Source organism: Rhodococcus sp. 06-1474-1B (genome assembly GCF_002258885.1).
In the GTDB taxonomy this organism is placed as follows: Bacteria; Actinomycetota; Actinomycetes; order Mycobacteriales; family Mycobacteriaceae; genus Rhodococcoides; species Rhodococcoides fascians.
In genome coordinates, this window is sequence record NZ_NOYR01000032.1 from 346,030 (window position 1) to 403,700 (window position 57,671).

The 57,671-nt window shown below is 65.5% G+C and carries 55 protein-coding genes, 1 pseudogene and 1 riboswitch (2 of these 57 only partly in view); of the genes and pseudogenes, 28 read left to right on the top strand and 28 right to left on the bottom strand.

All coding sequences use genetic code 11. The features are described from left to right. The 3 genes from lipB to sucB form a co-directional block, all read right to left on the bottom strand. A protein-coding gene (gene lipB / locus CH266_RS19505) for a lipoyl(octanoyl) transferase LipB (protein ID WP_032370282.1) crosses the window boundary here: on the bottom strand, positions 1-607 show its 5' portion. It extends 185 nt beyond the left edge of the window; only the first 607 of its 792 coding nucleotides appear in the window; it begins with the start codon at positions 605-607; the stop codon falls past the left edge of the window. Positions 608-628: 21 nt separating this feature from the next. Beyond that, entirely contained in the window at positions 629-1,519 is an 891-nt protein-coding gene (locus CH266_RS19510; protein WP_094715971.1) for a TIGR01777 family oxidoreductase, read from the bottom strand. A 149-nt stretch (positions 1,520-1,668) separates the two neighbouring features. Further along, entirely contained in the window at positions 1,669-3,462 is a 1,794-nt protein-coding gene (gene sucB / locus CH266_RS19515; protein ID WP_032387845.1) for a 2-oxoglutarate dehydrogenase, E2 component, dihydrolipoamide succinyltransferase, read from the bottom strand. Between the two features lie 378 nt (positions 3,463-3,840). Here sucB and CH266_RS19520 point away from each other — a divergent pair, with 378 nt between their 5' ends. Continuing rightward, positions 3,841-4,182, top strand: coding sequence for a hypothetical protein (locus tag CH266_RS19520; protein ID WP_032368429.1), 342 nt, complete (start codon positions 3,841-3,843; stop codon positions 4,180-4,182). A 49-nt stretch (positions 4,183-4,231) separates the two neighbouring features. On the opposite strand, the gene CH266_RS19525 is transcribed toward CH266_RS19520, so the two are convergent. Then, a complete protein-coding gene (locus tag CH266_RS19525) occupies positions 4,232-5,755 on the bottom strand; it encodes a leucyl aminopeptidase (RefSeq protein ID WP_094715972.1) in 1,524 nt (507 codons plus the stop codon). A gap of 129 nt (positions 5,756-5,884) precedes the next feature. On the opposite strand from CH266_RS19525, the gene gcvT reads away from it, so the two are divergent. Both gcvT and CH266_RS19535 read left to right on the top strand, forming a co-directional pair. Next, on the top strand, positions 5,885-6,985 hold the full coding sequence (gene gcvT / locus CH266_RS19530) for a glycine cleavage system aminomethyltransferase GcvT (protein ID WP_094695341.1): 1,101 nt from the start codon (positions 5,885-5,887) through the stop codon (positions 6,983-6,985). A gap of 41 nt (positions 6,986-7,026) precedes the next feature. After that, positions 7,027-8,130 (top strand): branched-chain amino acid aminotransferase, encoded by a 1,104-nt coding sequence (locus CH266_RS19535; protein ID WP_027497396.1) that lies wholly within the window; start codon positions 7,027-7,029, stop codon positions 8,128-8,130. On the opposite strand, the gene CH266_RS19540 is transcribed toward CH266_RS19535, so the two are convergent. The 4 genes from CH266_RS19540 to CH266_RS19555 are packed head-to-tail and all read right to left on the bottom strand — an operon-like array spanning position 8,131 to position 11,208. Then, entirely contained in the window at positions 8,131-8,892 is a 762-nt protein-coding gene (locus tag CH266_RS19540; RefSeq protein WP_048318652.1) for an adenosylcobinamide-GDP ribazoletransferase, read from the bottom strand. Between the two features lie 2 nt (positions 8,893-8,894). Continuing rightward, the gene (gene cobT / locus CH266_RS19545) at positions 8,895-9,956 is read right to left on the bottom strand and encodes a nicotinate-nucleotide--dimethylbenzimidazole phosphoribosyltransferase (RefSeq protein ID WP_371128994.1); all 1,062 of its coding nucleotides are present in this window, start codon (positions 9,954-9,956) and stop codon (positions 8,895-8,897) included. Between the two features lie 17 nt (positions 9,957-9,973). After that, positions 9,974-10,543: a bifunctional adenosylcobinamide kinase/adenosylcobinamide-phosphate guanylyltransferase gene (cobU, locus tag CH266_RS19550; RefSeq protein ID WP_094715973.1), complete on the bottom strand. Its 570-nt coding sequence runs from the start codon at positions 10,541-10,543 to the stop codon at positions 9,974-9,976. A 5-nt stretch (positions 10,544-10,548) separates the two neighbouring features. Further along, a complete protein-coding gene (locus tag CH266_RS19555; protein WP_027497392.1) occupies positions 10,549-11,208 on the bottom strand; it encodes a DUF3043 domain-containing protein in 660 nt (219 codons plus the stop codon). A gap of 100 nt (positions 11,209-11,308) precedes the next feature. Between CH266_RS19555 and CH266_RS19560 the strand changes: the two genes are divergently transcribed. The 3 genes from CH266_RS19560 (at position 11,309) to CH266_RS19570 (ending at position 13,892) form a co-directional block, all read left to right on the top strand. Beyond that, positions 11,309-12,388, top strand: coding sequence for a glycerate kinase family protein (locus CH266_RS19560; protein WP_094715974.1), 1,080 nt, complete (start codon positions 11,309-11,311; stop codon positions 12,386-12,388). A gap of 60 nt (positions 12,389-12,448) precedes the next feature. Continuing rightward, the gene (locus CH266_RS19565; protein ID WP_027497390.1) at positions 12,449-12,814 is read left to right on the top strand and encodes a HesB/IscA family protein; all 366 of its coding nucleotides are present in this window, start codon (positions 12,449-12,451) and stop codon (positions 12,812-12,814) included. Between the two features lie 103 nt (positions 12,815-12,917). Then, positions 12,918-13,892 (top strand): carbohydrate kinase family protein, encoded by a 975-nt coding sequence (locus tag CH266_RS19570; protein WP_094715975.1) that lies wholly within the window; start codon positions 12,918-12,920, stop codon positions 13,890-13,892. Positions 13,893-13,982: 90 nt separating this feature from the next. Here CH266_RS19570 and asnB read toward each other — a convergent pair whose 3' ends face one another. Next, positions 13,983-15,911, bottom strand: a complete 1,929-nt coding sequence (asnB, locus tag CH266_RS19575; RefSeq protein WP_094715976.1) for an asparagine synthase (glutamine-hydrolyzing) — start codon at positions 15,909-15,911, stop codon at positions 13,983-13,985. A gap of 222 nt (positions 15,912-16,133) precedes the next feature. On the opposite strand from asnB, the gene ctaC reads away from it, so the two are divergent. The 3 genes and pseudogenes from ctaC to CH266_RS26060 all read left to right on the top strand — a co-directional run. Continuing rightward, positions 16,134-17,213, top strand: coding sequence for an aa3-type cytochrome oxidase subunit II (gene ctaC, locus CH266_RS19580; protein WP_027497387.1), 1,080 nt, complete (start codon positions 16,134-16,136; stop codon positions 17,211-17,213). 18 nt (positions 17,214-17,231) lie between these two features. Next, positions 17,232-17,648 carry a cytochrome c oxidase subunit 4 gene (locus tag CH266_RS19585; protein WP_027497386.1) on the top strand — a complete coding sequence of 139 codons (417 nt, stop codon included), beginning with the start codon at positions 17,232-17,234 and terminating at the stop codon, positions 17,646-17,648. Between the two features lie 271 nt (positions 17,649-17,919). Further along, positions 17,920-18,231: pseudogene (locus CH266_RS26060) on the top strand (VOC family protein); the annotation flags it as partial. Positions 18,232-18,352: 121 nt separating this feature from the next. Here the strand turns inward: CH266_RS26060 and CH266_RS19595 are convergent. The 5 genes from CH266_RS19595 to ctaE form a co-directional block, all read right to left on the bottom strand. Then, positions 18,353-18,628 carry a helix-turn-helix domain-containing protein gene (locus CH266_RS19595; protein ID WP_094715977.1) on the bottom strand — a complete coding sequence of 92 codons (276 nt, stop codon included), beginning with the start codon at positions 18,626-18,628 and terminating at the stop codon, positions 18,353-18,355. Positions 18,629-18,935: 307 nt separating this feature from the next. Continuing rightward, positions 18,936-20,726, bottom strand: coding sequence for a cytochrome bc1 complex cytochrome b subunit (qcrB, locus tag CH266_RS19600; protein WP_094715978.1), 1,791 nt, complete (start codon positions 20,724-20,726; stop codon positions 18,936-18,938). Continuing rightward, entirely contained in the window at positions 20,723-21,916 is a 1,194-nt protein-coding gene (gene qcrA / locus CH266_RS19605) for a cytochrome bc1 complex Rieske iron-sulfur subunit (protein ID WP_230074373.1), read from the bottom strand. The genes qcrB and qcrA overlap by 4 nt, the downstream gene beginning before the upstream one ends. Then, positions 21,913-22,761 carry a cytochrome bc1 complex diheme cytochrome c subunit gene (gene qcrC, locus CH266_RS19610; protein ID WP_027497381.1) on the bottom strand — a complete coding sequence of 283 codons (849 nt, stop codon included), beginning with the start codon at positions 22,759-22,761 and terminating at the stop codon, positions 21,913-21,915. The genes qcrA and qcrC overlap by 4 nt, the downstream gene beginning before the upstream one ends. 83 nt (positions 22,762-22,844) lie before the next feature. Then, on the bottom strand, positions 22,845-23,456 hold the full coding sequence (gene ctaE, locus CH266_RS19615) for an aa3-type cytochrome oxidase subunit III (protein WP_027497380.1): 612 nt from the start codon (positions 23,454-23,456) through the stop codon (positions 22,845-22,847). Between the two features lie 151 nt (positions 23,457-23,607). Between ctaE and CH266_RS19620 the strand changes: the two genes are divergently transcribed. Together CH266_RS19620 and trpD are read left to right on the top strand one after the other, a co-directional pair. Next, a complete protein-coding gene (locus CH266_RS19620) occupies positions 23,608-24,084 on the top strand; it encodes a hypothetical protein (protein WP_094715979.1) in 477 nt (158 codons plus the stop codon). 51 nt (positions 24,085-24,135) lie between these two features. Further along, a complete protein-coding gene (gene trpD / locus CH266_RS19625) occupies positions 24,136-25,197 on the top strand; it encodes an anthranilate phosphoribosyltransferase (protein WP_094715980.1) in 1,062 nt (353 codons plus the stop codon). Positions 25,198-25,208: 11 nt separating this feature from the next. On the opposite strand, the gene CH266_RS19630 is transcribed toward trpD, so the two are convergent. Next, positions 25,209-25,484, bottom strand: coding sequence for an Lrp/AsnC family transcriptional regulator (locus CH266_RS19630; RefSeq protein WP_032370294.1), 276 nt, complete (start codon positions 25,482-25,484; stop codon positions 25,209-25,211). Positions 25,485-25,671: 187 nt separating this feature from the next. Beyond that, positions 25,672-27,387 (bottom strand): DEDD exonuclease domain-containing protein, encoded by a 1,716-nt coding sequence (locus CH266_RS19635; RefSeq protein ID WP_032374363.1) that lies wholly within the window; start codon positions 27,385-27,387, stop codon positions 25,672-25,674. A 169-nt stretch (positions 27,388-27,556) separates the two neighbouring features. Here CH266_RS19635 and CH266_RS19640 point away from each other — a divergent pair, with 169 nt between their 5' ends. From CH266_RS19640 to CH266_RS19660, 5 genes are all read left to right on the top strand, one after another. Further along, on the top strand, positions 27,557-27,838 hold the full coding sequence (locus CH266_RS19640) for a hypothetical protein (protein WP_032384652.1): 282 nt from the start codon (positions 27,557-27,559) through the stop codon (positions 27,836-27,838). A gap of 115 nt (positions 27,839-27,953) precedes the next feature. Continuing rightward, a riboswitch (cyclic di-AMP (ydaO/yuaA leader) is annotated at positions 27,954-28,116 on the top strand. A gap of 16 nt (positions 28,117-28,132) precedes the next feature. Further along, complete coding sequence (locus CH266_RS19645) at positions 28,133-28,687, top strand: C40 family peptidase (protein WP_176457144.1); 555 nt, start codon at positions 28,133-28,135, stop codon at positions 28,685-28,687. A gap of 390 nt (positions 28,688-29,077) precedes the next feature. After that, the gene (locus CH266_RS19650) at positions 29,078-30,061 is read left to right on the top strand and encodes a C40 family peptidase (RefSeq protein ID WP_080729233.1); all 984 of its coding nucleotides are present in this window, start codon (positions 29,078-29,080) and stop codon (positions 30,059-30,061) included. Positions 30,062-30,090: 29 nt separating this feature from the next. After that, on the top strand, positions 30,091-31,473 hold the full coding sequence (locus tag CH266_RS19655; RefSeq protein ID WP_094715982.1) for a hypothetical protein: 1,383 nt from the start codon (positions 30,091-30,093) through the stop codon (positions 31,471-31,473). A gap of 58 nt (positions 31,474-31,531) precedes the next feature. After that, positions 31,532-32,656, top strand: coding sequence for a glycosyltransferase family 4 protein (locus CH266_RS19660; protein WP_094715983.1), 1,125 nt, complete (start codon positions 31,532-31,534; stop codon positions 32,654-32,656). Positions 32,657-32,695: 39 nt separating this feature from the next. Here the strand turns inward: CH266_RS19660 and CH266_RS19665 are convergent, their stop codons facing one another. Then, positions 32,696-34,540 (bottom strand): AMP-dependent synthetase/ligase, encoded by a 1,845-nt coding sequence (locus CH266_RS19665; RefSeq protein WP_094715984.1) that lies wholly within the window; start codon positions 34,538-34,540, stop codon positions 32,696-32,698. A 133-nt stretch (positions 34,541-34,673) separates the two neighbouring features. Between CH266_RS19665 and CH266_RS19670 the strand changes: the two genes are divergently transcribed. From CH266_RS19670 to CH266_RS19695, 6 genes are all read left to right on the top strand, one after another. Continuing rightward, positions 34,674-35,066 (top strand): polyketide cyclase / dehydrase and lipid transport, encoded by a 393-nt coding sequence (locus CH266_RS19670; protein ID WP_094715985.1) that lies wholly within the window; start codon positions 34,674-34,676, stop codon positions 35,064-35,066. Between the two features lie 133 nt (positions 35,067-35,199). After that, complete coding sequence (locus CH266_RS19675) at positions 35,200-35,634, top strand: SRPBCC family protein (protein WP_027497370.1); 435 nt, start codon at positions 35,200-35,202, stop codon at positions 35,632-35,634. Positions 35,635-35,675: 41 nt separating this feature from the next. Next, on the top strand, positions 35,676-36,890 hold the full coding sequence (locus tag CH266_RS19680) for an ArsA family ATPase (protein WP_255175976.1): 1,215 nt from the start codon (positions 35,676-35,678) through the stop codon (positions 36,888-36,890). A 43-nt stretch (positions 36,891-36,933) separates the two neighbouring features. Then, on the top strand, positions 36,934-37,353 hold the full coding sequence (locus tag CH266_RS19685) for a hypothetical protein (RefSeq protein ID WP_032374360.1): 420 nt from the start codon (positions 36,934-36,936) through the stop codon (positions 37,351-37,353). Between the two features lie 39 nt (positions 37,354-37,392). Then, positions 37,393-38,367, top strand: coding sequence for an ROK family protein (locus tag CH266_RS19690; protein ID WP_027497367.1), 975 nt, complete (start codon positions 37,393-37,395; stop codon positions 38,365-38,367). A gap of 177 nt (positions 38,368-38,544) precedes the next feature. Further along, positions 38,545-39,273 (top strand): lysophospholipid acyltransferase family protein, encoded by a 729-nt coding sequence (locus CH266_RS19695; protein WP_032374359.1) that lies wholly within the window; start codon positions 38,545-38,547, stop codon positions 39,271-39,273. 9 nt (positions 39,274-39,282) lie between these two features. Here CH266_RS19695 and CH266_RS19700 read toward each other — a convergent pair whose 3' ends face one another. Further along, positions 39,283-40,491: a glycosyltransferase 87 family protein gene (locus CH266_RS19700; RefSeq protein ID WP_230074384.1), complete on the bottom strand. Its 1,209-nt coding sequence runs from the start codon at positions 40,489-40,491 to the stop codon at positions 39,283-39,285. A gap of 164 nt (positions 40,492-40,655) precedes the next feature. Here CH266_RS19700 and CH266_RS19705 point away from each other — a divergent pair, with 164 nt between their 5' ends. Together CH266_RS19705 and CH266_RS19710 are read left to right on the top strand one after the other, a co-directional pair. Further along, entirely contained in the window at positions 40,656-41,147 is a 492-nt protein-coding gene (locus CH266_RS19705; RefSeq protein ID WP_027497365.1) for a polyadenylate-specific 3'-exoribonuclease AS, read from the top strand. 45 nt (positions 41,148-41,192) lie between these two features. Next, positions 41,193-42,578, top strand: coding sequence for a class II 3-deoxy-7-phosphoheptulonate synthase (locus CH266_RS19710; protein WP_027497364.1), 1,386 nt, complete (start codon positions 41,193-41,195; stop codon positions 42,576-42,578). Positions 42,579-42,601: 23 nt separating this feature from the next. Here CH266_RS19710 and pknB read toward each other — a convergent pair whose 3' ends face one another. Next, positions 42,602-44,578 carry a Stk1 family PASTA domain-containing Ser/Thr kinase gene (gene pknB, locus CH266_RS19715; protein WP_052068826.1) on the bottom strand — a complete coding sequence of 659 codons (1,977 nt, stop codon included), beginning with the start codon at positions 44,576-44,578 and terminating at the stop codon, positions 42,602-42,604. 184 nt (positions 44,579-44,762) lie between these two features. On the opposite strand from pknB, the gene CH266_RS19720 reads away from it, so the two are divergent. Further along, entirely contained in the window at positions 44,763-45,134 is a 372-nt protein-coding gene (locus CH266_RS19720) for an Rv2175c family DNA-binding protein (RefSeq protein WP_027497362.1), read from the top strand. Positions 45,135-45,152: 18 nt separating this feature from the next. Here CH266_RS19720 and CH266_RS19725 read toward each other — a convergent pair whose 3' ends face one another. The 4 genes from CH266_RS19725 to CH266_RS19740 form a co-directional block, all read right to left on the bottom strand. Further along, the gene (locus tag CH266_RS19725) at positions 45,153-46,133 is read right to left on the bottom strand and encodes a phytoene/squalene synthase family protein (RefSeq protein ID WP_094715987.1); all 981 of its coding nucleotides are present in this window, start codon (positions 46,131-46,133) and stop codon (positions 45,153-45,155) included. 11 nt (positions 46,134-46,144) lie between these two features. Beyond that, positions 46,145-47,782, bottom strand: a complete 1,638-nt coding sequence (locus CH266_RS19730) for an alpha-(1->6)-mannopyranosyltransferase A (protein ID WP_032374357.1) — start codon at positions 47,780-47,782, stop codon at positions 46,145-46,147. Positions 47,783-47,906: 124 nt separating this feature from the next. Further along, positions 47,907-49,526, bottom strand: a complete 1,620-nt coding sequence (crtI, locus tag CH266_RS19735; RefSeq protein ID WP_176457145.1) for a phytoene desaturase family protein — start codon at positions 49,524-49,526, stop codon at positions 47,907-47,909. A gap of 11 nt (positions 49,527-49,537) precedes the next feature. Beyond that, complete coding sequence (locus tag CH266_RS19740) at positions 49,538-50,650, bottom strand: polyprenyl synthetase family protein (RefSeq protein WP_426376040.1); 1,113 nt, start codon at positions 50,648-50,650, stop codon at positions 49,538-49,540. Positions 50,651-50,835: 185 nt separating this feature from the next. Here CH266_RS19740 and metF point away from each other — a divergent pair, with 185 nt between their 5' ends. Beyond that, positions 50,836-51,762 (top strand): methylenetetrahydrofolate reductase [NAD(P)H], encoded by a 927-nt coding sequence (gene metF / locus CH266_RS19745; RefSeq protein ID WP_032368108.1) that lies wholly within the window; start codon positions 50,836-50,838, stop codon positions 51,760-51,762. Between the two features lie 13 nt (positions 51,763-51,775). Here metF and CH266_RS19750 read toward each other — a convergent pair whose 3' ends face one another. The 5 genes from CH266_RS19750 to CH266_RS19770 are packed head-to-tail and all read right to left on the bottom strand — an operon-like array spanning position 51,776 to position 56,778. Next, positions 51,776-52,924, bottom strand: coding sequence for a glycosyltransferase (locus CH266_RS19750; protein WP_094715988.1), 1,149 nt, complete (start codon positions 52,922-52,924; stop codon positions 51,776-51,778). A 37-nt stretch (positions 52,925-52,961) separates the two neighbouring features. Continuing rightward, positions 52,962-53,696, bottom strand: coding sequence for an LppM family (lipo)protein (locus tag CH266_RS19755; protein ID WP_094715989.1), 735 nt, complete (start codon positions 53,694-53,696; stop codon positions 52,962-52,964). Positions 53,697-53,727: 31 nt separating this feature from the next. Beyond that, a complete protein-coding gene (locus CH266_RS19760; RefSeq protein ID WP_094715990.1) occupies positions 53,728-54,552 on the bottom strand; it encodes a carotenoid biosynthesis protein in 825 nt (274 codons plus the stop codon). Further along, positions 54,549-56,156, bottom strand: a complete 1,608-nt coding sequence (locus CH266_RS19765) for a phytoene desaturase family protein (protein WP_094715991.1) — start codon at positions 56,154-56,156, stop codon at positions 54,549-54,551. The genes CH266_RS19760 and CH266_RS19765 overlap by 4 nt, the downstream gene beginning before the upstream one ends. 4 nt (positions 56,157-56,160) lie before the next feature. Further along, entirely contained in the window at positions 56,161-56,778 is a 618-nt protein-coding gene (locus CH266_RS19770; protein WP_027497355.1) for a GNAT family N-acetyltransferase, read from the bottom strand. Positions 56,779-56,974: 196 nt separating this feature from the next. Between CH266_RS19770 and CH266_RS19775 the strand changes: the two genes are divergently transcribed. Together CH266_RS19775 and CH266_RS19780 are read left to right on the top strand one after the other, a co-directional pair. Continuing rightward, entirely contained in the window at positions 56,975-57,430 is a 456-nt protein-coding gene (locus CH266_RS19775; protein WP_052057180.1) for an SAV_6107 family HEPN domain-containing protein, read from the top strand. 238 nt (positions 57,431-57,668) lie between these two features. Next, positions 57,669-57,671 carry the 5' portion of a DUF3040 domain-containing protein gene (locus tag CH266_RS19780; RefSeq protein WP_027497353.1) on the top strand. It continues 432 nt past the right edge of the window, so the window shows 3 of its 435 coding nt (coding positions 1-3); its start codon is at positions 57,669-57,671; its stop codon lies beyond the right edge, outside the window.

The following is a 57,671-nucleotide window of genomic DNA, read 5'->3' on the forward strand; positions in this document are numbered from 1 at the left end:
CACCGGCGTCGGCGATTCCGCACGGCACGATCGCGTCGAAACCCGTCATCGCCGAATTGCAGTTGAGGGAGAAGCCGTGCAGGGTCACGCCGCGCTGAACTCGCACGCCGATGGCCGCGATCTTGCGTTCGGGTAGAAGCACGCCGTCGCGAACCTCGGACGCGAGCCACACCCCGGACCTGCCGTCCACCCGCCCGCACGCGATACCGTGATCGGACACCACGGAAATCAGCGCTTCCTCGATCCGGCGGACGTACTTGACGACATCGATCGGCTGCGCCAGCGCGACGATGGGGTAGCCGACCAGTTGACCCGGCCCGTGCCAGGTGATCTTGCCGCCGCGGTCCACCTCGACCACGGGGGTACCGTCGCGCGGCATGTCTTCTTCCGAGGTGCGCCGCCCCGCGGTGTACACGGAAGGGTGCTCGAGCAACAGCAACGTGTCCGGGCCCCGATTGTCGGCGCGGGCGTCGGCCAGTTCCCGCTGGAGAGCCCACGCCTGGGTGTACTCGACGGTGCCCAGCTCTCGCACGACGACCGGTTCGCTGCTGGCCCGGGCCGAGTCGGTGCCGGTGGCCGGAATCGACGGGGCGTTCACGTCACTCATGAACCGAGACGCTACGCCGGGTCATGAGCCGACAGCCACCCGCAGTGCCTCGCCCACGGTGTTGTGCTCGAAGGTGTAGCCCGCGTCCTCGAGTGCCTTGGGAATGGCTCGCGGCCCGGTCAGGATCGCCTCCTCGGCGAATTCACCGATGACCGCTTTCAGGGCGAATCCGGGCACCACCCACGGGGCCGGACGATGCACCGCTCGCGACATCGCGCTGTTGAACTGGGCGTTGGTCACCGGAGTCGGCCCCACCATGTTGACCGGTCCGCGCAGCGAGTCGTTCTCGATACCGTGCACGATGGCACCGATTTCGTCTTCCAACGAAATCCACGGGAAGTACTGGCGGCCACTGCCCAATCGACCACCGAGCGCGAACAGGTACAGCGGGCGCAGCTTGCCCAGCATGCCGCCGCGCTGCGACAGCACCACACCGCTGCGCAACAGAATCGTGCGAACACCTGCCTCCGACGCCGCAGCCGTGGCGTTCTCCCAATCGCGGCACACCTCGGCGAGAAATCCGTCTCCTACCGGAGCGGTCTCGTCGACCACGCGGTCGCCGGTGTCACCGTAGAAATTGACGCCGCTGGCATTGATCAGGGTGGGGACACCCGCGTCGGCCGCAGCCGACGCGATCACCTCGGTAGGCGCTATGCGGCTGTCGCGCACCAGCTGCTTGTACGCACCGGACCATCTTTTGTCGCCGATACCGACACCACACAGATTGACGACCGCATCGGCACCGGCCAGCACAGCGGGGTCGATACTGCCGTGCGACGGGTCCCACTGCGACTCGTCCGGTCCCGCCGGTGAACGTCTGACCAGTCTGGTGACGTCGTGGCTGCGGCCGCGCAGAGCTGCAACGAGAGCTGTGCCGATCAAGCCTGATGAACCTGCAATGACTATGCGCATGTGAACGAAAGCCTCCTTGACGCACTCCGGGGCACCATTCGCGAACGAATGATGCCCCGGATGCTCTGTCCGTGCCCCTGGTGAACGAGACCCCGATGCGAATGTTTCGCGCTCCTACGAGAATACGTGGCGCGACACTCGCCGGTTGTCTACAGACCCAGATCGGCCTCGAACGATGCCACTTCGAGACGCTGCTTGATCGTCGTCAGGAAGCGTCCTGCGTCGGCTCCGTCCACCAACCGGTGGTCGTAGGTGAGCGGCAGGTAGCACATCGAGCGAACACCGATCGACTCGTTGCCCGAGTCGTCCTTGACGACGACGGGACGCTTGACGATCGCACCCGTACCCAGCATGGCCGCCTGCGGCGGAACCAGGATCGGGGTGTCGAACAGCGCGCCCTGGCTGCCGATGTTGGTGATCGTGAACGTGCCACCGGACAGCTCGTCGGGCTTGAGTCCACCCGAACGTGCGCGGGTGGCGATGTCGTTGATCGCCCGCGCGAGTCCGGCCAGCGACAGGTCGCCGGCGTTGTGGATGACGGGGGAGAGCAGGCCCTGCTCGGTGTCCACGGCGATGCCGAGGTGGACATCGGCGTGGTACGTGATCTCCTTGGCGTCCTCGTTGATGCTGGCGTTGACGTTCGGGTGAGCCTTGAGTGCTTCCACGACCGCCTTCGCGAAGAACGGCAGGTACGTCAGGTTGACGCCCTCGTTCTCGGCGAACTTCGCCTTCGCCTTGGTACGCAGGCCGGCGATCTTCGTCACGTCGACCTCGAAGGTCTGCGTCAGCTGAGCAGAAGTCTGCAGCGACTCACGCGTCTTCTTCGCGGTGATCTGACGAATTCGGTTGATCTTCTGCGTGGTGCCGCGCAGGTGTGCGAGCTCGGGACGAACTCCCGCGGTCGCCGGTGCTGCGGGCTTCGACGCTGCGGCGGGTGCCGCGGCCTCGGCCGGAGCAGCGGGAGCCTTCTTGGCCTCGGCTGCAGCGAGAACGTCCTGCTTGCGGATGCGTCCACCCACGCCGGTGCCCTTGACGGACGACAGATCGACGTCGTTGTCCGACGCCAACTTGCGGACCAGAGGAGTGACGTACGGGCTCGAATCGCCCGACGGTGCCGATTCCTTGGCGGGAGCGGCCTTGGGAGCCTCCTGCTTCGGTTCGGGCTTCGGCTCGGCCTTGGGAGCTTCCTTCTTGGGGGCTTCCTGCTTCGGCTCGGGCTTCGGCTCTTCCTTGGGCTCTTCGGCCTTCGGGGCCTCGGGCTCCGGAGTTGCCTCGGGCTCGGGGGCCTTCTCGGCGGGCGAGCCGGAGCCGATGACTGCGAGCTGGCCGCCGACGGCCACGGTGTCGTCTTCCTCGGCGGAGATCTCGAGCAGGGTGCCTGCGACCGGAGACGGAATCTCGGTGTCGACCTTGTCCGTGGACACCTCGAGAAGCGGCTCGTCCACTGCAACCTCGTCGCCGACGGCCTTGAGCCAGCGGGTCACGGTGCCCTCGGTGACGGACTCACCCAACTCGGGCATCGTCACCGGGGTGCCGGATCCGGACGAGTCGGAGGAGCTGGAAGAGGCACTTGCTGCGGGAGCTTCCTGCTCGGCCTGCGGCTCGGGCTCGGCTGCGGGAGTGGGCTCCTCGGCAGGCTCCTCCGGTGCCGACTCCTCGGCGGGAGCGGCGTCCTCGGCCGGCGCGTCGGACGAGGAAGACTCGTCCGCGTCACCGATCTGAGCGAGCTCGCCACCGATCTCGACGGTGTCGTCTTCCTGAGCGACGATCTTGGTGAGAACACCGGCAGCAGGCGACGGGATCTCGGTATCGACCTTGTCCGTGGAGACTTCGAGCAATGGCTCGTCGACTTCGACGGTGTCGCCTTCTTGTTTGAGCCACCTCGTGACAGTTCCCTCGGTGACACTCTCACCGAGAGCTGGCATCTGGACGGAGAAGGCCATGTCTGTTGACTCCTCGACAGTTGTATGCGGGTGATGTAGTTCTTACGACTTGTGGTCGCAGACCATTGTGCTGGCGGAACAGGGTTCATGGACGAGAGTTGGGTGATTCGGTTCGACGGAGGCACCGGTGCGATCGACACTCACCGAGCACGTTCGGCTCGATCCAGCGCCCACGTCGACACTCCCTCTCGGCAACTCACTTACTCACTTCACGAGCCTTGGTTCACAATCAAGAGAGCTGAACCCTCTAATGTCATCCTTCCATTGATGTCGCCTCGCCGTTCCCCTAGGGCGTGCAACACGCCTGTCGAACTGGTGGGTAACAAAGATCCGGCACCGAAACTCGGACTTCGCCGGCCGTACGAAAGAGGAGTTCGCGTGGGATTGTTCGATCGATTCAAGTCGAGCGGCGGGGGCGCGAAACGGGCACCCGAAGGCTCGGTTGCCCAGTACCTGGCCGATTGGACCTCGGCGCGAATCGGCGTCGAGGCCTACGTGGAACCGAAAACGACGGTCACGCCGCTGACGGTGGTTCTGGTCGCGAACGACGGTGAGTGGACGCGTCGACCACTCGATGAAAAATATGTACGAAAGATCGGATCGGACCTGAAGATTCCGGTGTACGACGTCCGCAAGACGGGCTATCCGCAGCGGATGCGTGATCACGACGCTCGGCAGAAGATCGTTCGGCAGCGCGAACAACAGCAGCGCGACAGCTAACGCCGTCCGTGCGCGAGGGCCTGGGGCCTCGCGCACGGACGGGAGACGATCAACCGTTGTCGGCGATGTCCTCGAGAACCGCGAACATGGTTCGGACCGGAACCCCGGTGCCGCCCTTGCCGGTGTAGCCGAACGGACCACCGGTGTTGTACGCCGGGCCGGCAACGTCGATGTGAGCCCATTCCACGCCGTCGGCGACGAATTCCTTCAGGAACAGAGCAGCGGCGAGCATGCCACCTGCTCGACCGTTGGTGACGTTCGCGAGATCTGCGACCTTCGAGTCGAGTTCGCGGCGAATCTCCTTCGGCAACGGCATGGCCCATCCGTTCTCGCCGATCGCCTGCGAGATTGCTGCGACGCGGTCGCGGAAGTCGTCGGTACCCATCACGCCGGGAGTCCTGTTGCCGAGTGCGACGACCTGAGCGCCCGTCAGTGTCGCGGTGTCGATCAGGTAGTCCGGATCGTCCTCGCAGGCCCGCACGATCGCGTCGGCGAGCACCAAGCGGCCCTCGGCGTCGGTGTTGATCACCTCGACGGTGATGCCGCCGTACTGGGTGAGCACATCGCCGGGGCGCTGAGCGGTGCCCGACGGCATGTTCTCCGCCATCGGGACGGTGGCGATGACGTCGAGCGGCAGACCGACCTTGGCGGCGAGCACCACCGTGGCGATGACCGCTGCCGCACCGCCCATGTCCGAGGTCATGTTCTCCATGCCGGCAGCCGGCTTGATGGAGATGCCGCCGGTGTCGAACGTGATTCCCTTACCGACGAGAGCAACCTTCTTCGCGCCGCGTTTGCCTCCCGAGTGCGTCAGGCGCACGAGCCGAGGCAGACGGGACGATCCCTTGCCCACTCCGTGAATGCCGCCGTAGCCACCCTTCTCGAGTGCTTTGTCGTCGAGAATCTCGACCTCGAGGCCGGCCGCCTTGCCCAGCGCCTTGGCCTGAGCCGCGAACTCCTCCGGGTAGAGATGGCTGGGCGGAGTGTTGACGAAATCCCTTGCGACAGCCACTGATTCGGCAATCGCGATCGACCTCTCCAATTCGCGCTTGGCATCCTTGGAGCGAGTGTCGGGCACCAACAACTCGATGCGAGTCACCGGAAGCGCAGACGGCTTCGGTGCCGAGAGAGCCGACTTGAACTCGGCGAACTGGTACGCGCCGAGGAAGAAGCCCTCGGCAGTCGCACCCAGATCGAGCGCCGAGAGCGTCGTGGCCGCCGTCTCGACACCGGACAGAGCGCGAGCTGCGGTGCCGGCCGAGTGACGAATGCGTTCACTGTCGATGTCGGCGGCGTTGCCGAGGCCCACGGCCAACACACTCGCCACGGCCAGACCGGCCGGAGCCGGAATACGCACTACTTCGTCGGCCTTGCCGGTGGCACCGACGGCTTCGAACGCGTCGAGCAACTCGGTGGCGATCGCATCGTCGGAAATGTCGTCGGTGATGGAGAGTTCGAGGCCGTCGTCACTCGTGCTCAATGCGACGACGAGTACGTCGACTTTCTTACCGAGCTTGCCCGCGAGAACCAGGTCGGGTCCGAGAGTGCGGGTGAGCGTCGAGGGGGAAGGCACGTGGCTGCTCCTGTAGGGGTTGACGTGTATGTCCCTCGATCCTAATGACGGTCGGCGGCGTCGACGATCGAGGGACGTACCGGGGCGACCGACCTGAGACGCTCCGCAAGGTGAGCTAGCGTGGCCGCCATGACCGACACCGAGTTGATCGAAGGACCACTCCACGCCGTGCACACCGAACTCGGCGCGACGTTCGCACCGTTCGGTGGATGGACCATGCCGGTCTCGTACGCCGGCGTCGTCGTCGAGCACACGGCAGTGCGTGAAACGGTGGGTCTGTTCGACGTCGGCCACCTCGGCAAGGCGTCGGTGACCGGCCCCGGGGCCGCCGCATTCGTGAACTCCGTCCTCACCAACGACCTGGCCAGGATCGAACCGGGCAAAGCGCAATACACGCTGTGCTGCACCGAGTCCGGTGGCGTCGTCGACGACCTGATCGCCTACTTCGTCTCCGACGAGGACGTGTTTCTGGTACCCAATGCTGCGAACACGGCAGCTGTGGTCGACGCGATGGCTGCCGCTGCCCCCGCCGGGGTCTCGGTGGTGAACCGGCACCGCGAGTTCGGAGTGCTGGCCGTGCAGGGGCCCAAGGCGTCCGAGGTTTTGCAGGAACTGGGTCTACCGACCGATATGGACTACATGGCATTCGAGGACGCCACCTGGAACTCGCTGCCTGTCCGGGTCTGCCGCACGGGTTACACCGGCGAACAGGGCTACGAGCTGATCCCGTCTGCCGACGACGTGAAACCGTTGTTCCTGGCGCTGCTGGCTGCGGTGCGGTCTCGGGACGGTCAGGTGTGCGGGCTCGGAGCGCGCGACACACTGCGCACCGAAATGGGGTACCCGCTGCACGGACACGAACTGGCGCAGGACATCTCGCCCCTCGAAGCACGATGCGGCTGGGCGATCGGGTGGAACAAGGACTCGTTCTGGGGCAAGGACGCATTGACCGCCCAGAAGGCAGACGGTCCGGCACGGATTCTGCGCGGGCTCAAAGCTCTCGATCGCGGCGTTCTACGCCCCGGTCTCACCGTGCGCGCGTCGGGACGCGATCTCGGAACGACGACCTCCGGCACTTTCTCGCCCACTCTCAAGGTCGGTATCGCCCTTGCACTCCTCGACGCGCAGGCCGCTCCCGCGGTGGGTTCGGAGGTCGAGGTCGACGTTCGAGGCCGCGCCCTGCGCTGCGAAGTGGTCGCACCGCCGTTCGTCGTCGCCAAGACCAGGTGACCGCGTGAGACCGCCACGAACCCCACGATAGGATTCCCGGCATGACAGGTGTTTCCGAATTCACGTACGTGCAGCATCCTTCGCCCGCAACCTCCGCGGCGCGTGACGCGGTACTTGCTGCGCCTGGATTCGGAAAGCACTTCACCGACCACATGGTCAGCATCGACTACACCCGCGACGGCGGCTGGCACGATGCGAGGATCACCCCGTACGGTCCGATCGAGCTCGACCCCGCGGCGATGGTCCTGCACTACGGCCAAGCGATCTTCGAGGGCCTGAAGGTCTACCGCCAGCCCAACGGCGATCTGTCCACGTTCCGGGTGCAGTCCAATGCCGAACGATTCCGTACCTCGGCCAAGCGTCTTGCCATGCCCGAGATGCCGGACGAATTGTTCATCGGCTCTATCGAGAAGTTGCTCGAGCTCGATCACGAGTGGGTCCCGGCGGCGGGCGGCGAGGACGCGCTCTATCTACGGCCCTACATGTTCTCCACCGAAGCCGGTCTGGGTGTGCGCCCCGCCGACGCGTATCGCTACATGCTGATCGCCTCACCCGCAGGCGCGTACTTCCCACGTGGCGTCAAACCGGTGAGCGTGTGGTTGTCCACCGAATACGTCCGCGCAGCACCGGGCGGCACCGGTGCCGCGAAGTTCGCAGGCAACTACGCCGCCTCCCTCCTCGCGCAGGCGCAGGCCAGCGACGAGGGCTGCGATCAGGTGGTCTGGCTCGACGCCACCGAGCGCCGCTACGTCGAAGAGATGGGCGGCATGAACCTGTTCTTCGTCTTCGGCTCGGGTTCCGACGCCCGGTTGGTGACGCCCTCGCTGTCCGGGTCCTTGCTTCCCGGAATCACGCGCGACTCGCTGTTGGCCCTGGCGACGGACTCCGGCATCCCCGTCGAAGAACGACGGATCTCCACCGACGAGTGGCGCAAGGGTGCCGAAGCGGGCGAGATCACCGAGGTGTTCGCTTGCGGCACAGCAGCTGTCATCACCCCGGTGGGCAGCGTCAAATCCACCGACGGTTCTTTCGAGATCGCAGGCGGAGAACCCGGTGAGATCACGCTCGCACTGCGAGACACCCTCACCGGCATCCAGCGCGGCACCTTCGCCGATACCCACGGCTGGATGACCAAGCTCCGCTGATCAGCTGCCGATCAACAGGCCCACCGCGGCCGACGCCGTAGTGGTCTCGATTGCGGCACCGAGAACATCGCCCGAGAGGCCACCGAAGCGTCGGACGCAGTGTCGAACGGCAAACACCGACAGGGTCAGGACCGCGACGACGACCAGCGGCCCTTGCCAGGGTCGATCGGGTTGCGCGAAGACCGACGCAGCTGCTGCCGCAATGACCCACAGCGTCAGGACGGCGTTGGACTGCGTTCCGGCCACGAGCGCGCCGAAGCCGCCCGACGTCGATGCGTCGATTCCCTTGCGGCAGGCCAGGACTGCCGCTACCCGGGCAGTCACCGCGACCACGACGACAGCCCACCACAGTCGCTCCTGCGCGAGTTGACCCAGGCTCGCGGCCTGAATCGCCGACGTCAGAGCGATGGCCGCCACCCCGAACGGTCCGGCACTACCGGACTTCATGACCTCCCGCGCACGTTCGGGCGGGCCGTAACAGCCGAGCCCATCGGCGGTGTCGGCCAACCCGTCGATGTGCATACCGCGCGTCAGCAGCGCGGCGGCGGCAACGGCGATGAGGCCGCACAGGATTGCCGACAACCCGGCAACCGTCGTCGCCCACAGCAGTGCCGAACACACGCACCCGAGGACGAGACCGACCAGGGGAGCGTGCGCTATCGCGCGACCGGCGCGGACCCTGTCGACCTGCGACGGGCCACGCACGGGCAGCACCGTCAACCACGAGAACGCGAGCACCAGACCCTCGGCCCGCAGCCTCACGGTCAGCGGACTTCGGGGTCGCCGGTGCTGACGCCGGCGTCGGCGAACGTCGCCATCGAATTCAACGTGTCGACTCCCGCACGAACGAGCGGCAACGCCGCCAACGCGCCGGAGCCTTCACCGAGTCGCATCGACAGCTCCACCAACGGCTCGAGTCGCAAGTGCCGCAAGGCAAGTGAATGGGCGGGCTCGGCCGAACGATGCCCGGCGACCCACCAGGCGCTGGCACCGGCCGCACCGTCCTCCGCCACCAGTGCTGCTGCTGTGACGACGAGACCGTCCAGGATCACCGGGGTACGCCGATGCGCCGCCTGCGCGAGGAAGCCGGCGAGGGCGGCGATGTCGGCACCACCGGCCACCCGCAGCAGGTCGGTGGGATTCTTGGCGACCGGCCGAGCCCGCCGCATCGCGTCCCGGATCGCAGCGGTCTTCCTGATCCACCCGGCGTCGTCGATTCCGGTGCCGCGGCCGACGGCAGCGACCGGTTCGGTATCGGTAAGGGTGGCGATCAATACGGTTGCGGGCGTTGTGTTTCCGATGCCCATGTCGCCTGCGACGAGAAGGTCCGCACCAGCGTCGACCTCCTCGTCCGCGATGGCAGCGCCGGCGGCGACGGCGGCGCGCACCTCGTCCTCGCTCAGTGCGTCCTCGCGGTCGATCGAACCACTCGAGCGCCGTATCTTGAAGGCGGACACCGACGAATCGGTATCGGCGTCGACAGCGATGTCGACCACTCGAACAGTGGCCCCGGCGATGGTCGCGAGGACGTTGACCGCAGCACCGCCCGCGCGGATGTTCTCGACCATCTGCGCCGTGACCTCGGGCGGGTACGCGGACACTCCATGAGCGGCGACGCCGTGGTCGCCGGCGAAGACGACGACACGGACGCGCTCGAAGGACTTCGGCGGACTGACATCTTGGCAGGCGGCGATCCACTCGCCGAGCGTCTCGAGACGGCCGAGGCTACCGGCCGGCTTGGTCAACCGACCTTGCCGCTCGGCAGCTTCGTACCGCGCGGAATCGGACGGCGAAGGCACCGGTCGAAACGGTGATGGTGCCGGAATCTCGTCCACAGGAGTTGTCACACTGGGCCTTTCGCGGTCAGGGAATCCGCCGGTGGTTCTTTGAGGGTCAGCGCGAGGCCCGCGACGACCAGCAGAACCCTGTCACACACGTGCGCGAGACGCGCATTGAGGACACCGAGCTCGTCACGGAACAGTCGACCCGAACGCGACTCGGGAACCACGGACATGCCGACCTCGGGGCTGACGATCACGAGAGTCGACCTGCAGTCCGTTACCGCTGAGACCAAGTCGTCCACGGCCGGAGCAATCGTCCCGCGAGGCAGGTCCCAGGCCGCTGCGTCGTCGAGCATTCCCGTCAGCCAGGTGCCCAGATCGTCGACCATCGTGGTGCCGCCCCAGGGCTGAGCCACCACCGCCGCCAGCCCGGTGACGGTTTCGACCGTGGTCCACTCGGGCGGACGCGACGCACGATGGAGTTCGATGCGCTGCTCCCAGTCTTCGTCGGACGCATCGCGCTGTCCGGTCGCGACGTAACGGACCGGGCGGGTCGTGACCAACGATTCTGCGTGCGCGGACTTACCGGATCTGGCTCCGCCGAGGACGAGCGTTCGAGACGGCACGGCCACCGACGTCAGACGGCCTCGCCGGCGCTCACTCGCGGCTTGGGGGCACGCATCTTCCGAATCTGCGACGCCCGTACGAAGGCGTACCAGCCGATTTTGAAGCCGCCGTCGGGAGTGTCGGGGAACCGGACGCGAATGCGGTTGTTGATCATCTTGCCGAGGTAGATGCCCTCGCCGACCATGAACAGCATCATCACGAACATGCCGAGAGTGACGTACTGCTGTACCTGCGGCTGCAGGAACAGCGCAAAGATGAGAATGAGAGCGAGCGGCATGAACAAGCCGACCAGATTGCGCCGCGCATCGACGATGTCGCGAACGTAGGCACGCACCGGGCCCTTGTCGCGAGGCAGCAGATACTTGTCGTCGCCCGCGAGCATGCGCGCCCGACGCTCCGCAGCTGCTGCACGCCGTTCGTTCGAGGCAGCCTTACGGTCTTCCTTGCTGCCCTTGTTCGCCTTGCGGCGCTCTCGTGCCTCTTTGCTCGTCAGGGGAGCCGGAGCGACCGGCCCGCGGCGGCGGGCCTCGGCGTCACGGCGCTTGGGGGTCGGTCGGCCTTTGCCGAGAGACACCGGCGAGGTCGCCTCGCCGGCGGACACAGTCGACTCGGGCTCGTTCGAGTCCTGTCCGTCCGAATTGTCAGAGTTTCCACGGCGTAGCAGCTTCACGCAACCAGAGTATGGGATGAGCGGAGGCACTCGAACACCGGCCAGGTCAGCGGCGCAGCACCGGATGCTGTTCGGGCACTGCGGTCCTACACTTCCGAGAATGCGAGTGATGATTGCGCCGGACTCTTTCGGGGACACCCTGACTGCCGCAGATGCAGCCGCCGCCATTGCCAGAGGATGGGCGGGCGTCCGGAGCGGTGACGAGCTGGAACTGGCACCCCAATCCGACGGTGGACCGGGGTTCGTCGAGGTACTGGCCTCGCGCATCGGCACAATCCACGTCGCCGACGTGGACGGACCGCTCGGGACGCCGGTGCATGCCCGCTGGCTGCTCGACGGCACGGTGGCGTACATCGAATCGGCTCAGGCCTGCGGGCTGCACCTCGTCGACGGTCCGCTGACTCCGCAGTCGGCGCTGAAGGCGAACAGCTACGGCGTCGGCCAGCTGCTGAGCGAGGCGTTGAACAGTGGTGCCACGTCGATCGTCGTCGGACTCGGCGGGAGCAGTTGCACCGACGGCGGACGAGCGATGATCCGCGCACTCGGCGGGCTGGGGTCGGCAATCGAACGGTTCTCGGGAATCGACCTCGTCGCCGCGTCGGACGTGGAGAACCCCCTGCTCGGCGATGCCGGTGCTGCTCGGGTGTTCGGGCCGCAGAAGGGTGCCGATACCGAGACGGTCGAGCGACTCGAAGAACTGAACGCCGACTGGGCTGCCGTTCTGTCGGCTGCGGGCCAGGACGTGGCAGACCGTCCCGGTGCGGGTGCCGCGGGCGGGATGGGGGCGGCCCTGTTCGCCCTCGGTGGCAGGCAGGTGCCGGGTGCTGCCGTGGTGGCGGAACGAACCGGTCAGCGGGAACTCCTGGACTCCGTCGACCTGGTGTTGACCGGGGAGGGAAAGTTCGATTCGCAGTCGCTGCGAGGCAAGTTGGTGACCAGAATCGCCGCTGCAGGCGGTGCCACCGGAATCGAGACCGTGGTGCTCGCCGGCCAGGTGACGTTGAGCAAGGACGACTTGGCGTCGGCCGGTATCTCGGCCGCTCACTCGATCAGCGAGTTCGCCGGGTCTGTGGAGGTGGCCATGACCGATGCGGCCAATCAGCTCGAAAAGCTGGCCGCGCACGTGGCGGGGAGTGCTGTTGCCGGGCCCTCGAACAGGGGCGGCGCGCGCAAGGAATAGAGCAACCCGGAGTACGGTTGAGTTTGTTCACGGGTTTGGTACGACTGATAGGGAGAGCCCATGACCGTTTCGAATGAGACCACAACGACCGAAACCACGGCGCACAAGGTCACCATGACGGAGACCGCTTCGGCCAAGGCCAAGGCGTTGCTGGATCAAGAGGGCCGCGACGACCTCGCGCTGCGCATTGCTGTACAGCCCGGTGGGTGTGCAGGACTGCGTTATCAGCTCTTCTTCGACGATCGAAGCCTCGACGGCGACCTCGCGGTCGACTTCGGCGGCGTCACCCTCGCAGTCGACCGGATGAGCGCTCCCTACGTGGAGGGTGCATCCATCGACTTCGTGGACACGATCGAGAAGCAGGGCTTCACGATCGACAACCCGAACGCGACCGGATCGTGCGCGTGCGGCGACTCGTTCAACTGAGCTGACTCGCTCTCGACTGTGACCGATACACGTATTCGTGTATCGGTCACAGTCGTGTCTGCTCGTCGATCATCCAGAACTTCACTCCGAAAGGCCCTTCTTCGTGACTCTCGCGGTATCCGGCTCGATTGCAACCGACCATCTGATGCGATTCCCCGGTCGGTTCGCCGAGCAGATCGTCGCCGATCAGCTCGCGAACATTTCGCTGAGCTTCCTGGTGGACGACCTGGTCATCCGTAAGGGGGGAGTGGGCGGAAACATCGCCTACGCACTCGGGGTCCTCGGCGGCTCTCCGCTCCTCGTCGGAGCCGTGGGGCCGGACTTCGCCGAGTATCGGAGCTGGCTCGAAGAGCACGGAGTCGACTGCAGTGGCGTCAGTGTGTCTGCCACCGCGCACACAGCACGCTTCGTCTGCACCACCGACGAGGACATGGCGCAGATCGCGTCGTTCTATCCCGGTGCCATGAGCGAAGCCCGCGACATCTCCATCGACGCGCTGGCCGCGCAGCACGTTCTCGATCTCGTACTGATCGGGGCCAACGATCCGGAGGCGATGACCGCCCACACGGACCAGTGCCGCGCAGCAGGTGTTCCCTTTGCCGCCGACCCGTCTCAGCAACTCGCGCGACTCGACGCCGCACAGGCCACCGACCTGATCGACGGGGCGGCCTACCTGTTCACCAACGAATACGAATGGGCACTGCTCAAGCAGAAGACCGGGATGTCCGACGCCGATATCGCGGACAAGGTGGACCTGCGGGTCACCACGCTGGGCAAGCGGGGCGTGGACATCGTCGAAAAGGGCGGGAAGCACACCCACATCGGTGTCGTGCCCGAGACGAGCAAGGTCGATCCCACCGGAGTGGGCGACGGGTTCCGTGCCGGGTTCCTCACCGGCCACCTCGCCGGAGCGAGCATCGAACGAGCTGCTCAGCTCGGTTCTCTGGTTGCCGTGCTGGTCCTCGAGACCACCGGAACGCAGGAATGGAGTCTGAACCGCGACGACGCGATCAAGCGCCTGAGCGCGGCGTACGGTGCCGAAGCCGGCGAGGAGATCGGCGCGTTGCTGCCCGCCTGAGATCGGCTCCCCTCAGCGGGATCAATGCGGCTTTGTTGCAATCTGAGCGACTGAAATCCACATTGATCCCGGGGGAGACGGGTGTACCAGTCAGATGTTGACCGGGTACTCCGGTTCGGCGATCTGCGGCACGATGCGCTTCTCCACGAAGATCCCGTGCCACACCATGAAGATGAGCAGCGTCCACAGGCGACGGCTGTGATCCGATTTGCCTGCCCGATGGTCGTCGAGCATGGCGACGATGGCGGCCTTGTTCAGAAGGTGATCGGTCTGTGACTCGGCGATCTGCTGGTGAGCCCAGTCGAAGAGTTCGGTACCGCGCAGCCAGTGGCGAAGTGGCACCGGAAAACCGAGCTTGGCGCGGTGCAGCACATGACCGGGAACGATGCCTTCCAGCGCCTGGCGCAGCGCGTATTTGGTAGTGCTCTTGGTGATCTTTTGCTCCAACGGCAACTTCTCTGCCACGCGATAGACCTCGGAATCGAGGAACGGGACGCGCAGCTCGAGCGAGTTCGCCATGGTGATCTTGTCGGCCTTGACCAGAATGTCGCCGCGAAGCCAGGTGAACAGATCCAGATGCTGCATACGAGCCACGGGATCCCACCCCTGCGACTGCGCGTAGATGGGCGCGGTGACGTCCTGATGCGTCCACTCCGAACGGAACTCACGCAGCACCGATCGCAACTGCGCGTCGTTGAAGCTGCGTGCGTTGCCGTAGTAGCGCTCCTCGAGGGTCATCGATCCTCGGTGCAGCAAGCTCTTGCCGCGCGTGCCTTCGGGAATGCGCTCGCTCAACGATCCGGCTGCGCGGCGTAGAAATGCGGGTAGAGACTCGAACGGCTTCAACGACAGCGGCTCGCGGTAGATGGTGTAGCCGCCGAACAGTTCGTCCGCACCCTCTCCGGACAGCACGACCTTGACGTGTTTGCGAGCTTCTTTGGCGACGAAGTAGAGCGGTACGAGCGCCGGATCGGCCACCGGGTCGTCCAGGTACCAGACGATCTCGGGAATGGACGCCGCGAACTCTTCAGGTCCGACCACTTTCACGATGTGCCGAGCACCTATCGCGGCTGCCGACTCCGCTGCAACATCGACCTCGGAGTAACCCTCGCGCTCGAAGCCGGTCGTGAAGGTGATCAAGTTCGGATTGTGTCGAATCGCCAGTGCCGCGATGGCCGTGGAATCGATGCCGCCCGAGAGGAAGGAACCGACGGTCACGTCGGCTCGCATGTGCTTGGCGACCGAATCTTCGAGCGCCTCGGCAATCTCCTGGTAGCGAGCCTTCTCGCTGCCGGGAGCGAAAGGCTTCACCGGGAACTTCGGTGTGAAGTATCGAGTGATCTTCGGCGGCGTACCGGGGGAGAGGGTGGCGTAGCAACCCGACTCGAGCCGCCTGATCCCCGCGTGCAGCGTCTCCGGTTCCGGGACGTACTGAAGCACGGTGTAGTGCTCGATGGCCCGCGGGTCGAGGTCGAGCTCGACGCCCAGCAGCTCCATCAGTTCGAGAACGCTCTTCTTCTCACTGCCGAACGCCGTTCCACCCGGGCCCGTGGCGTAGAACAGCGGCTTGATGCCGAAGGGATCGCGCGCGATGAACATCTCGCGCGTCTCGGTGTCCCAGATGGCGAAGGCGAACATTCCTCGCAGACGTTGCACGGCGGCAGCGCCCCAGTAGTGGAATGCCGCAACGATCGATTCGCTGTCACCTTCGGTGGCGAATTCTGCACCGTGATCGCGCGCGAGCTCAGCACGCAACTCGAGGTAGTTGTAGATCTCGCCGTTGAACACCAACGCGTACCGGTCGGGTGAACCCGGAGGTCCCCACCGCATCGGCTGATGCGAGTGTTCGATGTCGATGAACGAGAGTCGATTGAAGCCGTACACGACGTCGTCGTCGTGCCAGGTGCCACCGGGCTCGTCCGGGCCTCGATGGCGCATGCAGTGAGTCGCCGAGCTCACCAGCTCGACGCCGGCGGCGGTCGTTCCGTGAGATGTCAGTACTCCGAGCAGTCCACACACAGCGTCTGCTACCTCTTCTCGCAGTTGGGGACAATGCCGGGGGCCGGATCTCCGCGTGTCGTCAGCGGGACGGTCGATCAGCAACCGAGTATGCCGCAGACACGCTCGAACCTAGGTAACGACCCAAGGGTGGCTCCGCGTCAGCTTTGGTCTACGCTGCGTAGTACTCGGGCATCTCCATGTGGAAGCCCTTATTCTTCAGTGGTGGGCAATCAGGAAGGCGTGAACGTGGCGCATAGTCGGATCCTTCGGCGAGCGGGGCTGACAGCATTTCTCGGTGTAGCCGCGTTGATGCTGTCGGGCTGTTCCATCAGCAGTGACAACGTACTCAATTTCGGTTTCGCCTCGGGCGTCACTCCGCAGGGACGACGCATCGGCGACCTGTGGACCTGGTCGGTCATCGCCGCCCTGGTCATGGGCATCGTCGTGTGGGTCCTGATCTTCTGGGTGGTGCTCTTCCACCGTAAGAAGAAGAGCTCCCCGGAGTTCCCGCGTCAGACCGCGTACAACGTTCCGCTCGAGCTGTTCTACACGGCGGTTCCGTTCGTGATCATCGCCGTGCTCTTCTACTTCACCGTCGTGGTGCAGAACTACGTCGACGAGAAGCAGGCTGATCCCGACGTCCAGGTCGACGTGACCGCATACCAGTGGAACTGGAAGTTCGGATACCGGACCATCGACCTCAAGGACGGTGCTGCCAAGTACGAGGGCACCGACGAAGAGGAGCAGGCCGCCGCAGAAGCCGCCGCAACTCCCGGTGAAGGTGCCGAGGGTAGCGAGGACGGCGAGTTCGTGCCCGGCGCGATCCACGGTGCCATTCCCCAGGATCTGTCCTACCTGCACTACAACAAGATCGAAACGGTCGGTTCCAGCGCCGAGATTCCGGTGCTCGTCCTTCCCACCGGAAAGCGCATCGAATTCGTGCTGGCATCCTCGGACGTCATCCACGGCTTCTGGGTTCCGGAGTTCTTGTTCAAGCGTGACGTTCTCCCCAACCCTGAGGAGAACCATTCCGACAACGTGTTCCAGATCAGCGAAATCGAGCGCGAAGGTTCGTTCGTCGGTCGATGCACGGAGATGTGCGGCACGTTCCACTCGATGATGAACTTCGAGGTTCGCGCCGTGTCCCCGGACAAGTTCGAGCAGTACATCGAGCTGCGCAAGCCGTTGTCCGAGGGTGGCGAAGCGCTGACCAACGCGCAGGCACTCGAAGCCATCGGCGAGAGCCCGCTCGCAACCAGCACCTCGCCGTTCGAGACCGATCGCACCGTCCGTACCGCCACCGTCGCCGAAGGCAACTGACCAAGGAAGCATGCTGATATGAAAATCGAAGCGAAGATCTTCGAGATCCTCACGGTCTTCTTCCTCCTGGTCGGCATCGTGTATGCGCTGTTCACAGGATTGAGCCGAACCGGCGTCGAGTGGGCAGGCGTCACGGCGATCTTCCTGTCGGTCGGCCTGACGCTGATCGTCGGAACGTACTTCCGATTCGTCGCTCGACGGCTCGACACTCGGCCCGAAGACTTCGACGACGCCGAGGTAAGTGACGGCGCAGGCGACCTGGGCTTCTTCAGCCCCGGCAGCTTCTGGCCGTTCGTGCTGGCCGTAGCGGCGTCGATCACCGCTCTGGGCTTTGCCTTCTTCCAGCCCTGGTTGATTGCTCTGGGCGTCGTGTGCGTCATCGCCTCGGCCGCTGGATTGGTCTTCGAGTACCACATCGGTGCCGAACGCCACTGACCTGTAGATACCCGGAAAGGGCCCCGATCGTTCACGAGAGCGATCGGGGCCCTTTTCTGTGCTGGGACGTGCACACCGGGGACATCGCTCGAGTGCAGGGGCATTCCGACCGGGTCAGCCGGCGGGGGGTCGAGTGCTTTTCGGCCAGAACTGTGGCGAGCTGACCGATGCGTTCGCGAGCTGCGGCTGGTGTGAGTACTTCGATTAGGAACCCTCTATGCCTGCACCGAACCTGTTCTTGATCGGCGTCCGGTAGACCCAGGCCGCCACCGCCTTCTACAGCGACCTGTTCGAGATCGAACCGACCTTCACGAGTCCCCACTATGTTGCTTTCGACGTTGCCCCCGGTGTACTGCTCGCGTTGTGGACGGGCTACGCCGAGCACTCTGTACCGAGCACACCCCGCATGAGCGAGATCGGACTTTTGGTGCCCGGCCCCTCGGAAGCAGTCGACGACATATTCACCGATTGGGTCGCGAAAGGAGTTGCCGTAGTGCAGAAGCCACACGAAGCCGTCTTCGGCCGCACTTTCGTGATCGCGGACCCCGCCGGCAACCTCATCAGGGTCTCGCCGATCGACTGAGAAGCACCATGCGTACCTACTGCGGGTCGGTGAGAGACCGGCCGCACCCCGAGGGCCGGTCTTTCATCATGGACTGGAACACATGAACGTCCCGGCAGACCACGGCGAGGATCCGAACCAGTCAGGACGCGTCTGCCTCCCGCCGGGTCGACGACGCATCCGTCGTGGATTCCAGCAATGCATCGAGTGAGATCTCCAACGCAGTGCACAGTGCGGCGACGGTAAAGAATGCCGGGGTTGCGATACGCCCGGTCTCGATTTTTCTGAGTGTTTCGACGGAAATGCCGGCGGCGTCGGAAACCTCGGTCATGGTCCGGCTGCCCCGGAAACGGCGCAAAGCTGTGCCCAAGCGAGCACCACGCGCGAGTTCACCGGGACTGAGTGGGATACGGACCATACACCGATACTAATACCGGTCGAGACCGACCGGGCCGATGCTCGTCACCGATGGGTCTGCGGGCTACCGGCAGGTGAGTGCCGGCTCCGAGTCGAGCATTTACCGCGCTCTGAATCGGCAGTCCTCGGGCGGGGGAGGGGAGTGGAGCCTGTGAGAGTTGCGGCCTCCGTTCACAGGACTCCCGCGGACCGATGGAGATCCAGCCGGATCGTCTCCGGACATATGTCGAGCGGGTAGCACCGCCACCACACGAAGAAGGGCGGCACCGTTGCCGGTGCCGCCCTTCAGCGGAATGCGTTGTCAGGACTCAGTGATCGCGATCGCTGTCCTGACGACCCGAAGAAATCGAGGTGTCTTCGTGCCCGTCGGCATGGCCGTTGCCGTTGGCGTGGCCATTGGAATGACCGTTGCCGTTGGCGTGACCGTTGCCGTTCGCATGGCCGTTGCCGTTGGTATGGCCGTTGCCGTTCGAGTGGCCATTGCCCAGAATGCCCGCCTGGTAGTTGCGAAGCATTGCCAGCTGCTCGTGCTCGCCCTTGTGGAGTGCATCCTCGAGGGCCTTGCTCTGCGCAACGGGGTCCGGGGTGAACAGTGAACCCGAGCCGGGCTTGCCGGCAGAACCGAGCTTGTTCATCTTCTTGGGGACCGCTGCACCCTGGTAATCGAGCGGGATCGGGTGACCGTGATCGTCGACCGGTCCGAGCGGCTGGTGGATTTCCACGTACTGGCCGTGCGGGAGTCGCTTGATGATTCCGGTTTCGATGCCGTGCTCGAGAACTGCCCGGTCGCTGCGCTGTAGGCCGATGCAGAACCGGTACGCGACGAAGTATGCGATCGGCGGAGCAATGAGCACTCCGATTCGACCGATCCACGTCATCGCATTGAGCGAGATGTCGAACTTGTACGCGATCAGGTCGTTGACGCACGAGAGCGTCAGAACGACGTAGAAGGCGATGGACATTGCGCCGATTGCAGTACGGACCGGCACGTCGCGGGGACGCTGCAGCAGGTTGTGGTGTGCGTTGTCTCCGGTGAGACGCTTCTCGATCCACGGGTAGGCAATCATCACGGTGAAGACGAGGCCCATGATCACGGCCACCCAGAAGACTGCAGGAATCGTGTAGCGACCAGCGATGTAGATGTCCCATGCCGGCCACAGACGCGCCAGGCCGTCGGTCCACATCATGTAGAAGTCGGGCTGCGAACCTGCGGACACCTGAGACGGGTTGTACGGACCGAGCGCCCAGATCGGGTTGATCTGCAGCAGTCCGCCCATGGCGGCGATCACGCCGAACGTCACAGCGAAGAACGCGCCGGACTTGACGGCGAAGACCGGGAGGATACGAACGCCGACGACGTTGGTTTCCGTACGACCGGGTCCGGGGAACTGCGTGTGCTTCTGGTACCAGACCAAAGCCAGGTGAGCTGCGATCAGCGCCAGGATGATGGCCGGTAGCAGCAGCACGTGCGCCACGTACAGGCGAGGAATGATGATCGTGCCGGGGAAGTCCCCGTCGAAGATCAACCAGTGCATCCAGGTGCCGACGATCGGGATGCTCATCGTGATTCCGGAGAACGCGGCGCGGAGGCCGGTGCCCGAGAGCAGATCGTCGGGGAGCGAGTATCCGAAGAAGCCCTCGAACATCGCCAGGATCAGCAGCAGGCAGCCGATGACCCAGTTGGCCTCACGGGGACGACGGAACGCACCGGTGAAGAAGATGCGCATCATGTGCACGATGATCGACGCGGCGAACATCAGTGCTGCCCAGTGGTGGATCTGGCGCATGAACAGACCGCCGCGCACCTCGAACGAGATGTCGAGTGCTGTCGCGTAGGCACGTGACATGGTCACGCCGTTCAGCGGGGTGTACGCGCCCTGGTAGACGACCTCGCTGAGCGAAGGATCGAAGAACAGGGTGAGGAAGACGCCGGAGATCAGCAGGATCACGAAGCTGTACAGCGCGATCTCACCGAGCAGGAACGACCAGTGGGTGGGGAACACCTTGTTGATCTGGCGGCGCAAACCTGGTGCCAAGTGGTAACGACTGTCTACGTCGTCCGCCTGCTTGGCGGCGAGGGTTTGCAGTGAAGGACTCATGAATCACGCTCCGGTCGACGTTCCCAGAAGGCGGGACCCAGTGCTTCGTGGAAGTCGTGCTGTGCCACTAGGTAACCCTCCTCGTTGACTGTGATGGGAAGCTGAGGCAGCGCGCGCGCAGCCGGTCCGAAGATCGGCTTGCCGTACTCGAGCGCGTTGAACTGCGACTGATGGCAAGGGCAGAGAATGCGGTTGGTCTGCTGCTCGAACAACGATGTCGGGCAACCCAGGTGCGTGCAGATCTTGGAGTAGGCGTAGTAATCGCCGTAGTTGTAGCTCTCCTGGCCCTTGCGCTTGATGACCGTGCTTGCGTCGTCGGGACGCAAACGGATGAGCATGACCGCGTTACGGATACCGCGGAGTGACATGAGCAGGTCGTGCTCGCTCTCGCGGTCCGCCTCGCGGAACGGGAAGACAGTTTCCATGGCACCAGCGTCCAAGTCCTCGGGCCGTACGAGAACAACATCTTCCGGTCGCCCGGTGTCTCGTCGGAGGTAGATCGTCTCTCCATCGTAGCGAGGCGTCCAGCCGGATACCCACAACGGAGAATCTTCGCCCTTGGCCCACGGATTCTTGATGAGGCCGCCGAGGGGGAGCAGTGCCATGACGCCGAGAGCGCCGCCGCCGAACAGAAGCGAACGCTTGATGACCTTGCGTCGTCCGATGGTCGACGTGTCGAGCGAATCGCCCAGCTCGGCGACCAGCGTCTTGCGGTCCGTTTCCGACGAACTTCCGTCGTGGCGGTCCTGGATGGAGACCTCTTCGGGGATGAACTTCTTGGTGAACTGCACGGCACCGACGCCGACGGCGAGGATCGCAAGACCCATCGTTCCGCCGATCAGCGGCGTGTACAGCGAGTACAGGTTGTAGTTGTCGTCACCGATGCCTGCGTACTGCCAAGGCCAGAAGAGGTAGACGCCGATGAACGCGACTGCCGACAGGCCGGCGATGGCAAACCAGATCGCCACGCTGCGCTCTGCGCGCTTCTCGGCGCGAGTACCTTCCACAGCCCAGCGATTGCGACGGAATGCGACATCCACACCGTCGAGATTGGTGCCGAGTTCGACCAACTCGTCCCGGCTGAGCGCTGCCAACTCCTCGTCGGTGTACTTCTTGTCGGGATTCACACCCTCGGCATTGGTGCCGTCGGTGTTGTCGGCGTCCTTACGGCCGGAATCGCCGTCGCTCATGATCTAGCTCCGATCCACAATGTTGCGCCGACGACAGCGGCGATTCCGACAACCCACAGGGCGATCATCTCGGTACCGGGACCGAAGCCACCGAGACCCCAGCCGCCTGCAGCCTTGGTTTCCTGGGCCGACTTGACGTAGGCGATGATGTCCGACTTCTCCTCGATCGTCAGCTGACGGTCGGAGAACTTGGGCATGTTCTGCGGACCGGTGACCATCGCGGTGTAGATCTCCTGCTCGTTGGCAGGCCCGAGGTCCGGCGCGAACTTGCCCGACGACAGTGCGCCGCCCTGGCCGGTGAAGTTGTGGCAGGACGCGCAGTTCAAGCGGAACAGCTCGCTGCCTCGGGCGATGTCGTCGCCGCGAAGCGACTCCTGCGCCACCTCACCGTTCTCGTCGAGAATGACCGTCGGGCCGCCGCCGTTGGCCTGGATGTAAGCACCGAGCGCGTCGATCTGCTTGTCGTCGAACTTCGGCGGCTTGCGCAGTGCCTGTGCCTCGTTGCGAACAGCCGGCATACGGCCACTCGACACCTGGAAGTAGACGGCAGCTTCACCGACACCGATGAGACTCGGTCCGCGATCCTGAACACCCTGCAAATTGGCACCGTGGCATGTCACGCACGACGTGTCGTAGAGCTGCTTGCCTTCGCGGATCAGCGCCGCCGAATCGGTGTCGGCTGTTGCAACCTGGGGTGTAGGCGTCAGGGCCGACGCGAGGAAACCCGCGCTCAGAAGGCCCATCATCAGAACGAGTGCACCGGTGACGCGTCGACGCGTCTTACGCTTGCGTCGCGCCTTCGAGGCCGAAGTGTCGTCGGTTGCTGCTGGGGGAGATGTACTCATCTTCTATCCCTTGTCGTGTCGGGACGGGCCGAACGTCGGGGGCTGAATCCGTTCGCTCGATATCTGTGGCTTGCTGACTGTCACTAGCGGATGAAGTAGATCGTCGCGAAGAGGGCAATCCAGACGATGTCGACGAAGTGCCAGTAATACGAAACGACGATGGCGGCGGTGGCCTGCGCGGGCGTGAACTTGCTGACCAGGGTTCTGGTGATCAGGAAGACGAAGGCGATGAGTCCGCCGATCACGTGCAAACCGTGGAAGCCGGTCGTGATGTAGAAGACCGAGCCGTACACGCTGCTCGAGAGCGTCGTGCCCTCGTGGACCAGGTGGTAGTACTCGTATCCCTGACCGGCGACGAAGAACGCGCCCATTGCCAGGGTGACGATGTACCACCGACGAAGCCCGAACACGTCGCCACGCTCGGCAGCGAACACGCCCAGCTGGCAGGTGAACGAAGAAGCGATCAGCACGGCCGTCACCGGAACAGCCAGCCCGAGGTTCAGCTCGGTCGGCTCCGGCGGCCAGTTTCCATTCGCCTGCGCGCGTGCGACGAAGTACATCGCAAACAGCCCGGCGAAGAACATGAGTTCACTCGACAGCCACACGATCGTGCCGACGCTGACCATATTGGGACGGTTCAGCGAGTGCACGCGTTGGGTGATTGCCGATCCTTGAGTCCCTACAGCGCTCGTCACAGAAAGAAGTATGACCCGTCGTAGTACGGAAGGCATATCCGGGTCCGGTCTTGGCGCGTCGCGGAGGAACGATTCCGAGCGCGCCCTTGTTCCCGCGCTGGTGGAAGGGCCTGTACGGGCCGGTAGGGTCCAGTCGTGCAAGGCTGGCCTCATGGCAAAGAGCAGTGCAGGTGGGTGGTTTCGGCGGTTGTTCTCGCGGTCGACCGCGGAACGTCTGGACCCCACGCGCGAGGATCTGGTGGTAGTGGCGAGCTGCTTCGACGACGCGCGGGCGTGCTCCGCCGTTCTCGACGAGGCGGCGAACACAGAACCCACGTGGATCGAGTCCTCCGAGGTGCTGTTGCGGCATCACCTCGTGCTGCCCGCGCACGAAGTCGACGATGCGGCAGCCGTCGCGGCGCAGGATGCGTACGAGGTCGGTCCGCAGGTCGAACTACCGGACGACACCGGGTATCGGCCGCAAGTCGATGACGGTGTCGCTCTGGTCCTGCAGCGGGTACAGGTGCTCGACGCGTTGCACTGTTCGCAGGAGAGGTCTCGCATGGCGGGTCTCGCGCAACGGCGTGGGGGAGCGGTACTGGGGTGGGATGCGCTGCAGCCCAACTCACCCGCCGACACGTCTGACTAAGCTTCCACCGCACCGCGCGCATCGACAGCAGAAGGGCACGGCACATCCACCATGACCGCAGGGACCAGTGACGAGCAGCCGCGAACGTGGCGTCGAATCCTCGGAGCGTTGACCACGCACGCCGACCTGTCGAGCGCCGATACCGGCTGGGTGATGGACGAGATCATGTCCGACAACGCCACAGCCGCTCAGATCGCTGCCTTCGGGGTGGCACTGAAGATGAAAGGCCCCACTCCCGCGGAACTGGAAGGTCTCGCCGACTCCATGCTCTCGCACGCATTTCTGGTCGAGACCGACCGTGACGCGGTGGACGTCGTCGGAACCGGCGGCGATGGTGCGGACACGGTGAACATCTCCACGATGGCCGCGATCGTCGTCGCTGCCAGCGGAATACGCGTCGTCAAACACGGTAACCGTGCAGCGTCGTCCAAGAGTGGTACGACCGATGTGCTCGAGGCACTGGGCGTGCGGGTCACCCTGGGGCCCGCCGGGGTGGCGTCGAGCGTCGAGCAGGTTGGGATCGGGTTCTGCTTCGCGCCGATCCACCACCCCGCACTTCGGTTCTCCGGTCCGGCGCGCAAGGAGATCGGCATTCCGACGATCTTCAATGTGCTGGGCCCTTTGACCAACCCGGGCCGCCCACGCGCCGGACTGATCGGCTGCGCATTCGAGAATCTGGTGCCCGTCGTCGCCGGCGTGTTCGCTCGACGCGGTAGTTCGGCTCTCGTCGTCCGTGGTGACGACGGGCTCGACGAAATCACCCTGTCCACCACGACCACCGTGCACGTGGTGTCCGACGGGACTGTCACCGTCGACTCGATCGACCCGGCCGATTACGGAATCGCTCGGGCACCCATCGAGGCCCTCCGAGGCGGGGACGCGAAATTCAATGCAGCAGTGGCACATCGCGTGTTCGCAGGCGAACACGGACCCGTCCGTGACGCCGTGCTACTCAACGCCGCCGCGGCCATGGCCGCGCATCGAGGAGTCTCAAGAAACCTGCACGAGCAAATCGAAGCCGGAATGGCAACTGCGGCAACGGTTGTCGACAACGGTTCCGCGGCCCGCCTGCTTGCCGACTGGGCACGCTGCACCACCGCGCTGGCCGACTGAATCACACCGAACTACTCGCCGATCGAGAATCCTGCATCGACGTCGGCACTCGAATACGACTGAAACGCAATGTGAGTCGTCGTACTGCGAACACCACGAACACGATTGATGTGCTTGGTGATGACCTCGGCTATCGACGCATGATCACGCACCTTGACGATGGCAATCAGATCGACGTCGCCGGCGCACGAATACACCTCCGACACACCGTCCACATCGGCAACGGCCTGCGCCGTCTCCGGAATCAGATCGGCTTCGGCGTCGATCAAGACGATGGCATTGATCATCTGTGCTCCTCACGCATCTCCGGGCTCACACACGACGCGAGCTCGACCCAACCGAGACAACACTAGTTGCTCGGCCGACTCCACTCTCGCTTCATCGGTCGTTCCGCGGACTCCACTCCTGCCTCATCGGTCGTTCCGCGGGCTCCACTCCTGCCTCATCGGTCGTTCCGCTGGCTCCACTCCTGCCTCATCGGTCGTTCCGCGGGCTCCACTCCTGCCGCGTTGCTTCTCGGGCCGTTCGACACCACTCCTCCCACGAACCCGCAGACCGAGCAGGGCTGCAGTAGCCACTGCTGGTGCGAACGATGCGCACTCCGTCCGTGTGGAGCCACGACGCGATCAGGCTCACCTCTTCCGGCGGCGCACCGCGAAGTGGCGTCGCATCGGGCATCACCGTCTCGGCCGACGCCGTGATCGCATCGACGACGGGCATCGGGTGCACTCCTCGCGGCGCGACGGCCGCCCCGGCCAAGCGGCCGAAGCGCACCACCATCAGCTCCCAACCACCGTCGGCTGTTCGCCTGGCCGCCACGAGCTCGGCGATGGCCGCAACGGCGGCCGCCCGGTGCATCCTGCGAAGCACGTTCACCGTCACCGCGATTCGATCGCGGAGACGCGCGGCTGTCTCGAACAGTTCACGGTCCGCGAGTTCGGCGACGCGGCGTCGCATCGCGAACAGCAGCTCGTCGTCGTGTCCACACACGAACGCCAGAAATTTCGCCGGGGCACCCGAGTACTCCTCGGCCGTCAGGGGCCCGGAGAACGCAGCTGGGCAGCCACCGACGTCCGTCGCGGTGCACTCGTCACCGTGTCGAACCGCGCGGCCCAACCGGCGGGTGCATGTACGAAGTCGACAGAATTCTGCGGCGAGGGCGGAGGCCTCCGCCGCGTCCGCCCGAACAGCGAACGGTCCGAGGCTGTTGGGTGCGGGAGTGCGCACGATCGACAGACGCGGAAACGCTTCGTCGGTGAGGGTGACCCACCACCCTTTGCGGGGAAACTTCGATCGGCGGTTGTAAGGCGGGACGTGAGCCGAGAGCAGCCGTAATTCGCGGACTCCTGCCTCGAGTGCGTGCGCACATTCGACGTGGTCCACGCGAGTGGCGAGCGAGACCATCTCCTTCATTCGCCCACGTGTCTCGGAACCGGTGAAGTAGTTGCGCACCCGACGCTTGAGGTTGTTCGAGGTGCCTACGTACAGGACCTCGTCCGACGGTCCTCGGAAGAGGTAGACGCCGGGTGTATCGGGCAGGTGTGCGGCCAGGCCGCGTTTGGCTCGTTGCCCCGCCGACACCGCAGGGAGGTAGTCGACCAGTTCCGCGTAACTGTGTACGCCCTGGTTGCCCACTCGTTCGATCAGGCCGTGCAACACGTCCACCGTGGCACGCGCGTCGTCCAATGCTCGGTGAGTCGGCCGAGTGCTGGATCTGAACAACGTCGACAGGGCGGACAGTTTCACCGAGGGTGCCTCGTCGCGCGTGAGCACTCGCCGGGCGAGTTTGACCGTGCAGAGCACCTGGAAGCGGGGCCAGGCGATGTCGAGTCGACTCGCTGCGGCCTTGAGAAATCCCGTGTCGAACCCGGCGTTGTGTGCCACCAGTACCGATCCGCGAGCGAACTCGAGAAAGCCGGGGAGAACGCGTTCGATGCGGGGAGCCCCGATAAGCATCGCCGTCGTGATGCCGGTCAACTCGACGATGTAGGGCGGGATCGATCTGCCCGGGTCGACGAGGGTAGCGAATTCGCCGATGATCTCGCCGCCTCTGACCTTGACTGCCCCGATTTCGGTGATCGCCTCCGTGTCAGCGCTGCCACCAGTGGTTTCGAGGTCGACGACGACGAACGTGGTGGCGTGAAGCGGGGTGTCGAGTTCGTCGAACGTCAGCTGGATCGGCAGGCTCACTGCGACGACGTTAGGGCCGACCTCCGACAAGAACGCCGAACACGGCGTCGGAGGGCATCGTGTCGGTCGGTGCCGATTGTCGAGTCGCGGAACCTGTCGGTGGCTGGCGCTACCTTTCGTTCGATCGGCCGATTACACCGTCCGACGCGACAAAGAGACAAGGATCACAATGATCATCGACTGCAGTGACTGCCTGGTTCGTGACATCGCCTGCGCCGACTGCGTTGTGACGGTGCTTCTGGGGGCTCCCGGGATGCCCGCGAGATCGGATGGGCAGTGGGTCGGTTCACCGTCTCGTATCACCCTCGAGCAGGAAGAACTCGGTGCCATGGGAGTGCTCGCCGACGTCGGTATGGTGCCCGCGCTCAAGCTCGTCGTGAACGACGACGGCACCGCGGATGTTCCCCTGTTATCGACTCGTGACACACCGGGCGATCAACGCGCCGGGTAGCGAGAACACGGCCCAATTCGGTCCGTTCGGCGCGTTGGGGTCGACACAGGGGTATGCCATTTCGTAACCTTCCTGAGACCTTGCGGAGTCTTGCCAGTCCAAACCGGAGTGGCGTCGCAAGTCACCGCCTAATCGATCACTCGCGAGAGTGTTCGTACCGGGAACCCGATATTTACTGGGGTGAATCCCGCCGAGTCACCGATGGTGGCCGGTGGGTAGGGCTGCTCTTCCCAGCCCGAACCCGTCAGCTAACTCGGTCGGCGGACGAGTGGAAGAAACGGAGCACCATCTTTCGTGGCGTCACAACTTTCCAACCGAACATTGCGGCGAGCTCTCGTAGCCGGAGCGCTCACGGCAGGCGTGGTGATTCTCCCCGCTGCACCGGCAATGGCGGCCCCAGTCACCATCCCCGGCGTCGGAACCTTCGAGATTCCTGACATCCCGGGTCTCCCTCCCCTCAACATTCCGGGCGTGCCCGCTCCGGGTGCGCCCCTTGCCCCGCAGGTCACCCCGGCTGCCAAGGCCGTCCAGGCGGCGGAGTCCAAGATCGGCGCTCCGTACGTGTACGGCGCATCGGGTCCGGATTCGTTCGACTGCTCGGGCCTGATCCAGTGGGCCTACAAGCAGGCCGGCGTCAGCCTGCCCCGTACGAGCTACGACCAGGCAGCCGCGGGCACTCCGGTCTCGCGGGACAGCCTGATGCCCGGCGACGTCGTCTCGTTCTACGGCGGCTCGCACTCGGGTATGTACATCGGCGACGGCAACGTCGTGCACGCATCCACGTCCGGCGTGCCGGTCAAGGTTGCTCCCGTGGACTCCATGCCGTTCGACGGTGCTCGACGCTACTGAGCCGAGTGCTCCGACCGGAGTTGTGTACCGACCGACAGGGTCGATCCGTTTCGACGGTTCGGCCCTGTTGTCGTTTCCAGGGACGGTTTCCGGGCGACACGCCGGTACGGTGGACAGCAGAGCGTCCAGTTCGTAATCTGATCGAGACCTCTCCGACGTTTGGTTTGTGATCTGTCACGTGCAGACTGCGTCGATTTCGGACCGTGTTCACGTCCGCGCCCAGCTGAGCATGGGTATCGTTCGGTTCCGGTCACTTTTTCCAACCGCCACTCCAGCTGGAATGGCATATGTCAGGACGGAGAGTCGCTTTCCGTGGCGATATCGAGAACCACCCGAGTTCTACGACTAGTAGGTAGCTCGGTGACCACAGCCGTTGCGGCCGCGTGCATCATGGTGGTGCCGATCACGACGGCGAGCGCCGATCCGGGGTTCGGCTCGGCTTCCGACGCGCAGGCGAAGCTGGCGGAGCTGTCCAGAGAGTCGGAACAGACCAATGAGTCGCTGCACAACGCGCAGATCGATCTCGACGCTCGGGCTCGCGAGCAGCTCGATGCGCAGACCGCCGTCGATGCCAGTCGGGCGGCCCTCGACGCCGCCCAGTCGCAGCTGGCGCAGCTCAAACCCGCCATGGACAAGGTGGCCAATGTCAACTACCAGGGCGCTCGCACCAACCGGTTGTTCGCGGTCATGGTCAGCGACTCCCCGCAACAGTTGCTCGACCAAATGTCGGCCCTCGATGTCATCTCCGCCGAGACAGCCGGCCAGGTAGCTCGGTTCCAGCAGGCCAGCGCGGATGCATCCGCGGCAGAGCAGGCCGCCGCGACCGCCGCAGAACAGGCCAGAGTCGCCGCCGAGCAGGCCAAAGCGGTCAGCGACGATCTGCAGGCGAAGCAGAGTGAACTTCAGGGCCAGATCGCCGAAGTCATGGCCGCGTACAGCGCGCTTTCCTCGTCCGAGCAGCTGGCCCTCGCGGGATCGGCGCTTCCCGAAGGTTTCGACCCCTCCACGATTCTGAAGAACTTGACGCCGGGCTCCGGTTCCAGCGCGTTGCAAGCCGGTCTCACACAGATCGGCAAGCCGTACGTCTGGGGAGCGACCGGCCCCGACGGTTTCGACTGCTCCGGGTTGGTCGTCTGGGCCTACAAGCAGGTCGGAAAGACGTTGCCGCGGTCGAGTCAGGCTCAGGCTGCCGGCGGAACTCCCGTCGATCAGAAGGATCTGCAGCCGGGAGACGTCGTTCTGTTCTACCCGGACGCATCACACGTCGGTATCTACGCCGGTAACGGCAACGTTCTGCATGCCTCCACCTTCGGGGTACCGGTGAAGGTCCAGTCGATGGCGTCGTTCCCGTTCTATGGGGCCCGTCGATACTGACTGTGCCGCGAACGACGACTGACGCCTGAATGAGCGGTACGGAACGGCCGTCCGTTGTCCACGCGCTCACCGCGTCGGGGCGGGCGCGATGGGCGGCAGTCCTGGTCGTTCTGGCAGTGGCGTCGACGCTGCTGCTGGTTCATCGTCACGACGGTCCTGCATCGGGAGCGGCGACATCGAGCGCGTCGACTTCGTCCGATCCGTCGGCCTCCCAGAATCCGCCGACCTACGACGAGCAGCGCCGCGCCGAAGTGACCGAGCTGCTCGAGCGCTGGGCGGCTGCCCTCCGTTCCGGCGACGAATCGGCGCTGCGTGGGTTGCTCGACCCCCTCGCGGATCCGACGTTCGTGGATGCGCAGGTTCGCCGGGCGACTGTCGTTCCGACGGTTCCTTTCTCGGACTTCGACTACGAGATCGGTGACGAACCCGAGACCCCCGTGCCGTCGTCGATTGCCGAGCAGCTGGATGCCACCGATGTGTGGGCTCCACCGGTGTACCTGCGGTATGCCGTGCAGGGCCCGGATGCCTCGCCGACCCGCCGGCCGGTTTCGCTGGTGGTCGCCGAACGCGACGGCCAGTGGCGACTGGTCGACGACGCCGACTTGCCGACCTACCGTCGCCACACCTGGCGCGGTCCGTGGGATTTCGGGCCCGTGACGGTGCGCTCGGTCGCCACTGCATCCGGCACGTCGGTGGTGTTGGGACATCCCGACCGTGAGCAGTTCGTGGCAGATGTGGCCGCCGAGCTGCCCGCGGCGACCGCTGCGGTCACCGACTTCTGGGGAGCCGACTGGGCCCGGGACGGACTGGTGTTCGTCAGTTCGACGGCCGAGGAGTTCGACGAATCGACGGGGTCCTCGCCCTCGACGGACGTGGCCGCAGTGACCGTGTCCGACGCCGTGGCCGGCGGGTCGCGTCCGACGGGTCAGCGCGTGGTGTTCGGTCCCGATGCCGCGTCGCGGCTGACTCCGTTCACTCTTCGTTCGGTGCTTCGGCACGAGTTGACGCATGTGGCGGCGCGGGCGAAGACGGCGGAAGGCACCGCGTTGTGGGTGGCGGAGGGTTTCGCCGACTACTCCGGGTATCGCAGTTCCGGTGGCGACTTCCGGCAGCTGGCACCTACTCTGGCATCGATCGTGGCTGCCGGTGGCCCGCCGACCGTGTTGCCGAAAGACGAGGATTTCGGTGCAGGCGGCACCCGCTCCAACGTGGCCTACGAGTCAGCCTGGTCGGTTTTCGCGTTCGTGGCCGACCGGTACGGCGAGTCCACGTTGCGCAGGTTCTACGAGGCGCTGGCGGCCGGACCCGGGTCGGACGGAGTCGTCGACGCAGCGATCACCTCGGTCCTTAGTTCGAGCCGAACCCGGTTCGTCGCGGAGTGGGGCAACTGGGTGGCCGCTCGGTCACGCTGACCCGGACGTGCGCGTCGTCGACACGAGCTGTCCGATCGGGAGCGCTACGGTTGTCGTCATGCGTCGGACTCTTCTGGTGACGAACGACTTTCCGCCCCGGCCGGGCGGAATCCAGTCCTACTTGCACAGCTTCGCCTCGCAGTTGCCCGCCGACGAGCTCGTGGTCTACGCGCCGCGGTGGCGTGGTGATTCGCACGTGAAGTTCGATGCGAAACAACCCTTCGAGGTCATCAGGCATCCGACCACGTTGATGCTGCCTACTCCGTTGGTGGCTCGCCGCGCAGCGCGCATCGTGAAGACCCGAGGGTGCGACTCGGTGTGGTTCGGTGCCGCGGCCCCGTTGGCGGTGATGTCGTCACACCTGCGCAAAGCCGGGGCGGATCGCATCGTGGCGAGCACACACGGCCACGAGGTGGGGTGGTCGATGGTGCCCGGTGGTCGCGCGACGCTGCGCACCATCGGGGAGAACACCGATGTGGTGACCTACGTGAGCAAGTACACGCGGAGCCGATTCAGCTCGGCGTTCGGGGCGTCGGCGGCACTCGAGCATCTGCCGCCGGGGGTCGACACCGATCGCTTCGTGCCCGACGATGCCGCGAGGACGGAGTTACGTGCTCGGTACGGCCTCGGTGACCGACCGACGGTTCTGTGTCTGTCGCGGCTGGTGCCGCGTAAGGGCCAGGACTTTCTGATCCGGGCGCTACCGGAGATCCGGCGCACGGTGGACGGGGCGGTTCTGGTGATCGTCGGCGGCGGTCCGTACGAGAACACGTTGCGCGAACTGGTTCGTTCCACCGGGATGGAGCAGCACGTGGTGTTCACCGGGACGGTGCCGTCTGCGGAACTGGCTGCCCATCACACGATTGCCGACGTGTTCGCGATGCCGAGCCGCACCCGAGGCGCGGGCCTCGACGTCGAGGGGCTCGGAATCGTCTACCTCGAGGCGTCGGCCTGTGGCGTTCCGGTGGTTGCCGGGATGTCGGGAGGCGCTCCGGAAGCTGTGCAGCACAACAAGACCGGGCTTGTCGTCGACGGGACTTCGGTGTCGTCCATCGCCGACGCGATCGTGACGATCCTGTCCGATCGAACACTGGCGACGCAGATGGGCAACGCCGGTCGGGCATGGGTCGACGCGGAATGGCGCTGGGACGTGCTGACGGAGAAACTGCGGTCGCTGATCTGACCGGGCGGTCCGCTCGCACCACGGCTCACGCCACGCGTGTCACCTCGCGTAGATCGCCTCGATCTCGTCGGCGTACGCCTTGGTGATGACATTGCGCTTGAGCTTCATCGTCGGCGTCAATTCGCCGCTCTCCTCCGAGAAGTCGTGGGGGAGCAGGCGGTACTTCTTGATGGATTCCGCGTGTGAGACCGACTTGTTGGCATCGGCGACGGCGGCGTCGATCTCGGCGACGAGATCGGGGTCGGCCTGCAGATCCGCTGCGGTGGCGTCGGAGTCCTTGCCGTGTGCGGACTTCCACTTGTCGAACGCATCCGGATCGAGGGTGATGAGGGCACCGATGAAGGGCTTCTGGTCACCGACCACCACGGCCTGACTGATCAGTGCTCCGGCACGAAGGTGATCTTCGAGGCCCGCGGGTGAGACGTTCTTGCCGCCGGCGGTGACGATCAGTTCCTTCTTGCGGCCGGAGATCGTGATGTATCCCTCCTCGTCGACGGATCCGAGATCGCCGGTGCGGAACCACCCGTCGTCGAGGGATTCCGCGGTCGCCTTCTCGTTTCGCCAATATCCGTCGAACACAACGGGTCCGCGTAGTTGGATCTCACCGTCGCCGGCGATGCGGACGGTGTTCCCGGGTAGCGGGCGTCCGACGCTGCCCACACGTTGGAATCCGATGGTGTTCACCGCGAACGCCGCAGTGGTTTCGGTCAGGCCGTAGCCCTCGTAGATGGTCACGCCGATGCCGCGGTAGAAGTGGCCGAGTCGCGCTCCCAGTGGTGCGCCGCCCGAGATGGCGAGTTCGCACTTGCCGCCGAGAGCGGTCCGCAGCTTCGCGTAGACCAGCTTGTCGAACACGAAATGCTTGGCGCGCAACACGATCGATGGGCCACCGGAATCCTGCGCCTGGCTCCACGCCACTGCGCACTCGGTCGCGAGATCGAAGATCTTGCCCTTGCCGTCGCTGTGTGCCTTCTGCTTCGCAGTGTTGAAGACCTTCTCGAACACGCGCGGCACGGACAGAATGAAGTCCGGTCGAAATGTCCCGAAGGTCGCGACCAGGTTGGGAATGTCGTTGGTGTGGCCGAGGGTGACTCCGGCATCGAACGACGCGATACTCACCGCGCGAGCGAGGACGTGCGCCATCGGCAGGAACATCAACGTACTGCGGCCCTGTGTCAGAAGAGCTTTCAACGACGTCTGGCGAATGCCGCGAGATTCCGCAAGGAGGTTCGCATGCGTCAATTGCACACCTTTGGGGCGGCCGGTAGTGCCCGAGGTGTAGATCAACGTGGCCGGATCGGACGAGCGAAGTGTCGAGACTCGTTCGTGCACAACGTCTTCGGAGACGTCCGCGCCGTTGTCGATCAGAGCCTGCACTGCGCCCGTGCCGGAAGCGTTGTCGATCAGAGCCTGCACTGCGCCCGTGCCGGAAGCGTTGTCGATCACGAACGTTCGACGTACCGACGGCGCCGCAGCTACGACGGCTTCTGTCTCCCGTACGTGCGCGTCGTTCTCGAGGACCAACAGAACCGGCTCGGCGTCTTCGAGAATCCACTCGACCTGGCCCGCCGACGACGTCTCGTAGATCGGCACGGTCACTCCGCCCGCGGCCCAGACCGCGTAGTCGATGACCGACCACTCGAATCGCGTGGACGACATGAGCGCGACGCGATCGCCCTGCTCGATACCTGCCGCGACGAGGCCCCTGGCCACGTCGACGACCAGTCGCTCGAATTCTGCGGCACCGACATCGGTCCATCGGCCGTCGTCGAGCCGACGGAACACCACGGCATCCGGCGACGTCCGAGCGCGGGCGAAGACGCTGTCGACAGCCGAGTCGGTGTCCGCGATGTCGTACTCGGCGGAAACAGTGAACTCGCGCACGGGATTACCTCCGGATCGAACGGGTTGGAGAAAGTCGATAGCTCGGCTTCACAGATACTCTAGACCCGGGGCGCGCGGTCCCGAATGTGCCTCGGCGGTCCTGGTCTCGGACCCGATATGTGAAGCTCTGACGATGAGCAGTATTCAAGTTGCGGATCAGACATTCGTGGCAGCGCCCGGTGCGGCGGTGGCGCAGGCGTTCGTCTCGCCGGAGCGGTGGCGGCGGTGGTGGCCGGACCTGTCGCTGACCGTGACCGAGGATCGCGGCGAGAAGGGCATTCGGTGGTCGGTCCGCGGCGGCGTCGTCGGAACGATGGAGCTGTGGCTCGAGCCCGTACTCGACGGCGTGATCGTCCACTACTTCCTGCACGCCGAGCCGGCCTCAGCAAGTGAGTCGGCCACCGAGCAGCATGCGCGTCGGGTGGCCGGCCGCGCCATGACCTTCCAGCTGAAGCGGGAGCTCGAGGCCGGGAGGTCAGCGGGCGAGGCACCCCACCACGTAGCGTCGAGTTCAGCTCCCGAATGAACCGCGCGGTACGGTCGGCCGGTTCGCGTTGTGCGTCGGCGGTTCGATCGTGTGAGATAGGCCTGCCGCGGGTTACACAGCAGGCAGCGAACGAAGCGGATCGAAGTACCCGAGAGGAAGCGGACCAGTAGTCATGGCGGAGAAAACCCAGAGGTCGATCGTCGTCGAAGCCCCACCGAGTCGGGTCATGGACGTCATCGCCGATTTCGACGCGTATCCCACGTGGGTGTCCGCCGCGAAGTCCGTCGAGGTCCTCGAAGTCGGTGCGGACGGACGGGGAAAGCGGGTCAAGTTCGTGCTCGACGCCGGAATGGTGAAAGACACGTACGAACTCGAGTACGACTGGGCCGCGGACGGCAATTCGGTGTCGTGGAATCTCGTCTCGGGCGAAATGCAGAAATCTCAGAACGGGTCGTACTCGCTGCGTGAGACCGGCAACGGCACCGACGTGACGTACGAGCTCACGGTCGATCTGAACATTCCGATGATCGGCCTGTTCAAGCGCAAAGCAGAGAAGGTCATCACCGACACTGCGCTCAAGGAATTGAAGAAGCGGGTCGAAGGCTGACCGACGCTCGCCCCGAACCCCGCACCACGGTATCGCTGTTCATCGGCAAAGGTGGCGCGGGGAAGACCACCCTGGCGTCTGCGTCGGGTCTTGCGCTCGCGGCCTCGGGCCAAGAGGTGCTGATCGCCTCCCTCGACCAGGCGCACTCGCTCCGCGACGCCCTCGGCGCAGAAGGTGACACCGACGAGGACTCGGGCATCGGAGCGGTTGCTCCGAACCTGGACGTCGTCGAGATCGATACCTCGCGGCTGCTCGAAGAGCGGTACCGCGGTTTGGGTTCGATGCTGTCGGTGGCTTCGGCAGGCCACGAACACGGCGTGAGTTTCGGCGCGATCGAGCCGGAGGAGCTGATGGGGTTCCCGGGTATCGAGGAGCTGTTGGGATTGCACGAGGTGTCCCGGCTCGTCGACGAAGGTCGTTGGGACACAGTGATAGTCGATCTTCCGGCATCGGGGGATGCGCTGCGAACCCTGCAGCTGCCCGACACCGTCTCGTCCTATTTCGAGCGCGTGTGGCCGCGCCACGATCGCATGGTCGCCGGCACCGGAACCGACGTGCGGCTCACGCTCGTGGTGGCCATGATCGAGCGGATCCTCGGACAGATCGAATCGGTCCGGGCGCTGATCACCGATCCCGACCGGACCGGGGCAACCGTGGTCCTGACCCCCGAGCACCTGTCCATCGTCGACGCCGAACGCACGCTCTCCGCAGCGGCTCTGTTCGGCGTTCGCGTCGACCGACTGCTGGTGAACCGGATGCTCCCGGCTCTCAATTCTTCGTCGATCGGTCTGGTCGGAGCTCATCCTGCGGTGTTCTGGTTCGAGCGATGGCGGGCCGCGCAGCTCGACGCCTTGGCCGAACTCCGAGGACGCGTCGGCGCGGTTCCGATCGTGGAGGTGGAGCACTGTGAAGTGGAACCGGTAGGGTTGGGCCCCTTGCAGGATGTGGCCGAGCACCTGGCACCGCACTCCCTCGAACGACGTGCGTCGAGCCCGGCCGGTCGACCGTCGGTCGAACTCGAGTCGGGGAGCGGACTCGAATCCGTGTACGCGATGAGAATGCTTCTGCCGGTGGTCGATTCGACCACCTTGGGTCTGGGGCGAGTGGAGGACGACTTGATAGTGAGTGCCGACGGTAGGCGGCGACGCGTCACGTTGGCGTCGGTGTTGCGTCGGTGTATTGCCGATTCTGCGGAACTCGACGGCCCGTTCCTGGTGGTGCGTTTCCGACCCGACCCCGATGTGTGGCCGCTGTGAGCGGCCGAGCCATGACCGTAAGAGCTGTGAGCGGAGAGACGCTGTGACGGCCGGGCATTCGGAGTTGGGCGCGGACCTGCTGGCGTTGGCCGACACCGTCCTGACACGTCTCGAGCCCATCCTGCGCCGAGTTGCCGAGACACAGCAGGACCGCGATCAGCAGGGCTGCAGCTGGTGCCCGGTGTGTGCGCTCGCGGCGTTGGTGCGCGGTGAACGGCACGATCTCGTCGAACTCGTTGCCTCGGAAGGGGCCGTCGTCGTCGCACTGCTACGCCAGTTGTTGATCGACCACACCGCGCCGGGCACCGAACACGCCGCTGGGGGTAGCAGCGAGCCAGGTACCGAGTCGACCGCGTCCGCTGCCGACCGGGTCGACGCCGACGCGGACGTGTCGGAGGACACCTCTGCGCCGTCCGTTCGTCGACCGGCGTTCGTACCGATTACCGTTCGGGTCAAGGAGTGACCATCGCCGTGGGGGGACGGCCGAGGAAGGCATGAACGAATGAAGCGTCATCATCAGCGATTGACGGTCGGGATCGACGTGGGCGGCACGAGCCTGCGCGCCTCGGTTGTCGACGCGGACGGTCAGGTGCTCGACTCGACCGCAGCACCCACGCCCCACACTGCTCGTGCACTCGAGCGTGGTCTCGACCGCGCCGTGCAGGAGCTGGCCGGCAGGCACGACATCGCTGCCGTCGGTCTGGCGGTGGCGGGTTTCATCGATTCCGACCGCACGACGGTCCGGTTCGCTCCGCACCTGCCGTGGGTCGACACGCCGGTCGCAACCGAGATGAGCGAACGCATCGGACTACCGGTCCTGCTCGAACACGACGCCAACTCCGCCGCATGGGCGGAATACCGTTTCGGAGCGGCATCGGGTGGCCGCAACGTGGTGATGGTGGCGATCGGAACGGGAATCGGTGCGGCGCTGCTGATCGACGGCCGAATCTATCGAGGGAGCCACGGGGTGGCACCCGAACTCGGTCACATTCAGGTGGTGCCCGACGGACGCGCGTGTCCCTGCGGCAAACGCGGGTGCTGGGAACGGTATTGCAGCGGTACTGCACTGGTGGATACGGCGGTGGAGTTGTTGGCCGCAGACCCGTCGTCCTCGACGAGGTTGGCGCGCGAGGTCTTCCTCGATCCCGGCTCGTTGACCGGGCGTCGGATCGCGAGCGCCGCGCACGACGGCGACTCGATCGGCCGACGCACCATGGAGGATTTCGCACACTGGCTCGGCGTCGGACTCTCGATGGTCAGCGATGTGTACGACCCCGACCTGATCGTGTTGGCCGGCGGTGTGGCCACTTCGTCGAGCCAATTCCTCGCTCGTGCCACGGACAAGTACGCCGAGCTCGTCACCGGCGCGGGGCATCGCCCGCTGGCACGGATTCGCAGCACCGAACTGGGCGAGGCCGCGGGGATGATCGGTGCGGCCGAGCTCGCGCGAGCACAGTTCGTCACCACCGCACGATGACGGTCCGGACCGACGCCGTGTGATGTCGCACGACGACTGCTCGTCGATGTGGCTGGTGTCATAAACCCTGGGTACAGTTCACTACGCGGCACGGTTCGAGAACGCACGGCCGCAGTCGGTTCGCCCCGCGCGAGCCGGCACACCAACGATTGCCGACCATGATCAGGGAGCACGTCAATGTGGTACTGGCTGTTCAAATACATCATCGTGGGGCCCCTGCTCATTGCCCTGGGTCGGCCCACGATCGAGGGTGCGGAGAACATTCCGACGCACGGCCCGGTGATCCTGGCCAGCAACCACAAAGCGGTTCTCGATTCGTTCTATCTTCCGCTCAAGACCCCGCGGCGCATCACCTTCCTCGCCAAGAGTGAGTACTTCACCGGCTCGGGTCTCAAGGGTGCGTTCCAGAAGTGGTTCTTCACCGCGGTGGGTCAGGTGCCCATCGACCGCACCGGAGCCGACGCGGCACAGGACGCACTGAACGCCGGGGCCCGCGTGATCGAAGCCGGCAAGGTGCTCGGTATCTACCCCGAAGGCACCCGGTCGCCGGACGGCCGGCTCTACAAGGGCAAGACCGGAATGGCGCGCCTGGCATTGCAGACCGGCGTTCAGGTGGTGCCGGTCGCCATGATCGGCACCGAGAAGATGAACCCGATCGGTTCGCGCGTGTGGCGTCCGGCAAAGGTCACCATTCGCGTCGGCAAGCCCATCGACTTCTCCCGGTTCGAGGGAATGGCAGGCAACCGATTCGTCGAGCGCGCCGTCACCGACGAGGTGATGTACGACCTGATGCTGCTCTCGGGCCAGGAATACGTCGACGTGTACGCGGCCTCGCTGAAGAAGGTTGCGACACCCGAAGATTCGGCTCCGTCCGCGCGCCGTATCCCCGACTCGAAGGCCAGTTGACGACGGCGGTCAGTGAACCGCGGTGTCGCTTTCCTTCGGGGTGACCCGAGGCGAGAGTTTCACGGCAGCGACGGCGACCACAGAGACCAGAGCCCACCACACGTAGGCGGACGCGGCGAACTGATCGACCAGCGGCCAGTCGAGTCCACTCCATCGACCTTCACCGAGTTTCCAGTGCGGTGCGTACACCATGATCGCCAGTCCGACGGCAACCAGAGCGAGTAGCAGTGCGCTTCGACGGCGGTATCCGACGGCGGCCAGCACCAACGCGAACGGTACTGCCCACACCCAGTGGTGTGACCAGGAGACCGGCGAGACCAACAGGCCGAACATCGCGTTCACGGTCAGCGCCAGGGCGATCTCACCGGCGGCGAACGCTTTGCGCATCGCGATTCCCGCCACGAGCAGTACTCCTACCGACAGCGCGATCCACAGAATCGAACGGGGGAGCTCGTCCATTCCGAGGCGGGCCAGTACACCTGTGATGGACTGATTCGCCGGGTACGCCGGGCCGCCGATCCGATCGGAATCGATGATCGTCTCGGTCCAGTATTTCACCGAGTCCGACCACGTGAGCGCAAACCCGAACGCTGTGAACACCGCGAAGCTCAGAGCCGATACCACCGCAGCACGAAAGTCTTTGCGCAGCAAGAAGAACAAGACGAAAACTGCGGGAGTGAGTTTGACGGCCGCGACCAGACCGATCAGCACACCTCGAGGCCACGGAGTCTTCTTCGGCAAGCAGTCGAGCGCGACGAACATCATCAGAACGATGTTGATCTGCCCGTAGTTCAACGTGGACGTGACCGGCTCCAGTACGAGGACGGACACCGCGAACACCGCGCCAGCACCCCACCACACGAGCGTGCGAGGGCGAACCCCCAACGAGATCAGCGTGAGCACAACGGTCGCCAGCAACGCGAGCATGGACAACGACGTCACCGTCATCGACGCGGCGTACAGCGAGACCTTCGAGAGCGGGCTGAACAGAGCGGCAGCAATCGGGGGATACGTGAACGGCAACGTGGTACCGGTCGCGATGGGAGGAAGCTGGCCGTACAGATCCCCGCCCCGAGCGAACACCTCACCGCCGAGCCGGTAGACATCGAGATCCAGTCGGTAATGCTCACCCAACGTTCGCAGCCCGGGAAACCCGTTGAGATGGAAGAGCACACCGACCGCCGCGGCGACGACAACGACGACCCTGCTCGACGCCACCGCCCAACGCGGCCACCGGCGTCGCGTCGGGCCGGCAGGCTCCGACGCTTCGGCGACCGGACGGTTGGTGTCGGACGAAGTCACAACGTTCCCTTTCAGGGCTTGTTCGGCTCGGTTCTGCGGTGTGTGGGGGACGTGCCGGGGCACGCGCTAGGGTGAGCCGCGTGCGCTACTTCTACGACACAGAGTTCATCGAGGATGGTCGCACAATCGAGTTGGTCTCGATCGGTGTGGTGTCGGAGGACGGTCGCGAGTTCTATGCGGTGTCCTCCGAGTTCGACCCCGAGCGGGCGGGCCGGTGGGTCCGGCGCAACGTCTTACCCAAGCTGCCACCGTACTCGTCGCCGTTGTGGATGAGCCGATCCCGAATTCGCGACGAACTGCTCGAATTTCTCGTTCCGCACTACGGTGCCGAGGTCGAATTGTGGGCATGGGTGGCGGCGTACGACCACGTGGCGCTCTGCCAGCTGTGGGGATCGATGACCGAGTTGCCGCGTTCCCTGCCTCGATTCACCCGTGAGCTCCGTCAGCACTGGGAGGATCGCGGCAGTCCCGAGCTTCCCTCTGTGCCCGACGACGCCCACGATGCCCTGGCCGACGCGCGCCACAATCTGGCCAAGTTCCAGGCGATCGAGGAGTACTCGTACCGCGGTTGAACACCCGTTGTCCTGCGGTGACGGCGGTACGAATATCCTGTAGCGGTGAACTGGACTGTCGACGTACCCATCGATCGCTTGCCCGACCTGCCGCCGCTGTCTCCGACACTGCGCACTCGATTGGACGACGCGTTGGCCAAGCCGGCTGCGCAGCAGCCGCAGTGGGATCCCGAGCAGGCCGGCGAGATGCGCAAGGTGCTCGAGAGCGTTCCGCCGATCACCGTCGCAGGTGAGGTCGAGGCGCTGTCGGACAAGCTCGCTGCCGTCGCCCGCGGCGAGGCGTTCCTGCTTCAGGGTGGCGACTGCGCCGAGACGTTCGTCGACAACACCGAACCGCACATCAAGGGCAACATTCGCACGCTGCTGCAGATGGCCGTCGTACTCACGTACGGGGCGAGCATGCCGGTGGTCAAGGTCGCGCGCATCGCCGGCCAGTACGCCAAGCCTCGCTCGTCGAACATCGATGCGCTCGGCCTGCAGTCCTACCGCGGCGACATGATCAACTCGCTGGTGGCCGACGAGAGCGTGCGCGGCCACGATCCGTCACGACTGGTGCGCGCTTACGCCAACGCGAGTGCGGCCATGAACCTGGTTCGGGCACTGACCGGAGCCGGGATGGCCGACCTGCACAAGGTGCACGACTGGAACCGTGAATTCGTCGCGCAGTCACCCGCCGGAGCCCGCTACGAGGCGCTGGCCGGGGAGATCGACCGCGGCCTGCGGTTCATGGATGCCTGTGGTGTCTCCGACCCCAATCTGCACACCGCCCAGATCTTCGCGAGCCACGAAGCACTCGTACTCGACTACGAGCGCGCGATGCTGCGGCTCGACAACACCGACGATCACCCCAAGCTCTACGATCTGTCGGCTCACTTCCTGTGGATCGGCGACCGCACTCGCCAGCTCGACGGCGCGCACATCGCGCTCGCCGAACTGATCTCGAACCCGATCGGGCTCAAGATCGGACCCACCACGACCCCCGAGATGGCCGTCGAATACGTCGAGCGCCTCGACCCGACCAACAAGCCGGGCCGCCTGACGCTGATTTCGCGCATGGGCAACGGCAAGGTTCGCGACATCCTGCCTGCCATCATCGAGAAGGTGCAGGCCACCGGACACCAGGTGATCTGGCAGTGCGACCCGATGCACGGCAACACGCACGAGGCGTCCACCGGATACAAGACACGGCATTTCGACCGCATCGTCGACGAGGTGCAGGGCTTCTTCGAGGTTCACAACGGCCTCGGCACCCATCCGGGCGGAATCCACGTCGAACTGACCGGTGACGACGTCACCGAATGCCTCGGCGGAGCCCAGGACATCTCCGATCTCGACCTCGCCGGGCGCTACGAAACTGCCTGCGACCCGAGACTGAACACTCAGCAGAGCATCGAGCTGGCATTCCTCGTCGCCGAGATGCTCCGCGGCTGATCGCCGGCACCGCCCTGGCAGGTTCAGGGCAGGGAGACGACCATGACCTCGGAGTCCGGTTCCACACGTGAACCGGCTCCGGGGCTCTGGGAGATGACCAACGAGCCGTCCGTGTCGACCACCTGACGAACATCGATCGTCAGTCCCAGCGAATCCAGAGTCGTGCGTGCGGATCCCACCGAACGTCCGAGCAGCGACGGCACGGTGACCGCGGTCGACACGTCGAGGACGGCGGTGGTACCGGACTTGACGGTCTGGCCGGCCTTCGGATTCGTGCCGATCGCTTTTCCGCCGTCGGTGTCCTCGTCGAACGTTTCGCGGATCTCGTCGACGGTGATGCCGACCGATTCGAGAGTCGTCCGTGCCTGATCGACGCTCTGTCCGCGGACGTCGGGAACCTGCACCGGCGGTGCACCTTTGCTGCGCAGCACGGTGACTGCGGCACCGGTGTTCAACACCGTTCCCGGCGGGGGATCGAGCGCCGCGACGCCGCCGATCGGTGCGGTGGTGCTGAATGCCTCGCCGCCGTCGACCGGGGTGAAGGTTCTATCGCGCAATTGCTGCTGCATGTCTTCGACGGAGGCGTCGGAGTCGATGGAGGGGACGGTCGGGCTGCCCAGTGAGACGAGCAGGAACACGGTGTCGCCCTTGGCGATTCGGGAACCACCGACGGGGTCGGTGCCGATGAGCAGATCGGTCGAGACGGTGTCGGAGTACGTTCCCCGAACCGTCGCTTCCAAGCCCGACGCTTCGATCGCGCTCGTGGCACCGGTGGTGTCGAGACCGTCGACCATCGGAACTGCGGTGTATCGGCCCGAGCCCATCCACCAGCCGCCGAAACCGACCAACACTGCCAGCAGTGCAACGACCACCAACCAGACGACGATGGCCCGCCGGGACCGTTGGCGATCGGCGGCGAAATCGGGAAATTCGTAGTGTCGCCGGCCCAGGGGTGCCGCCGGCTGCGGGTCGTCCGGTTGCGGTTCGTACTCGATTTCGCGGGATGTCGGTGACGTGACCACTCGGGTGTGGTGCACGCCGTCGGGCGGCGGTACCGGGGGAGCGCTCTGCACCACCTGGGTGCGGGTGGGCGGCTGTCGATCGCCGGCGACTGTCGTCGGTGCGCCCGCAGCCGCCGAGCTCAGGTGCTGTGCCGAACGCTGGGGAGCGGGCACCCGGTACGCGGGAAGCGCCAGCGCCGACGCGGCAGTGCGCAGCGCGCGGGCCATGTCGTCGGCGTTGCGGTATCGGTGTTCCGGGTCGCGGACGGTGGCGTGTTGAACCACGTCGTCGAACTGTGGTGGCACGCCTGCGATGAGGGTCGACGGGAGCGGAACGTCGTTGTCGATGCGCTGGTAGGCGATGGACAGGGATGTGTCGCCGGTGAACGGGGTGCGTCCGGTGAGCAGCTCGAACAGTACGACTCCGACGCCGTAGACGTCGCTGCTCGCGGATGCGGAGCCGGTGGTGACCTGTTCGGGGGACAGATACGCGGCCGTGCCCAGAATCACACTGCTCGAGGTGACGGTGGATGCGGCGACGGCTCGGACCAGCCCGAAGTCGGCGATCTTGACGTCTCCGTCGTCGCTGATCAGGATGTTCTCCGGTTTGATGTCTCGGTGCACCAGACCGGCGCGGTGTGCGACGGCGAGAGCTTCGAGCACAGGGCGAACCACGGCGACTGCGGCGTGCGGAGGCATGGGCCCGCGCTCCCGCAGCAGCTCGCGCAACGTTCCGCCCTCGACGAGCTCCATGACCAGGAATGCGTGATCGCCGTCCCGCCCGTGGTCGTACACGGCCACCAGACCGGGGTGGCTCAGCCTGGCCACCGCGCGTGCCTCGAACTCGAATCGCTGAACGAACTGCGGGTCCTCGGCGAACTTCGGATCCATGATCTTCACCGCGACAGGTCGGTCGAGCCTGGTGTCGAGTCCGCGGTAGACCGTCGACATTCCGCCCCGTGCGATCGGTGCGTCTATTCGATATCGACGATCGAGCATCGAACCCGGTATCACCGAACCTCCCCTCGTCGTCCTCGATGTGTCCGCTCGAAATCCGGACGCCTGACGACGATGGTATCGGCGCCGTGGGAGCTCACCGACGATCGTGGTTCGTGTCTTCGGTCTCCGTGGCGGGCCGCGTCACTTTTGAAGTCTGGACGCCGGACCCGTTAACGTTACCCGCGTGAGTGCCATTCCCTACGCCGACGACGTGCTCGATCCGTCGGTTTCTCTGCTGCAGTTCGCCGACGTCGCCAAGATCCTGGACGTCCCCAAGACGCGCGTCGAGCAGCTCGTGCGGGATCGTCAGCTGTTGGCTCTCAAGCGTTCCCGCGTCCCCGGCGTGCCCGAGCAGTTCTTCGACACGACCAAGGGCGAAATCGTCAAGGGTCTGCCCGGCCTGCTGGCGGTGCTGCACGACGGCGGCTACGAGGACGAAGAAATTCTGCGGTGGTTGTTCGCCGAGGACGACAGTCTGCCCGGCACCCCGGTCGCAGCGTTGCACGGTGACCTGATGCGCGAAGTGATCAGACGCGCTCAGGCAATGGCCTTCTAGCAGCTGGAACAGCGGTCGTCAGCGGACCGTGGCGCGCTTCCAGCCGGTGACGGCGAACTGCGGCAGCGCGACGCGTGCGCGAGTCCACTGCGGCACGGTCGCACGCTGGGAGAGCACCCGGTAGCCCTGCGCCTCGACCTCGTCGAGAATGCGGCCGTACAGAATGGACGCCGTTCGCATGGACGGACGCACTCGCGGATCCAACATGTCGATCCCGGCGTCCGACGTCCGGTAGATCGACCGGGTGAGGGCGATCGAGTGGGCGAGGGCGCGGGTGACTCTGGCATCGACCGAGCCGGTGGTCCGGCACCACCGCAACAGATCCTCGTCGACCCCGAAGGCCGCCAGTTCGTCGGTCGGGAGATAAATGCGGTCGCGGTCGAGGTCCTCACCCATGTCGCGGATGAAGTTGGTCAGCTGAAACGCCTCGCCCAACGCCGCAGCCGACGGCTCCGCCTCGGCTCGCGGAACCACAGTTCCGAGAATCGGCAACATCTGCAGTCCGATGACTGCGGCCGATCCGTACATGTACTCGTTCAACTGCTCCATCGTTCGGTACCGCGAGACGAACATCGCGCTGCCCGGGATGTCCATGCGCATCGAATGCATGAACGCGAAAAAGTAGTCGTGGGGAATCTCGTACCGAGCGACCGTGTCGCACAATGCGCCCAACACCTGATCGGATGTGCTGTCGGACAGGGGTTTTCCGGCCAAGGCGTCGCGCACCCGGGATTCGATGATGTCGAGTTCGACGATTCTGCGGGCGTTCAGTTCGTCCGAACCGACCGCGATGTCGGTGCCTTCGAGGTCGACGATGTCGTCGACCATCCGAGCGAAACCGTACAGAGCGTGCACGGCTGCGCGCTTGTCGACGGGCAACAGCCTGGTTGCCAGAAAATAGGTCTTGCCGTGCTGGGCGTTCAGTTCGCGGCAGATGCGATACGCCTCGTGCAGAGCAGGATCGATGTCGGTCAGTTCTCTCGATACGCGGGCACTCATGGCGCGGGACCTCACGGTGTGGCGTCGTCTTCGGTGGAGACGGGCGCGGTCTTGGGGGCGTTGGGTACAGCACGGTGTTCCCGGGAGCGGTCCGATCGCAAACGCAACGGGTCGACTCGGGTCAGCGCCAGCGCGGCAACGACTGCAGCGAAAACTGCGAGGGCCACGTGCACGAACGTGTACAGGCCGATGGATCCGTCGGGTTGGAACACCAGCATCAGCCAGGTCGACAGGCCGGTGAGAACCATCAGCGTTCGGCGGGACAACGCAAAGCCGGCCGCGATCGCCAACGGCCACGAGTAGTACCAGGGCAGCGCGGCGGGGGAGAGAACGACAGTGGCGACGAGAGCGATCAGGATGCCCTTGACCGCGTCCCGCTCGGATCGGCGGCCCAACCACCACGCCCCGGCCAGGATGACCACCAAGGCGATCGCGCACAGCAGCCGGGTGACGTCGAGAACCGGTCCGAGGCGCAGATCGAGGAACCACGAGGTGCTGACGGTCACCAGATGCGCGAGGATCGTCGGCAGTGACAGCCAGTTGATGATCTTCGCCGAGCCGGACAACGCCGTGAGCCAGCCGATGCCGACTCCGGCGATCACGGACGCGACGGCGAACACCGCGACGAAGACGGCCGCTCCGATGCCCGCGGTCTTCGTGAACGCCAGAATCGGTGCAGGCGGTGTGCGGCCTTCTTCGCGCGCCTTGTCTCGGAGGTGCAGCATCCAGATCCACACCAGGAACGGCAGAGCGAGACCGGCAGTTGCCTTGATGGCCACGGCGATCGCCACCAGCGCGATGCCGGCCACGTGGCGACGCTCGAGCGCGAGCACGATGCCCGCGGTCATCAGGCCGACCATGAGCAACTCGTTGTGCACTCCGCCGATGAGGTGGATCAGCACCAGGGGATTGAGCACGGCGAGCCACACCGCCGTTGTGGCGCGCCCGCCCAGATGGGTGGCCAGTCGCGGGACGGCCCACATCATCAGAGCGAGCCCGGGAAGCATGGTCAGGCGAAGCAGCATGGTTCCGGCGATCACATTGTCGCCGGTCAGGCTCGTGATGCCGCGACCGAGGAGCAGGAACAGCGGCCCGTACGGGGCAGTGGTCGTGGTCCACACGTTGCTGACGTTGTCGAGCAGGATTCCCGGATTGGCCACGGGCCCAACGGCATACGGGTCGAAGCCGTCCCGTAGCAACGCACCTTGAGCGAGGTACGAGTAAGCGTCGCGGCTGAACATCGGCACCGACAGCAGCAGCGGTGCCGTCCACGCGGGCACGATCCACCGGAGCTCGCCCACCGTGGTGCGGCCGTGCAGCGTGGCTCTGCCGAGCCTGACCCAGGCGGTGATCATCAACAGCACACCGGCCCAGACGATGACGGTCGACAGCACGAAGCCGTGGCCGAATCGCAGCCACGACAGATGCATCTCTTCGAGCAGAGGGTCACGACGGCGCACGCTGCCCGCGCCGAATCCACCGAACATGATGCAGACCGCACCGAGAACCCCGAGGATCGCTGCTTTGCCCTCGGGACTTCGCAGGAAGTTTCCGGTGGTCGTCAGTCTCGACGGATGCCGCGCAGGAACCGGTGCAGACCCGTCCGACGAGCGCCCTTCGGAGGTGGAGTGCGACGAAACCGAAGACATTGCCGCCTGCTCCTCCTCTGCTGCGAGTCGTGTGTGTCGAGATGTGGCTCCGCGCCGACGCGTTCTCGCTGTCGGCCGAAGGATCATGGTCGCAGCAAAGATCGCGACCGGCAAACGATCGCGCTCAGCTTAGTTGGTCGACGCAGTCGATCGGACGAACCGACCGCCCTCGCGGCCCTGTCACTCGTTCTGCCGCCAGCTTGCCCGAGACCAAGACGGTCGGCACGCCCACACCGGGAGTGGTTCCGGAGCCGGCGAGAACCACGTTGTCGAGGCCGGCGACCATGTTCTTTCTCCGGAACGGCCCGGTCTGCCGGAAGACGTGCGCGGACGAGAACGGCGAGCCCGACAACATGCCTTTGTCCGCCCACGTCTGCGGTGTGTCGATGTGATCGAGCACGAAGGCGTCGGCGAGTCCGGTGTATCCGCGGCCCTCCAGCGTCGCCAGAATCTCTCGGAGGTACGGCTGAGCCAGTTCGGCCCAGGCGAGGGGAGCGCTGTCGAGGTTGGGGCACGGGGCAAGGATCGAGACCGGCTCGCTGCGGACCCCGTCGCGCACGACCTCGAGGCCCGAATCGCTCACCGACGGCCGCGTGATCAGCAGCGACGGATCGGCCATCAGAGATCCTTTGCCGGAGCGGGCGGTGATCCGGCGGAAGGTCTCGGCCCATTCGTCACCGAAGTCGATGGTGTGATGCGCCCGCGCAGGCCACGACGCCGTGAGTTCGACCGGAACCGTTCCGTGGGCCACGACGGCGGACGGCGACACGACGCCGTACCCGTTGCGCCTGCCTTTCTTCGACACCGAGGCGCGATCGAGCAGGCGATCGACGACGGGCAAGTCGGCGGTGAGAATCAATGCGTCGCAAGCGATTCGACGTCCCTCGGCGGTGAGGACGGCATCGGCACGGCCGCGGTCGACGGTGATGTCGACGATGTCGGTGCCCAGTTCGAGCGTGCCGCCCGCCGTCACGAACGCGTCGGCCATGGCCCGGCCGATAGCCGCCATGCCTCCCTCGGGGAAGAACACCCCGAGGGAGGTGTCCATGTGTGCGATCGCACCGTAGACGGCCAGCGCCTTCTGCGGTGCCATGCCGGCGTAGAGGGCCTGAAACGTGAACACTCGGCGCAGACGGGTGTCCTTCAGGAAACGATCGACCCGTGGCCCGAGGCGACCGAAGCCGCCCAGCTTCGTCAGCGTTGCGGTATCGGTGATCGCGGCCTTGGATCCCACGAGGTCCAGCGGCGAATCGAAGTTCGAGTCGATGAAGCGGTCGAATTCGGCGTCGAAGATGTCGGCGAGCCAGCGCCGAAGATCGCGGTAGCCCTGCGCCTCGGCCGTACCGCAGGTCCGCTCGACCTCGGCGGCCATTGCCTCCGGGTCCGAGTAGACGTCGATGGACGTGCCGTCGGCGTACCGCGTGTGGTACGACGGCGACAGGGACGTCAGCCGAATCGGCGGCGTCGTGGACTCGAAGTCGGCACCCACGGCGGCCAACGCTTCGAGCACCAGGTTCGGCATCGTGAGTACGCTCGCACCGTTGTCGATGTCGTAGAGATGCGTTCCGTCGGAGTCGGTCACCGGATACACCCCCACCCGGCCGCCCACGGTGTCGTCGCGCTCGACGATCGTGACCTTCTTGCCTGCGCCCAGCAGGTGGAGCCCCGCGGCCAGGCCGGCCAATCCAGCTCCCACGACGACGACCGAGTCGGTGCGGCCGGGAACGGTTCGGATCGTAGACATGACGCTCTCTTTCAGTACTGCCGTTGGATGGCGGCGGTGGCCATGGCACGAAGGTGTTCGGCGGCGATCGGATCGATGGAACTGTCGTCCAGCGCGGCAACGGCCCGGGTGCCCAGTTCGTCGATCTGCCGTTCGACGGCGTCGACGGCGCCCAGTTCGGTGAGTATCGATCGGATGTCGGCGACCTCGCTCTCGCTGAGCTCGGTACCGAGACTGGCTCGAATCTTCGCCGCGTGATCGGGACGGCTCGCATCCGCTTGTTGCAAGGCCACGGCGATGAGCACCGTGCGCTTGCCCTCGGTGATGTCGTCACCCGACGGTTTGCCGGTGATCTCGGGGTCGCCGAACACGCCGAGCAGGTCGTCGCGCAGCTGGAAGGCAATGCCGATGTCGGCACCGAAGCTGCGGTACGCCGCAGTCAGCGGTTCGCCGGCCCCGGCAAGAACGGCCCCGAGGTGCAGCGGGCGTTCGACTGTGTAGGCGGCGGTCTTGTACCGGTTGACGCGCATGGCTGCCGCGACGCTCTCGTCGGTCCCGGCTTCGGCCTCGATGTCGAGGAGTTGACCGCCGAGCACCTCGGTACGCATCGCGGACCACACGGGCTGCGCCCGCCGCGCCGCGTCCGTGTCGATACCCGACTCGCGCAGCATGTCGTCGGCCCAGCACAGCGCCAGGTCGCCGACGAGAACGGCAGCGGAGACACCGAAGTGATCTGCCGAGCCCGACCACCCCGCATCGCGATGTCGCTGAGCGAAGCCGACATGCACGGTCGGAAAGCCTCGGCGGGTGCGGGACGAGTCGATGATGTCGTCGTGGATCAATGCGCAGGCCTGGATCAACTCGAGTGCCGAGCACGCACGCAGTACTGCGTCGGCGCGGTCCCCGGTGGGCTCACCGCCCGCGCCGAGCCACGCGGTCCATGCGAAGGCTGGGCGCATGCGCTTGCCGCCGCGTAGTACGAACGCCTCGAGGTCGGCCACTGCGGCCGGGTAGCCACCGCCGACGCTGTCGACGACCGCACGACGCGAGGCGAAGAACTCCGCGAGCTTCGCATCGACGGAATCCCGTAGCGACGTCGCATTCACGGACACAGAGTTGGTGGGCGCGGACAGGTCTCCGGACAGGACGATCCTCCAAGGTCTTCGTGGGAAAGACGCGTTACAGTCCCACAGTAATAGGCACCCGAACCCGGCACCGACGAGCAGCGAACTACGACGTCGGGGGATGCCCAGCGGGCCGGCGGCGCAGCGCGACCTATGATCTTCGGGTGAGCGAAGATTCCGTCAGGGGGCGGTCGAGCCGAGGATTCGTGACGAGGACGCCGTCGATCGTCGACCGATTGCGGACCGAACCCGAAGCGAGGATCCCGTTCTCGGTGGAGTTCTCGCCCCCGCGCGACGAGGCTGCCGAGGCCAGGTTGTGGCGAGCAGTGCGAGAGTTCGAGCAACTCCAGCCCGCGTTCGTGTCGATGACGTACGGCGCAGGTGGTTCCACCCGCGATCGAACGGTGCGCGTCACCGGTCAGATCGCCGAGGAGACGACTCTGCTGCCAGTGGCGCATCTCACTGCCGTGTCGCACAGTGTCGCCGAGTTGCGCTCGATGGTCGGGTCGTACGCCGACCGCGGCATCACCAACATCCTCGTTCTTCGCGGTGACCCCCCGGGCGATCCACTCGGCGAGTGGGAGAAGCATCCCGAGGGAGTCGAGTACGCGGAAGAGCTGGTTCGCATGGTCCGCGAACTGGGCGACTTTCACGTCGGAGTGGCGTCGTTCCCGGAAGGCCATCACCGCGCCGACGATCTCGAGCAGGACACCAGGTGCCTCGTCGGGAAGCTGCGTGCGGGAGCGGAGTATTCGATCACGCAGATGTTCTTCGACGTGGACGACTACCTGCGGCTGCGTGATCGCGTCAGCGCATACGACCCCGAGCAGGGTGCCAAGCCGATCATCCCCGAGATCATGCCCATCACCTCGCTGCGTTCGGTGCGCCGGATGCTCGAGCTCTCGGGCACGACATTGCCGTCGCATCTGGACGAGAAGTTCACTCGCGCAGCAGGATCCGGAGCCGAGGAAGACAAGGCCGCGGTTCGAGAGGTGGGTATCGAGCTCGCCACGAACATCGGCGAGCGGCTCATCGCGGAAGGTGCGCCCGGGCTGCACTTCATCACGTTGAATTTCGCGCGCGCGACACGTGAGGTCCTGAGCAACCTGGGGCTGGCAGCCGCGCGCGTCTGACTTGCGATCGGCGTTACGACGTCGGCATCGGACGCGACTTCCAACTCAGCGCGCCGCGGCGTCGTCGCACGTGGGATTCCGCAACGAGCCCCACGAAGGCGAGAATCGACAGCGGGTGCACCGCGGCGTCGACGACGTCGCGAGCGCCGAATCGGGGTCCCGACTCGCGCCGACGAGATGCCACGCGCGAGATGGTCCCGGCGAGGTAACCGACGACACCCAGTCGCCGCGTCGAACCGGAACCGAAGACTGCCGCGACCGGCGGCAACAGGTAGACCGTACTCAGCGCAAGGGCAGCCGTGGCCGAACCGACGGGCCCACCGAACTCGTTCCACAGCCACCGGCTGTAACCCGCCCGAACATCGGCGGCCGAGCGGTACATCCGGCACCGTACGACCCCGGCACCGGAGGCAACCGACGTCGAGAACCCGCGTCGACGCAGGACACGCGCGATGTCCAGATCCTCGGTGGCACTCGACGCGACGCAGCTGTGGCCGCCGACGACGCGATACGCGGCGGCATCGAACGCCATGAACTGCCCGCAGGCGACGGCCATCGACGGCAGCAGCGTCGCATTGCCGACCGGCACGGGCAGCGTCGACATCCACGACCACGCGAGCAGCGGTTGAACGAGGCGTTCGGCGAGACCACCCGCCACCTGCTCGGGCCAGGGGCACATCAGAGCGTCGCCGCGGCGGCGCAACCTCCTCGCCGCGGCGGCGACGGCCTCGGGTTCGAGCCGGACATCCGCGTCGACGAACATGACGATCGTCGTATCCACGTCGACCGAGTCGGCCAGTTCGGCGCACGCGGCGGCTTTACCCGTCCATCCGGGCGGCGGCGACGCGTGGGAGGTCACGACGCGGAATCGCGGATCGCCGTTCGCCGCGGTGACGGCAGCGGCTGCCGTTCCGTCGGTCGAATCGTCGTCGAGGACGACGACCTGCAGGTCGGTGCAGAATCGTTGACGCGTGAGATCGCCGATCAACGCAGGCAGCGTGTCGACTTCGTTGCGCGCGGGGATGCACACTGCGACCCGTTCGGTGACGTCACGGCTCGGTCGACGCAAACCCGGCACGAACAGCGCATTGAACACCGCGACGGCAGCGGAGGTGGAGGCGAGAACGGCAGTCGCCCGAGTCGCCCGGGTCAGGACCGTCATTCGGCGAGATCTGTCGTGCGGGACGAGATGGGGGCGATCACACCGACGTTCGGTCGTTCGACTCGCCCGTCTCGACAGCGCGCTTACGACGGTTGCCCAACGGTGGGTTCCGCGACACCCAGGCCATGGCACCGACGATAGCGGCCACTCCGACGGTCACGCCGCCCACGATGCCCGCCCAGCCGGCGAAGCTACGAGTGTTGGGGTCCGGGTAGTTGACCTCGGCACGCACCGAGGTGACTTCGCCTGCCGGCAGCTTCCACGAGATCGAGTTGTCGCTCTCGCGAGTGCCGTTGGTGGTCCCGATACGGGCGGGAAATGCAATAGTGAACTGCACGTCGGACCCCTGGACCGGTACCGACGACAGGTCGGCGTTACCGGCGAGCGTCACGGTGTCGCCCGAACGCTGCAGGGTCAGCTGAAACGATCCGGCCGCGTTCTGGAAGATCGAACCGAGTGTCTGAACATCACCGAACGAGAGGTCGTCGAAGATGGCCTGCGACCCGACGTACCCGTCCTGGTTGTACGGCTCGACGCGGACCTTGTCCTCGATCGAGGAGGGCACCACGAGTTCGGGGCCGGTGTCGGTGTCGGAGGTGGGGACCGTCGCCGCGACGATCTGACCCGCCACCCGGTCGTTGGCCGACACACCCATCGTGACCTGGACCCGCAAGCAGCCGGCCAGCATCGGCGCGACCAGCAGCGTCAGGGCGAGCACCGAGAGAACTCGGCGTCGGCGGGTTCGAGCGGATGTTCGTGATGTCGACTGCACAGCGACATCGTGCCAGGGCGTCGCGTCGGTGTCAGTCGGCAGGGGTTGCCATCGGTGCGTGTCGGCTACGTAGAGATCCGCGGCGACGTGCGATCCACAGCAACGGGATTCCGACACTACCCATGACGACGAATCCGTAGACGGCCGAGAATCGTAGTTCGGGGCCGTCGAGGAACACCGCGTGCGCGAGCGCCGAACCCAGCCACGTCCACAGGAACAGCCCGAGGGGAACGACGTCGTCGGACGCGCGCGGGGCCACCACGCGGTTCACCGCTTCCATGACTGCGGCCATCAATGTCGCCACCAACAGCCAACCCGCGTAGTTGGTCAACGGGATCGACGACACACCCGGCAGTCCGACGGCACCGGACGTCCAGGTCCACTGGCCGTCGGTGACCATCTGAGGATCGAGATACAGGTCCCAGCCCACCATTCCGACGGCGACTGCGGCGATTCGGAATGCAGACGCTCCGAGCCGTGTCGCACCGAGATGGCCGACGATGAACGTGACCGCGCACCAGATCGGATAGAACCCCGCCGTCCAGGCGAGTGGAACCACCACGGGGACCTCGAACAGGCTGGGTCCGAGTCGATTCTGCGCGTAGAAGTACTCGCCGAAGGGAAATCCGGTGGCCGTGCCGACGAGTTCTGACACGAATCCCGTTCCTGCAGTCAGGATCACGAGAGCCGCCGCCCACAGCTTTCCGCGGTACAGCACGGCGTGCGCGATCGACGCCAGCGCGAGTAGCGCGACCACCGCGATGGTCACCGCGTCCCGCGTCGAACCCGATACGAGCGGGTAGCAGATCTGGGCTGCGACGGCACCGATCGCGAAGACCGTCGGGGCAATCTTCATGCTCGTCTCCTGCTGAAGAATGCGCGACGACGCCCCGCGCGTGCGTCCGCGAGTGCGATTCTCGCCGCCGAACGGCCGCTGGCCGCTGTGACGCCGCCTCCCGGGTGAGTCGACGCGCCGGTGAGATAGAGACCGTCTGCTCCGGGAACGCGGTGGCCGGCCAGTTGGGGATGAGGACGCCACATCATCATCTGGTCCAGTGACATGTCCAGGTGCATGATGTTGCCTCCGATCAGTCCGAGTTCCTGCTCGATGTCCGGCGGCGACTGTACGTACCGATCGAGGACCGACGCGGCGAATCCAGGGGCGTAGCGATCGAGCTCGGCGACGATTCGATCACCCTCGACCTCGGCCAAAGAACGTTGCCCCGGTACGTTCGAGCGCCACCGGCGGCCATCGGCGAGAGTGTGCGGATGCCACTGCGACCACAGGGAGATCTGATGCTGACCCGGCGGCGCGATCGTCGGATCGAGGGCGCTGAACGACATGCCGAGAACAGCGGGGTTCGGCGGCAGCTCCCCGGCGAGAGCGTGCCCGTGAGCCAACCGCAATTGCGCGCGGTCGCGGACGAGCAGCGCGAGACCGTGGGTACCGTCCTCGATGCAGTCGGCGCTCGGGTACTGCGGCAGCGCGTCGGTGGCCAACCGAACCGCGGTACCGATCCCCGGACCCACCCGAATGGTGGAGCGCCACCGGGCCAGCTGCGCCGCGTCGTGTCCGCCCTCCGCCAGCAGGTCGAGCGTGGTCAGGATGTGACACCCGGCCACGACGACCGTGCTGTCGATCTCCCGTCCCGACGCGGTCCTCGTCGTCCAGCCATGCGCGCGACGCGTCAGCGATACGGCGGCATCGCCGAGCGTCAGCGCTGCCCCGTCCCGGTGCAGCCGGGCGATCATCGCCTCGGTCAGTGCGCCGCTACCGCCGACGGCGCGGCCCGGTGGGAGCGTGTGCATCAGAGCCGCGAACCCGACCATCGGGGCGGTGCCGGGCTCGGACATCGGCGGGCCGGACTGCGCTCCGAACCATGCCAGCGCAGCCTTGAGTCGCTCGCTCGTGAACATTTCGTCCAGCAGGGAATCGCCGGTGGCAAGAAACTCGCGCGAGAGCGCGCTGCCGCCGTCGGGCGCACCGAGTCCCCAGAAGGATCGGAGCAGTTTGGACCCGGTGGGCGGCCCACCGAATGCGCGCATGGTGCGTTCGCTGCGCGGACCCCACACCGAGACGAAGGAACGGTAGGCGCGCGCATCGGCGGGCCCGCAGGCGGCAGCGATGGACTCGCACGTTCGATCGAGGCTGCGATGGAAGACGATGGCGCGTTCGGCGGTGTCGACGTCGCCCGGGGCGAATGCCCACGGATCGCAGTCGATGTAGCGCAGCCCGAACTCCTCGAGTCCGAGCTCTTCGACGATCCCGGTGTGCCTGATCATGATGTGCGCGGACGAGCCGCGGTCGACTCGATGGCCGGGGAAGCGCTCCACCGTCGACACCGCACCGCCCGCGACGGTGTCGCGTTCGACGATCTCCACCGACATTCCGGCATCGGTCAGGTAGCAGGCAGAAGTCAGGGCATTGTGGCCGGAGCCCACCACCACAGCATCGATCACACCTTCAGGCTACGGGCCCGTCGAGCGGCAACCGGCGGCCCAGCACCGCGAAGGGGCGCCGGTCGCCGGCGAACGTGAAGTGCCGCAGTACGTCCTCGAAGCCGAGCCGTCGATACAACCGCCAGGCGCGGTTGTCCTCCTGCGCGACCTCGGGTGTGGACAACATCACAGAGTGCGCTCGAACACCGTCGAGCAGCCTGCGACAGAGACGCCCGCCGAGTCCGTGTCCTTGCGCGCTCGGTAGTACGTGCAATTCGGTCAGTTCGAAGTAGTCGCCGAGGGTGGCGTCGACGTGCTGTGTCGAGTGTCCGGCGCGGCGCAATCCGTCGCGGACCTGCTGATGCCACCACTGATGGTGCGCGCCGTGATACCCGTACGCAACGGCGACCAGCGTGTCCGGCTGCGTCTTGTCGGGATTGGGCACCATGGCTCCCACCGCTCGCCAGCCCGGCCGGTGCAGATGCTCCGTCCACATCGGTGCGCGGCTGTGCTCGGTTCCGCGGGGATATCCCATGGCCTCGACGTAGATCGCCAGAGCTTCGAACAAGCGCCGACGGAATTCCTGGGGCGTCAGATCGACCACGTAGGGGGTTGTCTGCGCATCGGTGACGACGGTTCTCACCCTTTCTTCGGCAACTTGTCGGTGGGCACAGCTATATTGAATGTGTCGAACGGGTGTTCGATGATCGGGGCCGAGCGCGCCGGTGGATCACCTCGACGAACGAGGCGGATTCTCCCGGAGTTCGACTGTAAGGCTTCATCACGGTTCCAGGCGTGTCGGTAGCGCGCCCGGAGATTCGAACTGGAGGTGTTCGAGTATGACGATGACGAAGACATTCGATGTCGGCGTGCGGTCGCCGGTGTCGCGTCAGGCGCAGGTCCTGCTCGGTCGAGCCGATGCGTTGCTGTCCGAATCCATCGGTGAGCGCGATGCGGGGGACCGCTTCCTCGGAAGCTACATCGCCGCACTCAAGGGTGCTGCCGCAGTCCTGGCATCGCTGCCCAATTCGATCGGCTCGCGGCCACGTTCACGCAACGCCTGGGTTCTGATGGCGAAGGCTGCGCCGGATCTGGCGATCTGGTCCGAGTACTTCTCGTCCTTCTCCGCAACCCGCGCGGCAGTCGAGGCGGGTGCCTCGTCCGCTGTCGGAGACGTCGACGCCGACGACTTCTATCGACACGTCAGTCGTTTTCTGAACGCGGTCGAGGACCGGTTGGGCGGTCAGTCGAGGTTCCAGCCCGTCGATCCGATAGCGGCACCGCTGTCCGCATAGCCCGCCGCGTCGATTCCTCGAGTCCGAACGGACGTGAACGGCCACGTCACACGGTGTTCGACAAGTGTTTCCGAGACGTCCGTCTCGAAAACTTGGTCGTTTCTCAGGAACACATAGTGCGAGTAGGTGGTAAGCGGCCGATTCAGCTCGTATCATCGTCAGTAGGTAGCCGCCAAGGTCAGCTTCCCGTCGCTTCTGAACCGAAACGACTCTCATTATCTGTGCAGGGGGAGGTACCGTG

Coding starts and splice junctions, on each gene's coding strand:
- CH266_RS19510 (WP_094715971.1), bottom strand. CDS start 1,519: ATGCGCATAGTCATTGCAGGTTCATCAGGCTTGATCGGCACAGCTCTC.
- sucB (WP_032387845.1), bottom strand. CDS start 3,462: ATGGCCTTCTCCGTCCAGATGCCAGCTCTCGGTGAGAGTGTCACCGAG.
- gcvT (WP_094695341.1), top strand. CDS start 5,885: ATGACCGACACCGAGTTGATCGAAGGACCACTCCACGCCGTGCACACC.
- CH266_RS19535 (WP_027497396.1), top strand. CDS start 7,027: ATGACAGGTGTTTCCGAATTCACGTACGTGCAGCATCCTTCGCCCGCA.
- CH266_RS19560 (WP_094715974.1), top strand. CDS start 11,309: ATGCGAGTGATGATTGCGCCGGACTCTTTCGGGGACACCCTGACTGCC.
- CH266_RS19565 (WP_027497390.1), top strand. CDS start 12,449: ATGACCGTTTCGAATGAGACCACAACGACCGAAACCACGGCGCACAAG.
- CH266_RS19585 (WP_027497386.1), top strand. CDS start 17,232: ATGAAAATCGAAGCGAAGATCTTCGAGATCCTCACGGTCTTCTTCCTC.
- CH266_RS19595 (WP_094715977.1), bottom strand. CDS start 18,628: ATGGTCCGTATCCCACTCAGTCCCGGTGAACTCGCGCGTGGTGCTCGC.
- qcrB (WP_094715978.1), bottom strand. CDS start 20,726: ATGAGTCCTTCACTGCAAACCCTCGCCGCCAAGCAGGCGGACGACGTA.
- qcrA (WP_230074373.1), bottom strand. CDS start 21,916: ATGAGCGACGGCGATTCCGGCCGTAAGGACGCCGACAACACCGACGGC.
- qcrC (WP_027497381.1), bottom strand. CDS start 22,761: ATGAGTACATCTCCCCCAGCAGCAACCGACGACACTTCGGCCTCGAAG.
- CH266_RS19620 (WP_094715979.1), top strand. CDS start 23,608: ATGGCAAAGAGCAGTGCAGGTGGGTGGTTTCGGCGGTTGTTCTCGCGG.
- trpD (WP_094715980.1), top strand. CDS start 24,136: ATGACCGCAGGGACCAGTGACGAGCAGCCGCGAACGTGGCGTCGAATC.
- CH266_RS19630 (WP_032370294.1), bottom strand. CDS start 25,484: ATGATCAATGCCATCGTCTTGATCGACGCCGAAGCCGATCTGATTCCG.
- CH266_RS19640 (WP_032384652.1), top strand. CDS start 27,557: ATGATCATCGACTGCAGTGACTGCCTGGTTCGTGACATCGCCTGCGCC.
- CH266_RS19650 (WP_080729233.1), top strand. CDS start 29,078: ATGGTGGTGCCGATCACGACGGCGAGCGCCGATCCGGGGTTCGGCTCG.
- CH266_RS19655 (WP_094715982.1), top strand. CDS start 30,091: ATGAGCGGTACGGAACGGCCGTCCGTTGTCCACGCGCTCACCGCGTCG.
- CH266_RS19660 (WP_094715983.1), top strand. CDS start 31,532: ATGCGTCGGACTCTTCTGGTGACGAACGACTTTCCGCCCCGGCCGGGC.
- CH266_RS19670 (WP_094715985.1), top strand. CDS start 34,674: ATGAGCAGTATTCAAGTTGCGGATCAGACATTCGTGGCAGCGCCCGGT.
- CH266_RS19675 (WP_027497370.1), top strand. CDS start 35,200: ATGGCGGAGAAAACCCAGAGGTCGATCGTCGTCGAAGCCCCACCGAGT.
- CH266_RS19690 (WP_027497367.1), top strand. CDS start 37,393: ATGAAGCGTCATCATCAGCGATTGACGGTCGGGATCGACGTGGGCGGC.
- CH266_RS19695 (WP_032374359.1), top strand. CDS start 38,545: ATGTGGTACTGGCTGTTCAAATACATCATCGTGGGGCCCCTGCTCATT.
- pknB (WP_052068826.1), bottom strand. CDS start 44,578: ATGCTCGATCGTCGATATCGAATAGACGCACCGATCGCACGGGGCGGA.
- CH266_RS19725 (WP_094715987.1), bottom strand. CDS start 46,133: ATGAGTGCCCGCGTATCGAGAGAACTGACCGACATCGATCCTGCTCTG.
- CH266_RS19730 (WP_032374357.1), bottom strand. CDS start 47,782: ATGTCTTCGGTTTCGTCGCACTCCACCTCCGAAGGGCGCTCGTCGGAC.
- crtI (WP_176457145.1), bottom strand. CDS start 49,526: ATGTCTACGATCCGAACCGTTCCCGGCCGCACCGACTCGGTCGTCGTC.
- CH266_RS19750 (WP_094715988.1), bottom strand. CDS start 52,924: ATGACGGTCCTGACCCGGGCGACTCGGGCGACTGCCGTTCTCGCCTCC.
- CH266_RS19760 (WP_094715990.1), bottom strand. CDS start 54,552: ATGAAGATTGCCCCGACGGTCTTCGCGATCGGTGCCGTCGCAGCCCAG.
- CH266_RS19775 (WP_052057180.1), top strand. CDS start 56,975: ATGACGATGACGAAGACATTCGATGTCGGCGTGCGGTCGCCGGTGTCG.